Source organism: Carnobacterium sp. FSL E2-0243, assembly GCF_038003605.1.
Lineage (GTDB): Bacteria > Bacillota > Bacilli > Lactobacillales > Carnobacteriaceae > Carnobacterium > Carnobacterium maltaromaticum.
In genome coordinates this window covers 57672-100897 of sequence record NZ_JBBOPM010000003.1, presented here as the reverse complement: position 1 = coordinate 100897, position 43226 = coordinate 57672, and the positions used below count along the sequence as shown (strand labels likewise).

The window sequence follows — 43226 nt, the reverse complement described above, 5'->3', positions numbered from 1 at the left end:
GGGGTCAATGGAACATCTTAACGAAAAGTTGCGGTATAATCGACTATTAAAAAATAGAAACGCTGATTTAACAGCATTTCTATTTTTTTTAGACTTTAAGGCTCCAAAATTGTCTGGAACAATCGAACGAAAAGTTGCGGTATCTTTATAAACACGAACATTAGAGAGAATCAGGTGTTTTTAATGGTCGTAATGATCCGTCTTCTAGACCTTGATTATACTGGAATGAATATTTACCAACAAAGTTTATATGCTCAAATAAAAGTGGAGATAATTTTCCTATAAGTTCTTCTGAACAGTCATATCCTTCTACTTTCATCTGCTCCAATACTTTTTCAAGATACAGTGTATTCCAATAAATTACTGCATTTGTTACAACGCTTAAAGAGGTTAACTGCTCCTCCATTCCATCAATATAAGTTTGATATAATTTTCCATTTCTTCCGTAAAATATACTTCTGCAAAGTGCATGACGTGATTCACCCTTATTTAGCTGTTCAAGTATTTGACGAGCATAAATTTCATCTGAAAGATAGCGTAGTTGATGTTTGGTCTTATAAACCTTTCCATATTCTGTAATTGCTTTTCCAAGTGAAGTTGGTTGACCAGATCGTTGTAACGCTCGAGTTAGTTCAGTTGCATTGACTTTACCAGATTTCAGGGAACCTGCTACTCGAAGTATATCTTCCCAATGTTCTTCAATTAAATCAGTGTTAATTCGACTTTTAGTAACATCATTCAATAAACCATAATCAGCATTTTTTTCAATTCTCCATAGTTTGGTACCATGTTTATTCGCAATTCTAGGACTAAATTGAAAACCTAGTAGTCCAAATAATCCAAAAATAAGGTCACTATATCCAGCTGTATCTGTCATTATCTGAGTGGGCTGTAATCCGCTGGTTTGATTAAGAAGTCCCTCTAATAAGTAAAGAGAGTCTCTTAACGTGCCTGATACAACCATTCCATGGAAACCAATATAATGATCTGAAACAAAGTTATAGAAAGTGATTCCTCGGCCTTTGCCAAAGTATTTTGGATTACTAGCAGAGTAAAGTGATCTTTGCGGTGTTATATACCGAATTCCATCTGCAGACGCCATTTCTCCATTTCCCCAAGCAAGAGCCAGTTCCAATTTCTTATGTGAATGAATAATTTTTTGATTAGCTGCAGTTAAGGTATCAATACGTAAGTATTGATGAGCTACATAGGTGAGCCTATCATACTTCAAACTATCAATATTATTTTTGGAAACTGGAGAAAATCCAATATTACATGATTCCGCTAACAATACTGCTAAAATACTAATATCTAACTGTTTCATTCTGGATTCTTTCTCATTTAAATGTTTAAAGGATTGAGTTAACCCAACTCGTTGGTTTACTTCCAATAATAAATCGGATAAATCAATGCTAGGCATGAGTTGGCGCACACGTGATTTAAACTCTTTTTCATTAGGCTGCTCATTTCCCTTTTTCAAATTTGAAACAACTACTTTTACTTCACCATTTATTTCTTCAAGCCTTGCCATATTAGATGCATCCCAATTTGATTGTGTTTCTATAAAAGATAGAGACAAATCTTCGCTTAATTTTTGTACAGCTAAGGTGCCTGAAGAAGGTAAGTCAAGTTGAGTAATCAAAACTTCCCGTTGCTCTATCCACGTAGAATCATCCAATAAATAGCTCATTGGGTCTGCATATTTTTCACTATTAGTAACAAATATGTCATGCTTTTTTAATCCTTGAAAGAGAAGTTCTAGCCCAGCAATTAACACGCACTGATTTACTGAAGTGGGATTTTCATGTATATAATATTGCCATTTTTTAGATAAACAGGGTTCAATATCATAAAAATGGTCTAGTGTTATTGGTTTTGGAAAAACTTCTTTTATCTTTTCCCAAACGACTAAGCTATCTGCCCCGTAATTGTTACCTTCAAAGTTAATGGATAAAAGAATAGAGGGGATGAACTTTTTAATTTTCCTGAATGCTTTGCGAAGTTCATTAATTGCAATGGGTTCTTGTTCGTTACGAACAATATCCTTAACTTGAAAAATGGCTGCATCCATTTCTTCTTTTTGAAATTTATCTGAAATAACTTTTCGAATTTCTTGGTTAGTAATGGATTCGTCAAATAAAAGTTCTACAATTTTTGATAACGTAAGAGCAGCTCGATCTAAATCTTTTATTGTTCTCATTCGATCTTTTATTTCTTTATTTTTTGCACGTCTAAAAATAGCATCTACATATTTTGATAGTGCTAAAAGTTGTTCGTCCATTGCTTTTTTCTGATGTTCATAAACAAATGCCACTAAATGAGCTATTTGGCGATTTAGTGGCATTCTTTGTATAGCTTGAGCTTTTGCTTTGAAAGCATAGCTGGCAAGTTTTTTTAATTTCCCTTCAGGAATTACAGAAAAGTCCCAGTTTTCTGTATGAAAAGATTGGAACATAATCAGTCTATTAAACCCACGAATAAGCTCCTTTTGACTTTCGTCAATCAAAGGGCTTCGTAAAATATCCATTTTAAGCGTTGCACCACGTATAGGCTCACCAACAAAATCAAATAATTCTAACAAACGTTCTACCTCTGATGTAGCAGGAATCTCAGAAAGTAATTTATAGAGTTGTTTTTCAGAAGAATCAATAATTTTAGATACAAAGCGTTCAAAAGTAGAAAAACCTGGTAAAATAATTTTTTCATCCAAACATTTTTTTAATAGCATATCAAAAAGCATATTATCCGTCTCAGTTGTATACCATGACCGATCAAGTAACCAATCAGATAAATATTTTTCTACTGCATTATCAGTAAATAGTACATAGTTATAGTAGTCTTGTATAAGTTTCATATGTTGCCAAATTGTTTGTTTACGTGTGTACCCATAAAATTCCTTGTAGTCAATATTTAGTTGCGCAGCTAAATGCTGAATGACCACTATTGGAAGTGTTTCAAAATCAGATGTAAAGCATCCGAGGAACCTGACGGTTCCTAGTTGAACTGCGAATCCTAATTTTGTGGACGATTTTTTCATTTTTGCAATAACCTCTTTATCAGAATCATTTAAATAAAAGTAGAGATTAAGTTGTTCTTTAGATGGCTCATTTATAAATTTCCCAAATCCTTCTTTGTGGTGTCCCTTCAATTGTTCAATTTCTACCATTTTAATCCCCCTGAGTGGTTACCAAAAACCAATGTTTTTGTAACCTCATATTTTTTGAAACTCGATACTGAATAACTAGCTTTTCTAAGTTACAAAAACTAGTTATAAATAAGTTTACAAGAAACACTTGCAAAAATATAGTTATTTACCGATAATAAAGTAAAAGAGCATCAGGAGGAATTATATGATAATAGGATACGCAAGAGTGTCAAAAGATGAGCAACATCTAGATCGACAATTAGATCAGTTAAAAAAATATGGAGTTGAAAAAATTATTAAAGAAAAATATACTGGAACAAAAAAGTCACGGCCAGGAATTGAAGAACTGTTAAAAATAATCCGGACAAATGATACAGTAGTTGTAGAAAGTATTTCTCGACTTGGTAGAAATACTTTGGATATATTGACTCTTCTTCAGCACTTAGAAAAAGAAAAGGTAGAATTCATTTCGTTGAAAGAAAATATGGATACTTCTACGCCTACCGGAAAAGCAATGCTCCAGATGATGAGTGTGATTGCTGAATTAGAGAGGAATTTATTAGCCGAGCGTGTAAAAGAAGGAATAACTGCAAGCAGGAGACGTGGCGTAAATATTGGAAGACCAAAAATTCCTCAAGAAAAATTGAATTTAGCAATGAGAATGTATGACAGTGGAGATTATTCGATTAAAGAAATTCTTGAATCTACCACTATTTCTCAAGGAACGCTTTATCGAGAAATAAATAAAATGAAATTGAAAAAAATAGAAGATATAAAAAACGAAAGCTAAGTTGTTAATCCAACCTAGCTTTCGTTTTTATACCGCAACTTTTCGTAAAGATGTTCCATTGACCCCATATAACGTAAAAAGTCGTTTTACTTAGTTTAGAAGCTTTAAGAATTTGCGGGATTGAATACTCCTTGCTTTCGTACATCTTTAAAGCTAAATCAACTAAAATACTATCTTTATGTGCCCGCCAACCCTTTTTCTCGTGCTCTAACTACATCAAGGCCAGATTTGATTCGTTCAATAATGAGGTTACGTTCCAATTCTGCTAAACTAATCATCACTCGCAAAAAGAGTCTGCCCATAGAAACCGATGTATCAACATTATCTTGTATGGAGATGAAATTAACATTTTTTAAATATCCTTTGAACTTTATTCTTATAACTAAAGAGGGATGACTAAATCGGTCTCATTTTGTTTTTCTCCATCTTTCGACCGGATTTCTATTATTAATTTGTGTGGTAGACAAATACTGGTTTCTCCAACTTTACTAATCCAACCAGTTTTCACTGCGATTTGATCTGGGCTATTGTCTTTCTTATTTCTAATTCTTGTTCCGTCTACTTCAATGATATTATATTGATTCTCTGAGGGGTAAAGTGTAAACAGTTGATATTTTGTATTTGATGACAGTTCAATTTCTCTCACTGTCACTCCGTCAATCGAAATGACTGCTATATTTCCAAGTTTATTAGCTATATTTTGACTATACTTATTGAAAACAGCTAAAGGAATGAAAGAAATTATAACTAACAAACTAATAATCAAAACGTCGTATGGGCGAATAAAAACCAGGAACTTCTTCATATTTCCACCTCTCAATGATCTGCCTACTTTACTAGATATTCTTCTCAATATCAAAAGCTTTTGTAATTTTTTCAGTTGCTTCAGACATTGTTACTTCTTCTATTAATGTACCTTGGACAACTAATCTTTTAGATCCATCTTGATTACAAGTAACTAATGTAACTAAATTTTCACCATCCACTGGTTCAATTAAATCAACTCTTGTTGGATCAACAATTTCAAGAAACGTTGTTTCATAGACATAGACTTTTTTTAAGTCAGTTAGATAGATCACTTCTCCCATTTTCAAGTCATGTAATGGACTAAATAATAAATTTGTTTGATCTAAATTATGTCCTGCAAGTGAATAATTCCCATTTCCCATGGCCTGATTTTCTACCATTGTACCTGCACCAACTGCAAGATTGTAATTTGAAAGACCCTTTAAAATAGGTAAATTTATTTTCACACTTGGAACTGCTAAACCACCTATCACAGCCATTTTGTCCTGATATAATCTAGCACGAGCAACACTTTCAAAATCAAGACTTTCAACTTGATCAAAATCAAATTCTCCTTTTTTTTGATTGTTTTTCTCGATTTTTTTAACAGTCACTGTTGATACATTATTGTTCTGTCCTAAGTAGTCAATGAGCCAGTTTCTAATAGGTCGATTAAATATTAATAACAAACCTGCTACTAATAACACGATTGTCAGTACATTAATAAAATAAAGCTGAAATTTCTTTGATTTTTTAGTTTTCAATAATTACTCCACCTTTATATTCTATTATTTTTAGAGTCTATTCTTTATTGGTAGTTTTATAAAAAAACAACTCCCGGTACCTATGTTGCTTTCAACTCGAATGGATCCAGAATGAGCCTCTACAATACTTTTAACAATCGCTAATCCAATTCCTTGACCACCTTGAGAACTGCTTCTCGCTGGATCTGCCATATAAAATCTGTCAAAAATATGTTCTACCTCTTCCTCATTAATTCCAATCCCATTATCTTTTACTTTTATCTCAACATTATTCCCTACTTTATTTAAACTAATGGATATCTCACCATATTTTTGAGTAAATTTTATAGCATTAGCAAGTAAGTTGGTCATAACTTGACTAAATTTATCTTTATCTGCAAATACAGAAATTTCTTCTCCATATAAATTAAACTGAATTTCTTTTTGTTTAATACTAGAATCAAAATTTGTAACCACTTGAAAAATCAAACTATTTAAATTAAAGTTAGATTTAATTAATTTCTCATAATTTTTTTCTAACTTAGTTAATTTTTCGATGTTACCAATTAATCTAGTTAAGCGAGTAACCTCGTCATAACAACTTTGAAGCCTCTCAGTAGATACATCCCATATTCCATCTAGCATTCCCTCAATATTGCCTTTTAAGGTTGTAAGAGGGGTTCTTATTTCATGTGCAATATCTGTAGAAAGTCTTTTGCGTAGTTCTTGCTGCTGCTCTAACTGTCTAGTTAATTCATTTACAGAGCTAATCAGTTCATTTATTTCTAATATAGACGTTTCTTGGGGGATTTGTTGTGAATAATCACCATTTGCAACTTTTTTAGTAAAATCATTCACATGGGTTAATGGGATACTCATCTTTCTTGATACCCATGTCGCAAATATAAACGAGATAAATAATGCAGCGAAAGAGACAATCATCAAATTCTTTTTCATATCGGATATAAAAACAACATCATGCTTCGTATAGGATAACGGACCTACATGTCTAAAAAGCACTTTACCAATTGTAGATTCTTTATATGTTAGATTTTTTTCAATTTTAACTACATTAGTATTAGTAATATCCAATTTGTTTTTTAAGTATTTTGCATATATGTTCATTTTTTTAGTTGCTTTGCTTTTCTCTGTTTTACTAGGGGCCCATAATATCTTGTTGTTTCTGTCATAGACTTCAATAATAATATTATTTTCCAATGCTTTTTTACCGATATCTCCGATTCCTTGTGTTTGCCAATTTTGTTCACTATAATTAAATAAAAGTTCAATCGATTCTACATATTGAGTTAGCGTCTCTTCTTGACGTTCCTTTACATATTTTTCGAAATGATTATTCATTAAACTTATTGTTATAAAACTTAATGAACCAATTATCAAAGAAGATAGCAACAAGAACGAAACAATTAATTGCCATTTTATCGTTCTTTTCATTTTCCCTCACCAAAACGATAACCGCTACCATGAACTGTTACAATATAATTTGGTTTTTTTGGATCTTTTTCTATTTTATGGCGTAAATTTTTTATATGTGAATCAATTGTTCTTTCTAATCCAGAAAACTCCATTCCCTTTACTATTTCTATCAACTGACTTCTAGAAAAAATACGATTTGGATTAGAAGCAATAATAGCTAAAATATCAAATTCAGAAGAAGTTAATGCTAACTCATTATTTGTTAAAAATACTTGTCGAGTACTTGGAATAATAATTAACTCACCATCGTTAAAGATTAATTTCCCATGACTAGAAAATGTTGAAGACCGTCTTAAAACGGTCTCAACTCTTGCAACAAGTTCCTTTGGACTAAATGGTTTCACTATATAATCATCTGCACCTAGAGCAAGTCCTTTCAAAATGTCTTCTTCTCCCGATTTTGCTGTTAGCATGATGATTGGTGTTTCCGTTTCTTTTCTAATTGTTTCGCACACATCAAGACCACTGATATCTGGCAACATTAAATCTAGTATAACCAAATCAGGGGAAATAAAATGATATTTTTCTAAAGCTTCCTTTCCTGATGTTGCTTTATATACTGAGTAGTTTTTTGATATCAAGTACGCATCCACGATTTCTAGTATTTTAGGCTCATCATCAACAATCAGAATTTTCATCTCAATTCCCCCTCAATTATCTATTAGTTACATATATTTTCGTTTTGCTAAATACTCTTCTTCTGTTATAGCCCCTTTTGCAAATTCTTTTAATAAAATATCCACCGGTGATTCTTCAAAATTTTGTTTCTGATTCTTTTTTTCAAAAGTTTTTAGCACTAGAATCACTATTAAAACAATTAAACTTACCCAAATTATCCCCATAAACATCATATTGAATCCACCTCCCATAAAAGATATACACTTATTCAACATTATACACACGCCTCCTTTCTATTTAGTAACTTTTACTTGTCCCATCATTCCATTTTCTTCATGCTCCAAGTTATGACAATGATACATAAAAATTCCAGTATTTTGGAATTGTACTTCTAATTTAACTGTTTCATCTGGGTTTAATGCAACAGTATCTTTCCATCCCGCTTCGTTTTCAGGAGGTGTTTTTCCATTTCTTGATAAGATTCTAAATTGGACCCCATGAATATGAAAAGGATGAATCATTCCACCCATCATATCAGGTGCATTGTAAATTTCCCATATCTCTTTTTCATCTTTCTTTTTTTCCAAATCAATTCTATTCATGTCAAAAGTTTTTCCATCAATAGACACCATGTGTGACATACCTTTTAATGTGATTTTTTGTTCAGGTAGTGATGAAGTATCTTCATTTGCAATTTCGTTTAACTTAGTTGGCAATTCTACTGATTTTAAATTATCTTTGGTAATTTTTAGAGATAAAATTTTAGAATCACCATCCATAAGATTTAGTACATCCCCTTTTTTGTATTTTTCAGTATTTACAATTATTTCAGCACGTTCTCCAGGAGTTAACATAACCTTATCCAAAGAAATTGGATTCGCAAGAAATCCACCATCAGACGCAATTTGTTTAAATTCTGACCCATCGTCAAAAGAAAACTCATAATTTCTTGCATTTGATCCATTTAACAAACGCAAACGTATATTCCCATCTGAAACATTAATATAAGGATTTATTGTTCCATTAACCAACAATGTATCTCCTTGAGTTCCGTCTTCATTTCGATCTGATTCATAATTCAACTGATTGTTATTATCAAAAACCCTATCTTGAACAATTACAGGTATATCATCCTTACCATAATTTTTTGGTATATCTAGTTTGTCAGAATTTTCATCTTCTACTAACAAAACGCCAGCTAAACCATCATATACTTGTTTAGCTGTTTCACCATCTGGATGTGGATGAAACCAGAGTGTTGCAGCTTCTTGTTCTACAGTGAAATCTACTTTTTTAGTCTCATTAGGTTTTACTGGTTGGTGTGGTCCACCGTCAACGTCTGAAGGGATTTTTAACCCATGCCAATGAAACGATGTGTCACTAGTTAACTTGTTTTCAGTGTTAATCGTTACCTTTTGGCCATTTTTAACTCGTAAAACAGGTCCAAGAAAGTTACCATTGTACCCAAGAGTCTTAGTTTTTTCGCCATCAATAAAGGAAGATTCTCCCTCTTGCGCAGTTAGAGTATATTCTACTGCTGAGTCTGTTTCAGAATCTGCCTTTAATAAAGGAGGAATCGCCAACTCTTTTTCTTTTTGATTTTTTTCCACAATTTCAACATTATTTTCGCTTTCTTGGTCCATCATTTCCATGCTACTGTTACTACTTGAATTTCCCTCAGACATACTCATATTCATTTTTTGTTTAGATTGATTATTTTCTGTTTTAGTATAATTTTTATCATACAAAAACCATCCAGTAACTGCTATGAAAGCTACAATTACAATTAATAAAACTGTTGTTAATTGTTTTTTACTCATAAACTCACTCCTCTATTTTCTATACACTATTTTACTATAGCCTAAAGTTTTGTAGATTTTATGGAGATTACTCTGAAACTAGTCTTCTATTTACTTATTTTCAATTAAAGAATTTAAAATTCTTCCTTTTCCTCAAAAACAATTAAATTAACAGCTCTTCTATCCCCCATAATTATAATCTACTTTTAATTAACTATCTTTTAATTAAATTAGCCTACTAAATCCTATCAAAAAAAGGATTCAGTAGGCTATTTCATTACATTTTAATTACTTGTGAAACTTTATAGTGAGAATCAATAAAAACTGAATCTAACTCTTTTTGACTAATTTGTTGAGAACTATCAATTGTTGCAGAATTATCTTCCAAACTTAAAGAAACACTTTCTACCCCACTTATAGAATGAAGTCTTCTGAAAACATTTTTAGCACATCCTTCACACTTCATACCGTCAATAATTAGTTTTTCCTTCATAATTAAAAACCTCTTTCCTAGTTATTTTGATGGTTTAAATTTTTTTAGTCGTAATGCATTTAATAAAACTGAAACAGAACTAAAGCTCATAGCAGCACCCGCAATAATAGGACTCAATAAAGGCCCGCCAAACAAGAATAATAATCCCATTGCTACAGGAATTCCTAGCGTGTTATATGCAAATGCCCAAAATAAGTTTTCTTTAATATTTCGAATTGTTTTTTTGCTTAATTCTATGGCGGTTGGGACGTCCATGAGGTCACTTCGCATCAGAACAATGTCTGCAGATTCTATCGCAACGTCAGTGCCTGATCCTATTGCAATCCCAATATCTGCCTGAGCTAATGCAGGAGCATCGTTAATCCCATCTCCTACCATAGCTACTTTTTTTCCATTTTTTTGTAGATTTTTGACTTCAGAAGCCTTATCTTCAGGTAATACTTCACTTAAAACTCTCTCAATACCTACTTGCTTTGCAATCGCTAAAGCAGTTTGTTTATTATCACCCGTTATCATAGCTACTTCAATTCCCATTTTATGAAGTTTATTAATTGCATTTAAACTGCTTGATTTCACAGTATCTGCAACAGCTATTATTCCTGCTAATTGACCCTCAATAGCGATATACATGGGCGTTTTCCCCTCAGTTGCTAGTTTGTCAGAAGTATCGGATAGGTATTCTTGGTTAATATTATTTTTGTCCATCAACTTTTTATTTCCTAATAGAAGAGTCTTATTTTCAATTTGAACCTCAATTCCATGACCAGGAATTGCCTTAAATTTTGAAACCTTTTTTAATGTAACTTTAGCAAACTCCGCTTCTTTTACAATGGATTCGCCTAAAGGGTGTTCCGAACCTTTCTCAGCAGAAGCCGCAAAACTGAGTAATTCATCTTTTGATATAGGATCTACAACGATAACGTCCGTAACTTTGGGTTTCCCTTCAGTAATTGTTCCAGTTTTATCAAACACTATCGTTTTAATTTGATGTGTTGTTTCAAGCGCTACCCCACTCTTTATCAAAACACCATTTTCAGCACCTTTACCAGTGCCTACCATAATAGCTGTAGGTGTTGCTAATCCCAGTGCACACGGACAAGCAATGACTAAAACTGAAATAAATATTGTTAAAGCGAATACACCAGATTGACCCGCAATATACCAAGCTCCTCCAGATATTACTGCTAAAGCAATGACTACTGGTACAAAATAACCAGAGATAATATCCGCAAGTTTAGCGATTGGAGCTTTTGATCCTTGGGCATCTTCAACTAATTTAATTATTTGAGAGAGTGCTGTATCTGTTCCGACTTTAGTTGCCTTATACTGAATGGTTCCATTCTTATTGATACTAGCACCAATGATTGAATTTCCAACATTTTTTTCAACTGGTAGACTTTCGCCAGTTAACATAGACTCATCAACAGAAGTTACTCCCTCTATCACAACACCATCAACTGGCATTTTATCCCCTGGTTTTACAATTAATATGTCACCAACTTCTACTTCTTCGATAGGAATAATTTTTTCAATTCCATTTTTTATAATTAAGGCTGTTTTTGGGGCTAATCCCATAAGCTTTTTAATTGCTTCAGATGTTTTTCCTTTAGAAAGTAATTCTAAATATTTTCCAAGTGTTATTAGTGTTAAAATCACTGCTGCAGCCTCAAAATAAAGTTCATTTGTATAACTATAATCTCCTTTAGCAATCATAATAGTTGCAAATATACCGTATAAGAATGCAGCACTAGTCCCTAACGCAATTAGTGAATCCATATTCGGGTGAAGCCGAACTAAGGTTTTAAAGCCAATTCGGTAATAACTATTACCAAGTACTATCACAGGAATAGTGAATATCAACTGAGTCATAGCAAAAATTTGCGGGTTTTTCATAGGATCGAGAATTTCCGGTAAGGGAAATCCAAACATATGGCCCACAGCCAAATAAAGAACAGGTAAAGTGAAAATTGCTGACCATACAAATTTTTTCCAAACTAATTTGATTTCTTTTTCTTTCATTTCACTTGTATCGTTAACTTTTTCTTCACTATTTATTTTTTTTGCACTGTAACCTGCATTTTTTACAGTTGCTATAATTATTTCATTTGATAACAAACTAGAATTATAGTCAACACTCATTTTTTCTGTTGCTAAATTTACAGAAACAGATACAATTCCATCTAATTTGTTTATATATTTTTCGATTGTTTGTGCGCATGAAGCACAAGTCATTCCCGTTATAGAATAAGAAGCCTTTATTTTTGATGTGGAGATTGTATAGCCTGCATTATCTACAGATTTTTTAATATCAGTAAAAGATACTTGGTTTTCATCAAATGAGATAGTTAACTTTTCTGTAGTCAAATTTACACTAGAAAACTCCACACCTTTTAATTTTTTTGTAGCTTTTTCAATTGTTTGTGCACACGAGGCACATGTCATTCCTTCAATTAAAAATACCTCTTTTTTCACAACATTCACCTCTATTTCTAATGATTTCTACATTCGCATTCTTCAGGAACACATTCACATGCTATCTTTGATTGGATTTTTTTTTCCAATTTATTTTTAATCAAAACAATATCATCACTGCTCAATTCGTATTCTGTAATAGCATTAGCAAGTGCTGTTCCAATTGATTTGTTGCATATAGTAGATAACAGTTTATTAACCTGAAATTTAATACATTCTTCTTCACTAATCGTTGCAGCATAAATAAATCTTTTTCCATCAGTTTTAGTTGATAAAATTCCTTTACGAACTAATCTGCCAATTAATGTTTTTGTCGTGGCTGGTTTCCAATTCATTTTATTGGTTAGAATCAAACTAACTTGTTTACTAGAGACCGTTCTTAAACTCCAGACAACGCGCATTACTTCCCATTCTGCTACAGTAATTTGAAGATCACAGTGATTTTCCATCCCTACCTCCCCTTTCATCTACAAGTGTAAACGAATTTACACTTGTAGTGTACACTTGTGCACTTTTCATGTCAAGTATCTATTTTTATATTGTTGAGATATCTTGATTCCTAAATTCATAAATGAACCTGTACTCTGCATATCTTTAATTATTTGAGCACTTAAAGTGGTTTCTGGATAATAAAATCGTTCTTGCATTTTCTTGAGGGTCCGTATATAGGTATTCGGTAACTTCAATTTTAGAACCATTTGTTCCATTTCCTGTAAAATAGAGACCCCTTTATAAAAATAGGTGGATTTTGAAAAAGGATCTTCAAGCGCAGTTACTTCATTCATTCCATGTCCTTCTAATATTTCAGCTTGACTGGCTGTCTCTTTTTTGTGAACTAAATATATTAAAAATAAATAAAGGAACTCCATATCATCTAAGTCAATTCCACAGGAACTGTATGGGTTGATGTCAATCATACGAATTTCAATATATTCAATTCCATCTTCTCTTAAGCTAGCCAACGTTTTTCCATTTTTCAAACGAATTGGTGAATAAAATTCTCTCTCATCATAAAGGTACTTTTTTTCAATAAACTCTTCCAATGTGGTTACGTAGCTATCTAATGAGTCAAAAGATACCTTTTGACTCGTTAGATTTCTATAACCGTAACTACTATTTCTTATACTCCTAACAGGAGTATAAGAAGGAAATATTTTTTTTTCGCCCACAGGTGAAGCACCAAACAAATAAGTAATTAACCATTTATCTTGTAGAAAATTTTTAGCTAACTTTAAATAGAACATGTTTTTAAATTCTTTAAATGAACACTTTTCTTGTCTTTCATCATATAAAATACGCAATAAACTATCATCAAAACCAAAATTATAATGAATACCACATATTAACTGTTTTGACTTCCCATATTTTTTTGCTAAATATTCTCTGTAAAGGATTTTATCTGAATCACTATAGGTAGCAATAGGAACCATCACCTCTTCTTTGTTTAAGGTAGGCATACTAAATGGCCATAAATATTCGTCTTCTGGCAAATTTTGATGAATATAACGTGTCATTTCAAGCATTAAGGCATATGTTTTTTTTAAGCTATTTTGTACAGGTATTACTAATTCAAGTTGCGCTTCACTAAAGTCTTTTTCTATTCCTTTTATATTCAATTTAGAGGGGTGCAATGAAAGTGAAAGTTCCCCATCTTTTTTTACTCTTAATGTTTCTCTTTCAATTCCGAATGTCCCTTCAGTGAACTTAGACATTAATAACGGGCTGATTTTTTTCATAATTTCTCCTTAAATTCTTTTTTAATAACAAATAAGTTAGAATAAGTTGCACTTCGAATAAAATAAACACGAAAATAAAGCAGGCAAGAAAAAATGATTGTGGCAGTACATTTATAATAGGATCAATTGACGGATTAAAAATCCACGCTTCATTATTAAAAAAAACTTCGTGAAAAAGTATGAATATCCTATCAAAATTTACTAATAATAAAATTAAAACGATTAATGGACCATACATTGTGTAGCTCATCAATTTAATCAATGCTGAAAGTTCGTTTTTCTTTTTTAAATACCGAATCAAAAAAAAACCAAAAATCAGTGAAAAAGCAAGGATACTATAATTAAGCATAAATAATTTTTTAACTTCACTAAAATGAAATAATCCTTGCGCTGAACTTTCAAAATTAGGCATATTTAATCTTTGTATCCAAGGATTATTTAAATAGTTAAGTAATATAGTATAATTTTTCATGATTACTTCCCTAGATAATTCACTAGTAGACAAATCTGTTAAACTCCATTTGAAAAGTGGTGTAAAATTTATCGCTACTGCAATTGAAAAACTTAAATTACCCAATAATATAACAAGCAAAGCCAAATATGTCCTTAATTTTTTCATAGTATCATCCTCTCTTATTAAAACTTATTTTACTAGTATCTTATGGAGATTCTATGAATTTGTTTTTTTTTTGAATCTACACACAAAATCCATATTTCTTTGATAAATTATTTAAAAGAAGCACTTTCATATTTTCACTACACTGTAAAAGAGAAAAATAGTTTTTATCTGTTAAATTATTTTTAGTTTTTACAAAACTCGGAAGTGTGTCAATTTAATTTTAAGGAGGCTAATTAAGTGGAACCACTTAATCGTATTTTTATTTCCATAGGACCAATTACAATTTATTGGTATGCAATTTTCATGATTTCTGGGGCTTTTTTAGGATATTTACTAGTTGCAAAACAAGCTGAAAAAGAAGACATTAACGATGATACTATTCTTGATTTATTGCTGATTGCTTTTCCAATAGCTATCCTGAGTGCTCGAACCTATTATGTTCTATTTGAATGGTCAGATTATTCAACTAATTTTTGGGATGTTTTCAAAATCTGGGAAGGTGGCTTAGCAATTCATGGAGGGTTAATTGGCGCTATAATAACAGGGTACTTTTTTTCAAAAAAAAGAAATATTCCTTTTTTTAAACTTGCAGATTTAGTAGCACCTGGAATACTAGTCGGTCAAATAGTTGGCCGTTGGGGAAATTTTATGAATCAAGAAGCTTTTGGTGGTATCGTACCAAGAACATTTTTGGAAAGTTTAAATCTTCCTAATTTCATAATCAATCAAATGTACATTGACGGTGCATATCATCATCCCACATTTTTATATGAATCGCTTTGGAATAGTTTGATCTTAATAATTTTGTTGCTTGTTAGAAATAAAAAACATTTCCAAGGTCAACTCTTTTTCATGTATCTAATGGGCTATTCTATTGGCAGATTTTTTATCGAAGGATTACGTACAGATAGCTTAATGCTTACTTCAACTATTCGAATGGCTCAATTCATTTCTGTGATCTTAATCATTTTATCTACCGTAGCAATGATTGGACTTGCAAGAAAAGAAAAAAAAAGCACCTTATTGGAGTAGGGAAATTTATTATTTAAACAGAATATAAAAACAGATAAAGCAATTAAATGGCTTTATTGAAATACAAACTTTTAAGGAGGAATTTATATGAATTTAATTGTCTCTATTTTACCGTTTTTACTACTATTAATTTGTCCAATTATGATGTTTTTTATGCATGGGAAACATGGTCACAGTTCATCCCATGACCACTCTAATCATAACGGGATTTCAAAATCTGATTTTGAAGCATTAAAAGAGCAAAATGAAAAAATGAATTCTGAGTTAACGTTATTAAAACAAAAAATTAAATGAAATTAAGAACGGAGGATTTTTATGCAATGGCTTTTACTGTTAGTGTGTCCAATTATGATGATTTTTATGATGTCTGGAATGACACATGGAGGAAAAAATAAAGATAATGTTTCTAAAGATGAATTTGATCAGCTTAAACAGCATAATGAAAAATTAAGCGAAGAATTACAAAAAATTAAATCTAAATTAAATTAATTGTTTCTAGGAGGTTCATTTTGAAAAAAATTTTAAAAACTATTATCATTGGTTCTGTTTCTTTATCCTCTTTATTTTACAGTCAAGTTTCATTTGCAGTAAATTATGAGGAAGAAATTAGCAAAAGCACAACAGAAATTAATTCTATAAAAAGTGAAATTGAAAATGAGAAAGTTGCCTTGGGGCAATTACTTACTGAAATCGAAAAAAAAGAAGACGAAAGTAACCAACTAGTAGAGAAAATAAAACTTATTCAAATTGAAATGAATACTTTAAAAATAAGCAACGATGATTTACAAGATAAAATTACTCAAAGAACTGAAAAATTAAATTCCCAACTCCAAACGATTCAAATTGAAGGTAATGCTTCGACTTATACAAATTTCATTTTGAATTCAGAATCATTTACTGACTTTATTGGACGAATAGAAGTATCTTCAAAACTAATTTCTGCGAATAAAGAAATTGTACTGCAACAAAAAGAAGATAAAGAAAAAATTGTGTTACAAGAAAATAAAACAAGCGCGAATCAAAAAAATCAAAAAAAATTAATTTCTGAATTGCAAGAAGTACAAGTTAAATTAGAAAATCAAAAAAATTTAAAAGAAGCTAAGATACTCACTTTAGCACAACAACAAGCTACCGCAGAAGATGACAAAATTATTCTTATTTCTAATCAAGAAAATAAAAAAATTCAACTAGAAGCTGACGCTAATAAACCTGTAATAGCTAAGACTAGTGTTGATTTGACGAATATGGCTTCTGCTAGTGAGACTCTGGAACCTCCAGCACCTTCACTAACTGTTGGAAGCTCTGGTTATATCTATCCACTACAGGCACCTATTTCTTCACCTTTTGGTGCTAGAGAAGGCTTAGATGCAAATGGATTTCATAAAGGTGTGGATTTTAGTGCTCCTGAAGGAACGCCTATTGCTGCATCTATGGCTGGTGAGGTTGTTGTTGCTCAGAATGATGGTATGCCTGTTTCTGGTTATGGAATTGCAACTATTATTAAGCACAGCAATGGCATGTATTCTCTGTATGGTCACCAATCTGAACTACTTGTTTCTGTTGGAGATAGTGTTCAACAAGGACAAATCATTGGAAAAGTCGGGAACACTGGAATTTCTTTTGGGGCTCATTTACATTTTGAAATTCGAACCTCTTTATATGGGGGAATGGGAAATGTGCTTGATCCTATGAATTTCTTAAATTAAAATACAGCTATGTTCGATTGTTCCTGGTTCCTATAAATGATTAGGTTAAAAGATAAATTTCTTGACAAAAATCGTTTACAGTTGTAGACTTTGTTTATCAAATGCAACTATAACAATACTGGAGGTAATTAATATGGGGGATAAAACAAATCATAGCCACATGAATCATAGCGAGATGAAACATGGAACAGGAACTATGGATCATTCAATGCACATGGGGAATTTAAAACAAAAATTTTTTGTTTCTTTATTTTTAGCTATTCCAATTATCTTATTTTCACCAATGATGGGGGGGAAACTTCCTTTTCAAATTAAGTTCAATGGTTCTGAATGGGTCGTTCTTATTTTAGCCTCTATTCTTTACTTCTATGGGGGAATGCCTTTTTTAAAAGGGGCTAAAATGGAGCTTGAAGCTAAAAGCCCAGCAATGATGACCTTAATTTCATTAGGTATTTCAGTGGCTTACATTTATAGCGTGTATGCTTTTATTGCAAATAATATTTTAACAAATAAAGTTCATGTAATGGATTTTTTTTGGGAACTAGCAACGTTGATTCTTATCATGTTACTTGGGCATTGGATTGAAATGAATGCTATAAGCAACGCTGGAAATGCATTACAAAAAATGGCAGAATTATTACCAGGGACAGCAAGCGTGCTTGATGCCACTGGAAATACAAAAGAAGTTGCTTTACAAGATGTCAATGTTGGAGATAAAGTGATGGTAAAAGCTGGTGAGAAAATCCCAACTGACGGAGTACTCATTTCTGGAAAAACAACCGTCAATGAATCAATGGTAACTGGTGAAGCAAAAGACGTTACCAAAAATATAAATGACAAAGTTATTGGTGGTTCAGTGAATGGTTCTGGAACAATTACTATAAAAGTTACCGGAACAGGTGAATCAGGATATTTATCTCAAGTAATGGCTTTAGTAAGTAGTGCGCAACAAGAAAAATCAAGTGTCGAATCGCTATCTGATAAGGTAGCCAAACTCCTATTTTACGTTGCTTTAATTGTTGGGATTTTATCTTTTACAACCTGGATACTCCTAACTGGTGATGTGAATATTGCTTTAGAGCGAATGGTTACTGTCCTGATTATTGCATGTCCACATGCACTTGGACTGGCTATTCCATTAGTAACAGCACGTTCCACCTCGCTTGGAGCTCAAAATGGATTACTAATTAAGAATAGACAAGCCTTAGAAGTAGCTAAAAAGGTTGATGTTATTATGATGGACAAAACAGGCACTCTTACTGAAGGTAACTTTTCAGTATCTACTTATAAATCATTTTCAGATGACTATACGGATACTGAAATTCTTGAATATATGGGTTCTTTAGAAAAAAACTCGAGTCATCCACTTTCAATTGGTGTTTTGAAAAAACTTAAAGAACTAAACTTAAATACACCCCTGGCTACCGACATTACAACAATTGCAGGTACAGGAATTGAAGGAACAATTTTAACTAAAGATGTCAAAATTGTAAGTGTTGCTTATTTAAATAGACATGCCCTAGATTATGATAAAAAACTCTTTTCCGACCTTTCGAGTAAAGGAAACTCTGTTAGTTTTCTTTTAGTTGAAAATAAGAATGTTGGGATAGTTGCGCAGGGTGATCAAATTAAACCAGAAGCTAAATCTATGATTGAAGCATTAAAAAAACAAGGTATTAAACCAGTGATGTTAACTGGAGATAATAGACAAGCGGCAGCTGTGGTTGCTAATCATTTAGGCATCGAGGATGTCCATGCGGAACTCCTTCCGGAAGACAAAGAAAAAATCGTCAGAGAATATAAAAATAAAGGTCTAATCGTCATGATGGTCGGGGATGGTGTTAATGATGCTCCTAGTTTAGTAAGAGCAGATATTGGCGTAGCTATTGGTGCTGGAACAGATGTAGCTATTGATTCTGCAGATGTGATTCTTGTAAAAAGTAACCCATCTGACATTCTCCATTTTTTAACCCTTGCAAAAAATACTTCAAGAAAAATGATACAAAACTTATGGTGGGGATCAGGTTATAACATTGTTGCAATACCTTTAGCTGCCGGGGTACTTTCCTTCGCAGGTATCATTCTTAGTCCGGCAATTGGTGCTATATTCATGTCGTTTAGCACAGTCATTGTAGCAATAAATGCTATGTTATTAAAGATAAAATAGTATATAATAATAAAGTCTTTTTAAGTAGAATTTTATATTGAAAGGAATGAATATGAACGAAAAATTTACAAAAACTTATAAGCTTAGGCAGTCTGGCAACAGTTCAATTTCAACAATACCTTTAAAAGTAAAGCAATTAATTAATGTTGAAAATGGAGATGAAATTGAATTTATAATAGTAGGTAAGCAAGTTCTCCTACAAAAAGCCAGGTCAGTCATTGACAAATATAATGATACGTCCATTCAAAATGTGGCGAATCAATATAATTCTAAAAGTGAGAAATAAATAACTATAAACTTAAAAGTAAACAAAAAAAACAGGTAATATATTTAATTTTTTCAAAGGACAGTATCAACCGCTAACTCTTTACACTGTTGCTTGAAAAATTGCTATATTATTCTTAGTTTAATTGCAAAAATAGTAGTGAGATAGACAGTTTTAGATGTTGCGTAGTTAAAGATAGTATCATTTGTTTTAAATGCATTGCTTTATGGTCATAAATTTAAGGAGCTAGAAAATCATTGTACTCCTATCAAAGATTCAATGCATTTAGATTATCCCACAAAAAAGAGGTCCCATGAATCATGGAGACCTCTTTTTTCAATTTAGTTAGTTTTTAATTCAGACTCAGTTACCCACATATGATTTTTAACCATTCCACTACCATCGGTTGCTTCATAATCAACGACATAGACAGTTCCCGTTATTGCTTCATCAACAGTTGCTTCAGCCCCCATCATGCCGACAGTATGATTTGCTTCTAAAATAACTGAATCTCCAATTTTCGCTACATTTTTTTTATCTTTCAATTCTTCTTGTACTACCCATTTATGATTTTTAACCGTTGCCCCACCATTCGTTGGATCAAAAGTGATTTCATAAATGGTCGTATCGTATGCAGCTGTAACTGTTGCTTTTGGATATATACTAATAAAGTAGACAGTATTTTTAATGGTATACTGTTTATAAGTAGACACTAAAACGAAAGGAATGATTCAAATGTCCAATTACAAAAAATATGATGAAGAATTTAAGAAAAGCCTTGTTAATCTTTACCATGGAGGTAAAACACAAACTTCGTTGTGTAAAGACTATGGCGTTTCCTTTACAGCGTTATCCCGCTGGGTAAAACAATATTCTGAAGTTCAAATTGAAGATGGTTCTATCCTTACTGCTAAACAGATTAAAGACTTACAGAAGAAAAATGCTTTATTAGAAGAGGAAAACCTCATCTTAAAAAAAGCGATTGCCATCTTCACGCCACACTCAAACAACGATTAGATGCGGTTCATTTATTACGTTTTGATCATTCTATTGTGCGCCTTTGTAGAGTCTTAAACGTAAATAGAAGTACCTATTATAAACACTTTGACCCAACTCCTGCTCCTAGAACTGTTGAAAATCAACAGCTTCGACAAACCATTTTTTCTATCTATATGGATTCTAAAAAACGATTAGGTGCTGCGAAAATAAAAGTTGTTCTTGAGCGTGATTTTGGAATTTTCATTAGTGTTGGGCGAGTGTACCGATTAATGAAATCAATGGATTTGCCAAAAATGTCTACAGCTAAGCCGAAATTTTTATATGCGAAACCAAAGGTTTCTTTAGCTTACTCAAATCACTTAAACCAACAATTCAATCCGACTGAACCGAATCGAGTTTGGACGAGCGATATTTCTTACATTCCTGTTAATAAAGGGTTTGTTTATCTCTGTGTCATTTTAGATTTATTTTCCAGGAAAATTATAGGATGGCGCGTTCGTCCAACTATGGAAGCTTCTTTAGTCCTTGAGACACTTGAAACAGCTGTGTATCAAAGAAATCCCAAAGAGCCTGTTCTATTCCATACAGATCGTGGAAGCCAATACTGTGCGACTAGTGTTCGTCAATTTTTAGACACACATAACCTCGTTCCATCTTATTCCAAAGCAGCTTACCCATGGGATAATGCCGTAAACGAGTCTTTTTTTAAATATATGAAAAAAGAAGAACTGAACCGCAGAACATTTAGAACAATCCAAGAAGTTGAACAATCTTCATTTGAATATATAGAGGGTTTTTACAATTCAAAACGCCCCCATTCAGCAAACAATATGATGACCCCGAATGAAAAAGAAAAAATCTATTTTGGGTCTATCTAAATTGTATCTATTTTTGTGTCTACTTTATTGACATCTGTCCATATTTGCCAAATTGTTTATCCTCATTTACATATTTGTAGTAACAGTAAAGAACAACTTGTGCGAACAATAGTGCAGTTAGTACTTGGTAATATTTTTCTAATCCTGACATTTTATAACCTCCGATAATTATCAAGGGGAGGTTTGCCCTCCCCCATTATTTAACTTTTAATTCATTACTTTATCAGCTTCTCTAATCGTAAATATTGTTTCAGTTGAAGTATCTGATTCATAAACGAAGAATGAATCACCATCAATTCTTGACGAATAGTCATGAGAAGCTTTATAACATCTTTCGACTTCTTTTTTACTTTCATCCATGCAAAACTGGATTGCTTTTAATTTATCGTCAAATTTATATATTTCAGCTTCATTTATGTCTTCATTAATTCCATCTATCACTCGACTTTTTAGGACTAAATATTCTTCATCAACACTCGCTTCTGTCCAACTAATATTTTTCTTATCAGGATATAGGTTAAGTTTGTCAACTTCATCTAAAATCTCACTAATTTGGTCAAAAGGGATTCGTGCATCATCAATTGCTACTCGGTGAGGATTCGTTCTTTCTAATCCTTCATAGTATTCAGGAGGAATTTGTTCGAACTGTTCTTCGATTTGATTTTTGAATTTTCTCAATCCAATAATTGTTCCATATGTTAATGCAGATAATCTGTTTACTTCATAATCCATATTTTTCAATTGTGAGACACCTCAGTTCTCTTGTTGTCAGCTTTCTCGATTTTTTCATGAATCAATGTTGCTACCACGAAAACTAGTAAGCAGGCACTTCCAAATACAATCCCTAACATCATGTAAATCAACCTCTCTTTGTTGTTTTATTTAGAGTAAAGAAATGGTATACTTAACGAAATCAATTACTTGATTTGTTGTTGACACGAGAAGTTCGCGCTTCTTGTGTCTTTCTTTATCACTAAATAAAGTATATCATATACTGTATACTTTGTCTACTATTATATACACTTTATCCAATATATATTTAACTTTAATTTATATCGTTTACACTTTAGTTTCTATCGTGTATACTAGAGAAAAGGAGGTTTTAAAGTTGCTACAAATTCATGATATTATCGATAACGAAGGACTTACAACTGACGAAAAAATAACCGCTATAGAAGCCTTTCTGAAAGAGGACTTAATAAATGTTAAGGAAGCTTTGGAAATACTAGACGTGACTCGTACAACAGCAAACAGATACATCGAGGACGGAAGTCTTAAGCTACTTGTAGACAAGGGACAATTTAAAGTCCTAAGTAAAATAGAGGTTACTAATTTCAAGCCAACAGTTGACGCTACAAAAGAATTTTTTAAGAAAAAAGCACCCAAATAAAAAACACGATTCTATCGCATACAAGCGAAAAGCAATCGTGTTTTTTGTTTAACTATTTTTAAATGGGTACGAATATAGACCGAATCTATGTTATACTTTTTAAGTCACCTATCTCACGAGGGACTAGTCCAAATGTGAGGAGGTGTGTATGTTTGGAAATTTTTGTTGTAGCATTTGTCTTACCGCTCACTGTAGCAATATTAGCTGAGTTATTCGGTTACTGGCTTAACCGTAAAGACAAGTAAATAGGTGACGAGTCACACCACTGTCTTATAGACAAAAAAAACCCCAATATCCTGACCGATATTGGGGTTTTGGTGTGTAGCTTGGAATTTTTGTCAACTTAATTCTACCATTTCCTATTTATTTTTTCAAGTTATTAAACTATAACTCAAATAAATAGCTGTAAAAAGAGCAATTTGACATTCTTTATATACCATTTCCAAAAAACATAGCCAGTTGTTCAGCAGAATTTTTTACAATATTATATTCTTTCTCAAACTCTTTTCCGATAGTTAGAAGCTCAGATTTACTTTTAAGTGAAGTAACCTCGATTCTCAATTCATCATCAGGAAGTTTTTTTATTGTAATCTCAAATTCATTGTTTCGGAACATATAGATTTTTTCACCAGTTTTAATTAGATATATTCTTTCATTTAAATCTGCAATTGTTCCTCTAAAGGGTACCTTTTTTTTATCGAAATTTTTAGTATTAAATATTTCAAATCCACTATCTTCAAGTGTCATATCAAGTATGTCTCTCCATGTTGCAATTGGATTGACCTCTTCTAAATCATCACTGTTGTCACTTGAATTTCCAAATTCATTTATCAAGATATTTCCCTCCTTTTCAAATAAACCAACCTATTTCTTATCTTTTAAAAAGGAAGGTCATCATCACTTATATTTATTGGATGTCCATTATCAAATTGATCGTGACTTGATTGGTAATTACTTGAACTATTTTGTGGATGCGGTGAATTTTGTTTGTTGGTTGCTTGATTTACTTCAGCGCTAGAATTTGATTTATTTTGTCTTTGTTCATTTATTTGTTTAGACTCCAGCAAAGAGAAAGTATCTATGATTACTTCTGTAACGAAAACCTTTTGCCCTTGTTGGTTGTCGTAATTACGAGACTGAATACGACCTTCTACTCCAATTAAACTCCCTTTACGAGTAAAATTAGCAAGTGTCTCACCAGTTTTTCTCCAAGCAACACAATTGATAAAATCAGCTTCTCTTTCACCTTGTTGATTAGTATATTGTCTATTCACTGCTACTGTAAAAGAAGCCACAGCTGTACCGCTTGATGTATAACGTAAATCCGCATCTTTTGTTAAACGACCGACTAACACGACTCTATTAATCATTCATCATCACCTTCTTTGAGGAAAAGACGTTTTTTATTAGACTAGCTAGCTTCGTGATTATATTACGTATCACAGCGTAGAAAATTAACCCAATGGCGATTAATGCTATGAATTTACCTAAGAATAGTACGACTGGTAGACCCACGACAACCCATAAAAGTAAAAATGGACTTATTTTAACGCTAGCGTATACGACAACCAAGCCAATTAAAAAGAATACACTACCCCAAAATATTTTCTCTGTAGTATCTCCTTCTTGAAATAATACACCTAATCCATTAAATAGCTTTCCTATTACTTTTACAACAAATTGCGCTATCTTCGCAGCTAAAAAGTCCCATGTGATAAAAAATTCCTCAATAACAGTAAATAATCCATTGATAATAAACATATTTGTTTCCTCCTCATTTTCCCGATTTTTGTTTATGACAAAAGTGAACCTTTATTTTTCTTTCTTTTCCTCATCCTCTAAAAACAATTCTCTTTTTTTTATTAAATCCTTTACTTCTTTTAGGTCATCTCTCGTTGCATATTCTCTTAAAAAACTTCTAGTAGCACTACGTTTGTTCCAATATTGTTTTTTTTCTTTGTTCTTTTGTTCGTACGCTTTATTTGCTTTTAATTTTGATTTTGCTGTCTTTGTAGTTTCCTTCATAAAAAACACTCCTAGTGTTACTATCTTTATAAATTTCATCTTACCATGATATCATGGTAAAAGCAACCCATAACAAGTTATGAAAGAAAAAACAATCCGCATAACACGAAGGATATGCGGCGGTACTTCTATCTTTCTCTACCGTATTCATAATCTGAGCCAAACTTTTGATTCGCTCCAGACAGATCTATTTGAACAACGGGTTGTTTCACTTCTTTATTGGTAATTTCTTGGACATCGTCTGTTTTATGACTTACTCCAGCTTCCATTTCTAAATCTAGTTCCCTTTGTTTAATCAATAAACCTAACAACTTCTCTTCATTTTTAAAAGGTTCTTTCAGCTGTTGTTCTGTATCAATTAATTGCTTTTCTAACCCATCGATACTTTGTTTAAGCTCATCTACTTTACCAGGTATTCGTTCTATTAAATTTTCTATTTTTCTAATACTGCCAATCTCAGTTCCAGTATAAATTGTAGCTTCGTATGTTGATTCGGCTGTTGCCGTCAACCTATAGCCATCCGTATATACAGCAGGTGACACAGCAAGTTTAAATCCTTTAAATTCACCAACATCTAATTCTTCAGCATCTATAGTTCGGACTCGTTTACAAAGTAAGTCTAAATGCTTAGCTGCATCCGCTCTTTTAGAATACTCCAATCCACCAATAATTATTTTAAAATCTTCGGACGTATCCATAGAAAGAAGAGTCGAATCTTTAGAAATCTTATCTATTAAGATTCGTTCATCATGGATCTGGCTTGGAATAACTTTTTCTACACGCTCTTGAAGCCTTAATTTATCATCTGCCCACCTTGATTTAATCAACTGTAAACGTGTAATTTCATTGTCTAATACCATTTTTTCTGCTAATAAAGGATTTCCTGTTGCAATTGCTTTTACGTCAGCAGCGTTCAATACAGTTTCATCAAGATCATCACAAGAACGAGAAATACTCTTTCCAGTCATAATTTGACTGATGTACCGGAGTTTTTGCTCTTGTATTTGCCATAAATAAGAATCAAATGTTGATTTAGTCACATACCGATAAACTTGTACCTCCTTATTTTCATTCCCTTGTCTGATAATTCTACCATCTCGTTGCGTAATATCAGAAGGCCTCCAGGGTACGTCTACATGGTGAACAGCTAAAAGTTTATCCTGAACGTTTGTCCCAGTTCCAACTTTACTTGTACTCCCTAATAAAATACGAATGTCACCCTTCCTCATTTTTTCAAACATAATATCTTTTTGTTTATCGTTTTTAGCATCATGAATAAAAGCAATTTCATGGGCTGGAATACCCTTCCCAATAAGTTGTCTTTTGATTTCATCATAAACATTAAAACTAGGTTTCGGTGTACCACTATCAGAAAAAATCATTTGAGTAGATTTATTATTCTTGCTTTCCAACCAAATAGTAAACACTTTATCACAACATCTTCCCAATTTTGAAAAAGGTTCGTTAGGTGCTGCTTCATCAATTAAACGTGGATCAATTGCCATTAGTTTTGCTTCATGAGTTATTTTCAGCATATTATCCTCATAAGGTTCTACTTGTCTATTACGAACAGCCTCAGACCGGTCTGCAAGCTCCTGCATCATTTCTAATTGATAGTCACTAGCTTCAGTTACAATGATCTGTGCTTTCCCTCCCTTAACTTCGGGAACCGGTAGTTTCAACATATCTGCAGTTTGGATATCCGCTACTAAATTAAAGGTAGACATCAACTCAGGTAAATTATGAAATTTGGCAAATCTGTTCTTCATTTGATAGCTGTCTCCAGCTGGGGTTATCTCCAATGACGATTCAATAACTCCAAACGTTGACGCCCATGCATCAAAAGCACTTAGCCCCTGTTTTTCAAGAATATCCGGTTGTAAAAATCGTTGCATTGTATACATTTCACTCATTGAATTAGAGACAGGAGTTCCGGTTGCAAATACTACGCCGTTTCTATTGTTTTGTTCAAGCATATATTGGCATTTCATGTGCATATCACTCGCTCTTTGACTATGAGAGGTATTTACACCTGAAACGTTTTGAAGCTTCGTGTAGGTGTGTAAATTCTTGTATGTGTGAGCTTCATCAACAAAGAGAAAGTCGACACCTAGTTGTTCAAAAGTCAGCAATGAATCTTTATTTTTGGTCGAATTTAATGAACTTAATTTCTCCTTTAATTTCTTCTCAAAAGAAATCATTTTTTTCAAGGTCCATCGTTCCCCTTTTTCATTCTTCATACGTTCAATAGAAAATGAAATATCTTCTAGCTCTTTCTTAATTTTTTGGGTTTGATACTCTTGACTCATAGAAATTTTGTAGAATTGTGAATGGCCAATAATTACTGCATCATATGAGCCTGTCGCAATTTTAGATACAAATTTCTTACGATTCTGCATAGCAAAATCTTGTTTGGTTGTAACCAGTACATTTTTAGAAGGATAAAACCGCAACAATTCCTGTGCAAATTGATTCGTTAAATGATTCGGTACAACATAAAGTGGTTTTTTAATCAAGTTATTTTGTTTCAAAAGCATACCAGCTGCAAGCATAGAAGCTGTTTTACCTGCACCAACTTCATGGGCCATTAATGCTCTTCCACTATATAATATACGTGCGACAACATTTTTTTGGTGGTCTCTTAATTCAAAATCAGGATTCATTTCATCAAATTCTAAACGACTTCCATCATATACTCGTGGACGAGTTCGATTAAATTTTTCATTGTAAATGTGCATTAATTCAACTGTTCGGGTTCTATCAGAAAATAGCCAATTTTTAAAAGCTTCCTCAATTTCATCTTGTTTTTCACGAGCAATCATTGTTTCTTTTACATTTAATTTATGACGAATTGCATCGTTTCCTGAACTGTTAATATAGTGCTCTTGATCTCGAACTTCACTTTTTTTCAGATTTAAACTGTCTTCTAGGATCTTATAGGCACTTGCTCTTTTTGACCCATATTTACTTGTCACAATTACTGAAGAGAGTTCTTTGTTTTTATTTTGAATAAACCAAACCCCATTGTATTCATTAAATTCAATCGTAATTCCAGAAGTTTCATTTTGATTAAACCCTCTAGTATCAAAAGTCGAGTACATAAATTCTTTGTAATACTCCACCGGAATCCAAGTAGCACCAATTTTATAATCAATTTCACTTGATTTTAAATCTGTCGGAATCACTTTTTTTAATGCCTCCACGTTTTTTGTAAAAAGTTCCGGATAGTTTTCAACTTGAAATTTAGCTTCTTCTAACTTAGTTTTTACATCCCCTGTTAAATATTCATCATTAATTTCCCAACAATCAGCATCTAACTTCCCTGTAAATTTAACAGGATTAATAAATATTTCTTTATCCAGTTCGCTTAAAATCGTTTCTAAGGGCTTTGGATATAAACTTTGAATGTAATCCAAATCCACAACTGCTTTGCGTGACATGGATAAATAGAGTGCTTCTAAGGCTGTTTCTGTACGGTTTATTTGTTTAATTGGGCGTATCGTTGCTTTCTTAAAAATATCTGCTTTAGTATAGCTACCATCTTTCTCTTTGTTCTCAATTGATAACAGTAAAGGTAGTGTATCATCTTCTCTGAATGCTTTTTCATTCTGACTTGTATTTATCCAGCCAAATTTTTTCACAAAAGTATCATATTGATTTCCAAAAATTGTAAGCAATTCTTGAAATCTTTCCTCCGAGTAACCGAAATTTCGTTGAATCTCAATGACATCATCTAAAGCTTCTCTTACCTTAACCAAACCAACAATACTTTTTTTTAATGAATCGGATACATCTACTTTGGTTAATTGCTTGTTCTCATGAAAATATAGAACACCGTCTCGTTCAAAATAGGCAAAATTACGACTTGGTTCTTTTAAATCCCCTTCATTTTTTACAATTAAAGGCTCTTTTAGTCCTGGAGTATCTTTATTGCCCTCTTCAACAGCTTCTACAACCTTCCGTTTTCTTTTTTCATACGTACCTTCAATATTTCCTAAACCTTTCTCTAATAACGCAGAAAGGTCTTTATCTTTGAAAGGCTTAACAGTTAAAGACCAGCCACGATACAATTGAGGCTCCAGGTCTCCCAAAATTTGCTGAGGATTATCAATGAAATAATTATTATATGCTACAACTGGAATCTCCCCTTGAATCAATCGATCATCAAATGAAACTTTTTGCGGTTTTACCCACGTTGGATCTGTTTCACGTTTAACCGATTTTGGTAACTTTTTAAAAAGTAGAATATCAGCTACCACATTCGTTCCTGCTATTTTTTTAAAGGCATTATTCGGCAAACGTACCGCTCCTAATAAATCTACCTTTTGAGCAAACCTTGTTTTTTCAAGGCCTCCACTATCTAATGTTCCCCTTGAGGAAATAACCGCAATTATTCCACCTTCTCGAACCAAATTAATTGATTTTTGAATGAAATAATCGTGTATTCTATATTTTTTGGTAGAATTTTTACCACCAGCTGTTTCTTCAACATCAATATCAATTGTAAAATCATCAAATGGAACATTCCCTATTACTAAATCAAACGAATTCTCTTCAAAACTAGTTTCTTCAAATCCTTTAATCTGAATATCCGCATTTGGATGTAAGTGACTTGCGATTTTCCCGGTCAATAAATCCTTTTCAACTCCAAAGAGATCAGATTTATTTTTTAACGATTCTGGAATACTTGAGTAGAAATTTCCTGTTCCCATTCCAGGGTCCAGAATTTTTCCACCTTCAAAACCAAATCGTTCAACTGTTTTATACATTTGGTCAATTATCATTGGATCAGTATAGTAGGCTGTCAATACAGACTCTCTAGCACTTTCGTAATCTGACTCCGATAATAAACTTTTCAATTCTTTATATTCTTCCTCAAAATCAACTTCTCTTTTATCAAATACAACTGATAGTCCACCCCAACCAACATATTTGGCCAAGATTCGTTGTTCTTCTTTACTAGCTTGTGTTCCTTCTAATTCAAGACTTTTAACTAATTTAATAGCTGCAATATTATCTTTAATTTTGCCTCTAATGCTGCTTGAATAAAATGCCCCTTCAGGAAAAGCAAAATCTGAAATTTTTGGTTTATTTTCTTTACTATTTCCAACGGAAATCAGGTTCTTTTCATTTCTAATTTCTTCCTGTTTTACTATTTTGATATCTTCTTTTTCTTCTTTAACAACTAAATCTGCATCGATAACAGTTTCTTCATACTGAAAAAGATCCAGCTGGTCTATATCTGTTAGGTCTACTTGATTAACTTCTTTTGTTTCAGATTTTTTCTTAGATGTTAAGGAAATAGTTGACTGATTACTTGTTCCTCCACTATCATCTTGATTTTGTTTAAATGCCTTGTTCTTTCCATCCAACTCATTGTGTTCAATACTGGCTCTTTCTCCAACAATTCTTTCTCCAAGAGGTTGTGAAGTTCCCACGCTTTGTTCTCCTGGTAACTTCCGTAATTCATCAGTTGATTTCCAATTAGCAACAGTAAATACTCCCCTTGATTTGCTGTTTCTAACCACTCTAAAGCCATTTTCCCGTATTTCCCTAGCTGTAGGTGTTCTGTATTGTTTGGAATGATTGGATCTGATTGACCATTCTCGTTTGTGTTGTAAGTGTAATTTAGTTTCATTTACTTTCTTTGCCTCCAGTAAGTTTTTATTTTTAACAATCTTATCTGCTTCTCTAATTTTACCGAGTACTATTTGGTTTAATTCCAGAACATGCTTCATCACGCCTAAATAGTTAGTCGTTTTAACATATGAGCCTAATTGTTTTTCTAATAAATCAGTATTTGGTCTAAAACCTAGTTTGTTTAAAATCATAAATTTACTACTCTGAACCACAATGGCTTCATCTAAATTAGTCTCTTTTAAATCATCATTTGATAAAACAACAACAGATAATAATTGTTCGTCAAGAGATTCAAATGCTGCATTAAAATTCTTTTCAGAATCCTGAAATTGCATTTCTTGTAGTATCTGTTTAAAATGCTCTATTTCATAATTCCAATTAGGAAATGCGTACTCTTTCCCAACTGTTTGTTTAACATCAAAAAGGTAATTTTGTTTCAACGATCCATTCACAACTTTTGGAACTCTAATGGACGTGGTTCCACGTTTAGGTACTCGTTCAACTTTTTTCCATGTGTCAAAATCTGCCAAGAATGTTGCATCAGGATCTTGGCCATACGCAAATAGAATTGTTGCTAAATCATATTTGTATAATTGTGCTCCATACTTCATAAATTCAAGAATAGATTTTTCATCATTAAATATAGAATCCATGTAGGAATAATGTTGCTCATACCATTCTTTTTGTGCTTCATTTGTGTATTCAGGTTCCTTATAATAAGGACTCTGTTTTGCTTGTTCTAAAAAACCCATTCATTATTCGCCCCCATAAAATAAGAGACACAACAATTTATCTGTTGTGCCTCAATACTCTTTATTTTTCACACGACTTCTTGTCACAATAGCAATAATATTCTAAGTGATTCGTTCCATTTCCCTCACCCCCTTTCCGGATAAGATAGGTGATATAAAAATTTTTCATCAACGAGATAGTTCTGCATATTGTTTGACTTCTGCTTTCTTTTCTTGCTTTTTATACTTCTTAACATCTTCTTTATCAACCGCTTGAAAACCGTAAACTTTAATTAGTTTGGTCATTTCCTCTGCAGAATCTGCTTCAAAGTACCCCACTTGATTACTGTATTTGGTTATATTTGCTTTATATTTATTTGTCTCCTCATCTTTAGCTATTTCAACAACCTTTTTATCTTTATCAATAAAGGCACTCTCAAATAAGTCGGCTTCTATTTGATAAGCATGCTCTTGTTTCAATCTGTCATTCCAGTCTTTTTGTACCTCGTTAGTTACTTCAAAACCAATCTCTTTATACATTGTGTGATAGTACTCAACTTTGTCTGATATAAAAGATAAATTGTTTGTATCAACACCTTTACTTTTAAATAAACTTCGGAAGTCAAAATCACCATTAGATAGTTTAAATTGTTTTAGATCCATGACAACTTTTTCTGATTCTTCACGTACATCGATAGGCGTTGGTTCTACTTTTGGTTTTAAATTTTCACCGTAAAAACAATCAATCCCCCATTTATTCGTAAGGTCATTTGTTTCAAGAAAATTGGAAAGGGCCTTATGAACAGCTGCTACTGCAATCCAATCATTAGGTGATAACTCACCTTTTGAAACATCTTTATAAATTTCAACCAAGTGTCCTGGTATTTGATCATCAAAGGGAATTAGGCGATTGAATTTAAATTGATTTTCAAACATTCCATCAATGAATTTATGACCAGCCTTATCGTTATCTACTCCAAAAAACACACCTTCAGTTGCGCTTGTTCCTTTTGTTAAATACATTTGCTCAACAAAGTTAAACACTGATTGCTGCTTAAGACCGTCCATAGAAACTAACATACAATTAGTTAGATTTTTATTGAGTGACCAATAACTTAACATGTCCACCGGAGCTTCAAAGACAAAAATTTTCGTTGGCGTTCCTAAAGTAACATTGAACCCATAATTACTCATTACGTTACTGGCAACATACTTATTTACGTAGCCATTACGATCATTCTTTTCCCTTACTTTTGGATCTATTACCTGAACTGAGGCTCCAACAATTCGTGCATTGTTTCCCCAAACAAAAATACAACGCCCTTGTTTGTCTTGCTTGATTAATCCTTTTTTATGAAGAGCTGCTACTATATCTTTATCAATTTTTCGTTCATCAACAAGATAAGAATAGGCCTTATCAAATGATTTAGCATTTTCAAAATAATACTTAAATGGTTCTTTCGGTTTTTGTTCAACTACTTTAACTTCCTTCATTTCAGAATCAGTTAAATAATCAATGGCTTCTGGAAAACTCATATCTAAAAACGTCTGACAAAACTTTATTGAATTACCACCGACACCTTGAGAAAACCAATTAAATGAATTTGTATCTTTAAATATTTTCAAACTGTCATAGCCCACAACTTGATATTGTTTGCCCATATCTTTCAATTCGAATCCATTGTCACGACAAATTTGAACGATATCAGCCTTAGCTGCTTTATCAATTAGCTCATTACTAATTTTTCCTTTTACAACCATGAAATCCCTCCTTATTAAATATAAAAAAAGATCCAACAAATTTATTGTTGAATCTTCTTCTCTATGATCTATCCATGCCTTGCTGCTCTTTCAAATTCTTTAAATAAACTTGTTGGTTCTTAATGCTCTCAAAATCTTTTTTAAAAGCTTTTTTTAATTTGTTTAAGTCTGCTTTTTTTCCATGAGACTGTTTATTGTATTCAGGATTATTGATTTGACTTCCATTTACTTTCTCATCCCCTCGTCGACTTTCAACTTCGGATTGTAACCTCATTTCACCTAACAGAGAATTTCCAATTTTAGCAAAGAGTTCATCGTACTTGTTTGTTCTTCTTTTTTCAGCTTCAGCACTTTCTTTTGAACCTGCACCATATGCTTCTTGATAGAAAACAACATCACTATTAACCATCTCTTTAAACTCGTTAAATTCGTCTTTTAAGAACTCATTTACATACACAGCAACAAATTTATTAATATATGGTTTCACTTCACTCAATGCGTTCATATTGTATTTCCATTTTCGTTTATCATCAGGTAAGTCGTCATATATCCGATTGTATAAGCTATGAAGTTCTTTATTTGGAAGTTCTCTGTAGTCCTGTTGTTTGACACCCATTTTATTATGAATCAAAGCAGACAAACGTGTTAAATGTTCTGACCTATCTACCAAGACCCCCATTAACTTGCTTTTGAATTTTTTTAACGAATCATATTTTCTATGGCCAACTCTAGCGACGTATGGCTCCTTTGTTTTTTTATTGATAAAAGTTTTCTTTTCACGCGTTGGATTGGGTTCAACAATCGCAATGTGAACATGAATATTATCCGTATTGTAATGTACTGCAGCTGACCATACTGCTGAGTGTTTCATGTTCTCATTTTCAAGAATGCCACTCATGCCTTCACGTACTGCTCGTTTGATTAATTCTTCATTCAACCACCCTTCTTTGGATTTATATATCCCATTTTTTTCTAACCATCTATTGTCAAATGAAAGGACATCTTGCCACATAATAGATTCATTTTTCTGTGCTTTTTGGAATTGTTTTTTTAGTTCTCTTCTTTCATTTTTGTTTAACGAATCTTTGTTTTGAGTAAACAGCCCTGTAGACTTTTCTGGATTCTCCATGTAGTTGTTGTACCCATCTTTATCAATCATATTGAACTTATTAAAATTTTTTGTTCGAACCGCTTCGTCTCGATCTACATAGTCCACATAAGAAGAAAATTTCTTTCCACTACTGGACGTATACTTTGAAACGTGAACGATACCTGCCTTAATCATTTATGTTCAGTAACACGTCATCTGATTGTGCTGCCTGCTCGACTTTTCTTTTAGCTTTTTCGTCTCGTTCTAGTTTTCGTTTTCTTTGTTTATCAATGTCACGCTCAACCGTCGTTATTGCTTTTCGCATCGGATTCGTCATATGTTCTTCTGTCGACATGTAACCATCTTGATTATTGGAAAATAAATAACCATTCCATAGCTCCAAACCAATACGAGCATTTTTATCTGCATACCCTGCACGTAATTCTATGATACGCAGTTTCTTCTCTAAATTTTTGGTAATCATGTCCACAAATATTGTACGGTCCTCAGCAAGCGCCTTGTAAGTCTCATGCTCTTTGAAAATGAGTTCTAAGATTTCAAAAAGCGGTTTGTCCGGAAACTTTTCTTGGAATGGTTTAAGGTAGGCAAGACCATAATCTGATTCATGTTCTTCTCTAAATCTGACTTCTTTTCTTTTCACTTAGTACACCTCATTGATTGAATTGAATTTTTTTATTGCTTCTGTATTTGACTCGACGACTTGCAACGCAATTTTTACTAAATCTTCGTAATCATTTTTTACTCCCATGACTTCGGCTGATTCAACGTGATTCCGAATCAAATCTCGTAAGTAACCTTCTCGAGACTTCCTAGCTTTTTTCGCAAGATCATCTATGCCTGCAATCGTTTTTTGACTAACTTTTCTAATTTTTAGTTCTCCCATATACGTGAACTCCTAGCATCTATTTAGTAAAGTAACGCATGACTTAAAGCCGAGTTACAATTCTATTTCTTAGCTTGTGAAACAAGCAGAGAAATTGATTGTAAGAGCATAAGGCTAATCTGCCCCCTAAATAAGGGGGAAACCGCAGTGCGGTTTGATTAGAGAAGGGGACAAAAAAGATTGTGAAACCAGTCAAAAGACTGTTTCAACTGGTGTATATACACAACTTTATTCATTATTTTATTCATATATTCACCTAAACTAGTCTTTAAACCAGTTCCTTTTTTCCTTATATACACTCAAACCAGTCCAATAGCCGAAAGGCTATTTTACTTTTCCTTCGACTTCAGTCATCCTTACTTTTACTTTTCCAATCTTTATATCTAAATCAATCTGTTCTTTTTTATGCTCTTCAATCTCATTTTCCAATGCAACAATTTGTGATTCATTAGAAGTAATTTGATTTTTTGTGCTTTCAGTTTCTTTATCTGTTTCAATACTCTTTCCAGCTTCTAAATTGCGTATTAGCTCTTCTAATTTTTTTATTTTAGATTGTTTGTTTTCGATTGTTTTGTTTAACGCCTTTATTTTTTTTAGGCTATTTTTTTCAACAAAGTGAAGGAATTCCATTTCATAATAGGGTTGATTATGCTTCCTGTAAACTTGTTCCCTTTCTATTTTTTCACTAGCAAAATAGAATTTTTCTGCTCCACTAAATTCCTCTTTGGCCTGTTGTTTTGACATTATTTCAATCACTACGTTCTTCCATTTCTTATCGAGTCCAGATACAAAAACAACGTAATATTCTTCATTTACCTTTAACATTTCAACTGGATATCCTTTAGAATCGGTACGACTTTTTTTAACTACTGCTGTTAAATCCTCTAAACTTTGAGTTGAATTTGTTTCAATTAAAAATGAAAATACTAACAAATTTGTATCCTCAAAAAAAGCACGATTGGTAATCTCAATGTTCCTCCCATTTTGATTACTAACACTTCCAATAGGAAAATCTTTTATTATTTGTGGCTCTTTAAATACCCATCTACTTGATAGGAAAAACGCAAAAACTAAAACGATTATCCCTACCGTTCGCTTATATTTTTTTCCTGCATGACTATGCAATTTAACAGATGAACCCATTTCTATTCACCAACATTTCTATTATTTTATACGTTCACCTATCTTCTTTAATCAGGTTAAAGACCAAGAAAAGGTGATGGGTCAACTGGATTTACGAAAATTCCTTTATAAACTCCAAAGTGTAAATGGACTCCAGTTGAACTTCCAGTTGTTCCCATATTTCCAACTTTACTTCCTGTTTTTACAGATTGTCCTACGGAAACATTTAACGAGGACATATGGCCATATAATGAATAGTAACCATCTGAATGTTGAATAATCACACAGTTTCCAAACCCCCCATTGTTAAATTGAGAATAGACAACCGTACCATTTGTTACTGCTAATATCGGTGTTGCTATTGATCCAGAGAAATCAATTCCTTTATGAAATTCACCAGCAGTTCCAGTAATTGGATCTACACGAGAACCATATCCACTTGTGATAGTTACTGGTGATGGGACAGGCATTTTATACTTTCCATTTCCTGAATTACCTCCGCCATTTTCAACTGGAGTATAGTCACCACTTGAATACATTTTGTAGTAACCCATTACTTTATCTACATACCATTGTGCATGATTATAGGCGAAAATTGCTGACTGTAAATCTGCCATACCACCTGATTTACTTACATAGTTTGCACACGAGAAAGCAGCATCTTTTATGTTGTATGGGTCAGCTTTTCCGTCGTTATCAGCATCAACACCGTACCCTCCATATCTTGCAATCATTGCTGGATCTTCATACACAGATTTCGGAGGGGCTTTTCCATACCCCCACCCCAACCACGTCTCAGGTAAGAATTGAAAATGACCAATAGCTCCAGCTGAGGAAACCATATTTCCAGCTGTCCCAAAATTCGTTTCTACTTTATGAAAAGCAGCTATCAACGTCCAAGCTATGTCATACTTTTTACCCGCTTCTTTATATACTGGAATAAATTCTTTTGGAATTTCCTTCTCTCCAAGTTCACTAATTCCAATATCTCCACCTCCAGAATCATTTTTATTCTTCCCATCGACGAAATTTCCTAATAGAGCTAATAGGATTAAAAAAGAAAATAAGACTAGGGCAATATTACCTAACCCTAGACCTAATCCCCACTTTATTAATCTCTTTTTTACAATATCATTCAAGAGATAACTCACTCCATTCATAATCAGAAATCAACCATTGACCGTCGTTATTTTTTGTTAAAGTTAACAAACACGTTATGATTCTTTCTTTACCTGAATCACTTACCTTCCTGGTTAATTGATGTTGTATTTGATATTTACCGTCAATAACCTTTAATGATAGAAGCTTGATGTCTGAAACTTCTGAACTAGGCTGATTGGATTCTTTTGCTAATTTTTCTTTCGCACTACCCGTTAAATAATTGGAAGCATTTTTCAAGTTTTGCTCATTAAATGTAAAAAATGTAGCAATAAATCCTTGACTAGTTACTTGGACTAGCTCTTGGTCAGTTAAATTTGCATCATGAGATTCTTCAATGCTCTCTTCTTCGTTTCCTTCTGTCTCTTCACTGTCTTTAGAACCTTCATTCGCTACAATCTCTTCCGAATCAATAAGGCTTTCCAACGTTACCTCTTCACTTTTATCCGGAGTTTTCAATTGAATTAAAAGTAGTATTGAGAATAAAACAAAAATACTTACAATAGTAAAATATATTTTCAAGGCTTGTTTTCTTTGCATACCAGTTCTCCTTTTATGTTAAGATCCACCATCAAACATGGCTATTTCCTCATCAGTAACTTGGAAAGTCATTTGTAAATTTTGGTCTCCAGATATTGCTAGAATGCCTTCTGAACCGTCGACACCTTCGCTTTTACCTGTCCTGTACTTTGTCATCATTTCATACTCAAGATCAGAGAAAGAGGAACCAAACAAGTTTTTGAGGGAAGGTATAGAAGTGGTATCTTGCCTTAGTAAAATTTTGTATTGAGTTAATCCAAACAATTGGCGTAAATTATCAGCTGCTTCAGCCATATCTTTGTCAGATACGTTATCAACTTTGGGAAACATTCGTTCAATACGTTGTGTACCTAATGCAATTCCTCCAAAAAATTTACGCGCTTCTGACATAATTGTCATGAATATTTTAGTGGCAAATGCTTTTTTTATATTTAAGATGTTGTGACACTCATCTAAAATAATCAGGAATTTTCGCAAGTTCCATAGGAACCGTTTATTACTGCCAAATTTTTTCACCTGTGCATCAAACTTTTCTTTCTCTTTTCTACCAACCTTCATAACATTAGCCATTATATTGTTTAGAGAAATGAATATCTGACAATCAAATACAGCCTCATTTTTCAAATCTGAAAGAGTGGCAATATCAAAAAACACAACTGGATTCTCCCCTAAATCAGGGATTGTTGTTGTTCCATTAAACAGAGTGCCATATTGTTTCACTAGTTGATATATAGTGATTCGCATTTTTGTATATGCTTTTCTTATAAAATCGTCATCTTCATTTTTTTCCTTAATTTTAATAAATTCAGAAAATTCTTCCGCTATCGGATAATCACTATCTGGGAGTTCTGTAATGATAACTTCTGGATTATCCCATAGTCCGTTCTCTACATAAAAATCCCACGCTGCTGCCTCGTATAACTTCACTTCTGTTGAATCAGCTTCTGAATTTAATATTCTGTATATAACTCCCATTGTAGAAATATGCTGAACAAACGAAGCCTTTACATCCGTCTCTAGACTATCTCCTTTTTTGGTAACTGTTGGATAGACCTGGAACATATTAATTAGTCCTTGAGAGCCATCAAGTGGAATAGAATGACCTTTATATTCTTCTACTACTGAAGCAAACTCACCTGATTTATCATACCCTCTAATAAAATTGCCTTTATTCGCGTTATCCGCCAATAATTTCTTTAGTAAAGTAGATTTCCCTGAACCCATGTCACCAGCAACGAATAAGTTATAATACAAACGTGTGGGCGACTTATAAAACATATCGAAATAGACTGTTCCACCTGACCTAGTAGTTCCAAAGAAACCACCTGATTCATCGGATAAAAATGTTTGATTATGTGCAAAACCTAAACCTAATGCTTCTGCTTGAATCTCCATTCCCTGTGGTTCGTTTTCTAGTTTTTCTTGTTCTTCATAGGGTAAAAACATAGATTGCCATTCTTGCTTTTGTTGATCTAATAACGGTAAGCCCTTATAACCATCAGATCCAATAGTTAGTAAAATTTCATTTACTTTTTCTTCTAGTTTTGCCAGGGTAGCTTCATACACAAACACACGAATGTGCATTTTTTTTACTTGTTCCCCTTCTTTTGTTATTGCTATATTCAGATTTCTAAGCACATTATATTCACTATCAGCTAAATCAAACTCTCCGGTGGTTTTTGCCCTGTTTTTTCTAAGCTGAAGTTCTTCAATTGATTCGTTTACTCCTTTTTTGTAATCAATCTCTTGATCCGTTACATAATCAACAATAATCGTCGTATTCTCGAGTTTGGTCAATTCCAACATCCAAAATTCAGTCATTATATTCGGTGTATCATAGATATTTACACACGTACCATAGGAATCACCATACCGGTTATAAAACTCCTCCTTAAAAGACACGCCACCTTGTGGCTGCGTGTCATATATGAATTGTAAATTTGAATCTACTTCTATTGTTTTACTCACTTGGTTTAATCCCTCCAGTATTATTTAACAAATTAAAAACAGTTCTAATACTGTCTTTCGTTAATAAAGACGAATGAAATAGCTTGTCACTGCCATTTCTCAACTTTCTAATGTTATCTTCCAATTCGTTAACAGAATACCCAAAAACACACAAATATGACGCTAATTTTTTGTATTCTTTTTCTAAAAACTTCAATTTGTCTAACTCCATTTGAAGCCTTTTTAGTTGCACCTCTGTACCAGATTTTTCTATCATATACTTAAAATATTCTTGCTGCTTTTGATTTTGTTCAGGAAAATTCATAAAAATTTCTTTAACTGAAGAACTGTACATTTTAAGAAAGTTCCAATATGAATTAATGACAAAATCAGCTTCATTATCGTCTAAATAATGTAAGTCATATTTTTTTGTTTCAAGTACAGCCATAAAAATTTTGGTTTCACCACGTTTTAGAACAACATAGTTCTCTGCAGTAATTCCTGCTATTGGATACACCTTTGTTAACCGATTTATTTCAGCATTTACTTTCTTTTCTTTTCTACTTTTCTTAACTTTTTTTTCCTTAATCGCATCAAATGCCATGTTTTCCACCTACTTTGGTCTTTTTATTGGTCGATACGTTTTTCTATCTTTTAATAGGACTATTTTTGCTATTTGATACGTTTTCTTTTTCGGTATTTCACTTGGGCTTAGCAAAATATATAATGTGATAGGAAAGGCTAAAACAAAAGGAAATTCCAAATAAGAAAAAACAAATTGTTTTGATAAAGTAAAAAGAAAACCGATACCTGCGCTCCCAATAATAATAAACGCATCCTTAATATCTATTTTGTCATACTTAGTTTTAGTAATTATTTCAGCGGGTCTTATTACCATTCGACTCATTATTTATCTCTTCCTCCTTTTACTCTTTCTGCAGTTGCTTTAGATACATCGTAGACTTTTCTACTTGTACGAGCAGTTTTGCCGTCATACACTTTCTGTGCGCTTTCTGCATACGTTTGAACAGCTTTTTCTCCTAGTGTACTTGTATCTTTTTCTCTTGGTTGCATACCTTGTACTAAGTTTTCTTTAGCTTGTTGTACTGGTTTTGGCAATTGTGATCCGCCAACTCGTGGCACTTCATTAACATTTTTAGAAGCACCTTGACCACCATTTGAAAGTGCTTGTTGAGCTTTATTAGCGCCAAAATTACTCGCCATTTGTTGTTTGGCACTAGCATTTTTATTCGCTAAGCTAGATTGAGAACGATTACTTTCAGATTTCGCATTGCTAGGGCTTGATTTAGCCATTGCATTGGTAGGATTAGAATTGTTATTTCCTTGCGTTGAACCTATTGGATTTGAACTTGGATTCATGGAACTATCACTACTGTTTTTCCCTTCCAATCCATCTTTCCCAGCCATTCCAGCTGTTCCATCCAGTCCTTTATCTCCCGGTGGACCTTTTTCTCCAATATTTGGATTTGTTACATTACTATCATTTGGTTTTGAATTCGTTGGCGGTGTTTTAGTACTTCCACTCCCATTCCCTTTGCTATCAATGGAATTAATATCTGGAGCATTTAAAGGTACGCCACCGCCTTTAAATCCATCTAAAGCACCTTTCGCTGCAGCTGATCCATACAAACCTGCCTTACCAGCAAGTTTCCCTCCATTAAATGCGGTCTTAGCAGTATTTTTTGCAAGTTTCGAACCACCTTTAACAGCGTCTGAAACACCTCTAGCACCTTGCACTGTTCCAATTATTCCTCTACTAATACTAGATAAACCAGCATCAATTCCAAACAGCTGCTCTACAAAATTGGGCCCATCTACCGTTAACCAACCTCCTGCAAAAACAAGAACCATTTTTGTTACTACATTAACTGATGAGCTACCAACATATGCCGACCATAAGTCAAAGGCATTTATTAGAAACATGACTAAGTACAAGACGATAAACGAATCTCGTATCTTTATAACCATTTGCATGTTTCGTTGACTACTACCGATTCCGGTTAAGGAAACACCTTTTAGGACCATATTTAATATTCCTATTTCCATTATTATTTTTGCCGTTTTAAATAATGCGAAAAAGTATACAAGTCCCTTTGTTACAAGTTCAACTAAAATAAAGAAAGGGTGCCAGGAATACCTGAAATAGGCATCATCTGTTGCAATAAAATGAGAATCTAATTTTGCCAGCTTTTGTTCACCATTTAGTTCCCTAAGTTGAAGTTTTAATATATCTTTTCCTTTATCTGTCAAAGGTGAATCATCGAACCAAAACGTATTTCCAGTATCCACCACTTCTGATATATCTAGAATTGCTAGAGTTTTAGCTGATTTAATATCATTTGCAGGTTCTCTTGAATCCCATCCATTCCTGTCAATCGTATATACATCCGTAATATTATTCTGGAATACAATTAAACTGGAACTTTTTTGATTTGTTAGTAATGCCACTCCATTGGTAACTAGGGCTGAACAAAAATCCATTGCCCAGGGCATTACAAAAAATATTGTAATTGCGACCAATGTATTCGTGATATACTTACTTATTTCTGACTTACCTAGTACAATTATTTGAAATCCTAAAAATCCTAGAGCTAGTGCCATTAGGCCCCAAAATACAGGAACATAAGGTGCAATGAAATTCTTAACAGGTTCACTATCATAAAAATTAATTAGAGAGTAAACTTCCTTTAAACTTCCGGATAATAAATCAACTATTCCACCAATTCCCTTTAATATCATGAGACCAAAGTCTCTAGCGGCTGCAGTCCAAAATTTAGCGATTGTCAATAAATCTTCAAATTTTAATAGGTAATCAATTATTTCTTGGTTCGTTATAGCTAATATCACCAAATAATTCATCTCCTTTTTTATACAATCGGTTGAATCATTCTCAACCAAAGATCATTTAACTCAGCACGTTCTTGACTATTAAAAAAACTAGAAACTTGTTCAATAGTTTCTAGTTTGGAAAATTGATTGTATTCAGCTTCAGTAATTGATTCTTTCACTTTTTTACTCATGAATGTAAATTTATCTTCTGTAAGAACTTCATTTATTAGTGTTTCCTTCTCGTCAATTCCATCTATATCTAACATCATTTGTTCCACTGTCCTTTCAGTTAAAGACTTGTTTTTGATTCCTTTTTTCGGTTTTAC

40 protein-coding genes and 2 pseudogenes (1 of these 42 only partly in view) are annotated in these 43226 nt (G+C 32.8%); 9 read left to right on the top strand and 33 right to left on the bottom strand.

The annotated features are described in order from the left end of the window. Positions 1 to 160: 160 nt before the first annotated feature. Positions 161 to 3166: a Tn3 family transposase gene (locus MHI00_RS17615; protein ID WP_084679661.1), complete on the bottom strand. Its 3006-nt coding sequence runs from the start codon at positions 3164 to 3166 to the stop codon at positions 161 to 163. A gap of 184 nt (positions 3167 to 3350) precedes the next feature. Between MHI00_RS17615 and MHI00_RS17610 the strand changes: the two genes are divergently transcribed. Next, a complete protein-coding gene (locus MHI00_RS17610) occupies positions 3351 to 3935 on the top strand; it encodes a recombinase family protein (protein WP_010051903.1) in 585 nt (194 codons plus the stop codon). A gap of 4 nt (positions 3936 to 3939) precedes the next feature. Here MHI00_RS17610 and MHI00_RS17605 read toward each other — a convergent pair. The 12 genes and pseudogenes from MHI00_RS17605 to MHI00_RS17550 all read right to left on the bottom strand — a co-directional run. Then, positions 3940 to 4285: pseudogene (locus MHI00_RS17605) on the bottom strand (recombinase family protein); the annotation flags it as partial. Between the two features lie 32 nt (positions 4286 to 4317). Continuing rightward, a complete protein-coding gene (locus MHI00_RS17600; RefSeq protein WP_015076880.1) occupies positions 4318 to 4740 on the bottom strand; it encodes a NusG domain II-containing protein in 423 nt (140 codons plus the stop codon). A gap of 31 nt (positions 4741 to 4771) precedes the next feature. Further along, positions 4772 to 5485 carry a class A sortase gene (locus tag MHI00_RS17595; protein ID WP_015076881.1) on the bottom strand — a complete coding sequence of 238 codons (714 nt, stop codon included), beginning with the start codon at positions 5483 to 5485 and terminating at the stop codon, positions 4772 to 4774. A 30-nt stretch (positions 5486 to 5515) separates the two neighbouring features. Continuing rightward, positions 5516 to 6916: a sensor histidine kinase gene (locus MHI00_RS17590; protein WP_015076882.1), complete on the bottom strand. Its 1401-nt coding sequence runs from the start codon at positions 6914 to 6916 to the stop codon at positions 5516 to 5518. Next, positions 6913 to 7596: a response regulator transcription factor gene (locus MHI00_RS17585; protein WP_015076883.1), complete on the bottom strand. Its 684-nt coding sequence runs from the start codon at positions 7594 to 7596 to the stop codon at positions 6913 to 6915. Before MHI00_RS17585 ends, MHI00_RS17590 begins: the two co-directional genes overlap by 4 nt. A 27-nt stretch (positions 7597 to 7623) precedes the next feature. Further along, positions 7624 to 7851: an SHOCT domain-containing protein gene (locus MHI00_RS17580; RefSeq protein WP_144060834.1), complete on the bottom strand. Its 228-nt coding sequence runs from the start codon at positions 7849 to 7851 to the stop codon at positions 7624 to 7626. Positions 7852 to 7869: 18 nt separating this feature from the next. Then, positions 7870 to 9396, bottom strand: a complete 1527-nt coding sequence (locus MHI00_RS17575; protein ID WP_035063672.1) for a multicopper oxidase family protein — start codon at positions 9394 to 9396, stop codon at positions 7870 to 7872. 256 nt (positions 9397 to 9652) lie between these two features. Continuing rightward, entirely contained in the window at positions 9653 to 9868 is a 216-nt protein-coding gene (locus tag MHI00_RS17570) for a heavy-metal-associated domain-containing protein (RefSeq protein ID WP_015076886.1), read from the bottom strand. Between the two features lie 21 nt (positions 9869 to 9889). After that, positions 9890 to 12340 (bottom strand): heavy metal translocating P-type ATPase, encoded by a 2451-nt coding sequence (locus tag MHI00_RS17565; RefSeq protein ID WP_016356524.1) that lies wholly within the window; start codon positions 12338 to 12340, stop codon positions 9890 to 9892. A gap of 17 nt (positions 12341 to 12357) precedes the next feature. Further along, positions 12358 to 12789 carry a CopY/TcrY family copper transport repressor gene (locus tag MHI00_RS17560; protein ID WP_016356525.1) on the bottom strand — a complete coding sequence of 144 codons (432 nt, stop codon included), beginning with the start codon at positions 12787 to 12789 and terminating at the stop codon, positions 12358 to 12360. A 66-nt stretch (positions 12790 to 12855) separates the two neighbouring features. Continuing rightward, complete coding sequence (locus MHI00_RS17555; protein WP_016356526.1) at positions 12856 to 14076, bottom strand: glutamate-cysteine ligase family protein; 1221 nt, start codon at positions 14074 to 14076, stop codon at positions 12856 to 12858. Beyond that, complete coding sequence (locus MHI00_RS17550; protein WP_016356527.1) at positions 14045 to 14695, bottom strand: TIGR01906 family membrane protein; 651 nt, start codon at positions 14693 to 14695, stop codon at positions 14045 to 14047. The genes MHI00_RS17555 and MHI00_RS17550 overlap by 32 nt, the downstream gene beginning before the upstream one ends. 237 nt (positions 14696 to 14932) lie before the next feature. On the opposite strand from MHI00_RS17550, the gene lgt reads away from it, so the two are divergent. The 6 genes from lgt to MHI00_RS17520 all read left to right on the top strand — a co-directional run bounded on the left by lgt (position 14933) and on the right by MHI00_RS17520 (position 19886). Further along, entirely contained in the window at positions 14933 to 15727 is a 795-nt protein-coding gene (lgt, locus tag MHI00_RS17545; RefSeq protein WP_016356528.1) for a prolipoprotein diacylglyceryl transferase, read from the top strand. An 87-nt stretch (positions 15728 to 15814) separates the two neighbouring features. Continuing rightward, positions 15815 to 16021 carry a DUF2933 domain-containing protein gene (locus MHI00_RS17540; RefSeq protein WP_015076894.1) on the top strand — a complete coding sequence of 69 codons (207 nt, stop codon included), beginning with the start codon at positions 15815 to 15817 and terminating at the stop codon, positions 16019 to 16021. 21 nt (positions 16022 to 16042) lie between these two features. Further along, positions 16043 to 16216, top strand: coding sequence for a DUF2933 domain-containing protein (locus tag MHI00_RS17535; protein WP_015076895.1), 174 nt, complete (start codon positions 16043 to 16045; stop codon positions 16214 to 16216). A 20-nt stretch (positions 16217 to 16236) separates the two neighbouring features. After that, positions 16237 to 17433: a murein hydrolase activator EnvC family protein gene (locus tag MHI00_RS17530; protein WP_187959144.1), complete on the top strand. Its 1197-nt coding sequence runs from the start codon at positions 16237 to 16239 to the stop codon at positions 17431 to 17433. Between the two features lie 133 nt (positions 17434 to 17566). Continuing rightward, complete coding sequence (locus MHI00_RS17525; RefSeq protein ID WP_035063719.1) at positions 17567 to 19600, top strand: heavy metal translocating P-type ATPase; 2034 nt, start codon at positions 17567 to 17569, stop codon at positions 19598 to 19600. Positions 19601 to 19652: 52 nt separating this feature from the next. Continuing rightward, positions 19653 to 19886, top strand: coding sequence for an AbrB/MazE/SpoVT family DNA-binding domain-containing protein (locus tag MHI00_RS17520; protein WP_035063718.1), 234 nt, complete (start codon positions 19653 to 19655; stop codon positions 19884 to 19886). Positions 19887 to 20206: 320 nt separating this feature from the next. Here the strand turns inward: MHI00_RS17520 and MHI00_RS17515 are convergent. Then, positions 20207 to 20515 (bottom strand): annotated as a pseudogene (locus MHI00_RS17515) (DUF1541 domain-containing protein); the annotation flags it as partial. Between the two features lie 85 nt (positions 20516 to 20600). Here MHI00_RS17515 and MHI00_RS17510 point away from each other — a divergent pair. Continuing rightward, positions 20601 to 21742 (top strand): IS3 family transposase gene (locus MHI00_RS17510; RefSeq protein WP_238338722.1). Its coding sequence is split into 2 segments (ribosomal slippage): positions 20601 to 20847 and positions 20847 to 21742, totalling 1143 coding nucleotides; the frame shifts between segments, so codons are not numbered across the junction. Positions 21743 to 21761: 19 nt separating this feature from the next. On the opposite strand, the gene MHI00_RS17505 is transcribed toward MHI00_RS17510, so the two are convergent. Both MHI00_RS17505 and MHI00_RS17500 read right to left on the bottom strand, forming a co-directional pair. Then, complete coding sequence (locus tag MHI00_RS17505) at positions 21762 to 21893, bottom strand: hypothetical protein (protein WP_341115585.1); 132 nt, start codon at positions 21891 to 21893, stop codon at positions 21762 to 21764. 56 nt (positions 21894 to 21949) lie between these two features. Further along, positions 21950 to 22483 carry a hypothetical protein gene (locus MHI00_RS17500; protein ID WP_341115583.1) on the bottom strand — a complete coding sequence of 178 codons (534 nt, stop codon included), beginning with the start codon at positions 22481 to 22483 and terminating at the stop codon, positions 21950 to 21952. Positions 22484 to 22850: 367 nt separating this feature from the next. Here MHI00_RS17500 and MHI00_RS17495 point away from each other — a divergent pair, with 367 nt between their 5' ends. Continuing rightward, entirely contained in the window at positions 22851 to 23132 is a 282-nt protein-coding gene (locus MHI00_RS17495) for a hypothetical protein (protein WP_229252493.1), read from the top strand. Positions 23133 to 23561: 429 nt separating this feature from the next. Here the strand turns inward: MHI00_RS17495 and MHI00_RS17490 are convergent, their stop codons facing one another. The 17 genes from MHI00_RS17490 to MHI00_RS17410 form a co-directional block, all read right to left on the bottom strand. Continuing rightward, positions 23562 to 23966, bottom strand: a complete 405-nt coding sequence (locus MHI00_RS17490; protein ID WP_341115581.1) for a hypothetical protein — start codon at positions 23964 to 23966, stop codon at positions 23562 to 23564. Positions 23967 to 24010: 44 nt separating this feature from the next. Next, the gene (ssb, locus tag MHI00_RS17485) at positions 24011 to 24502 is read right to left on the bottom strand and encodes a single-stranded DNA-binding protein (RefSeq protein WP_341115580.1); all 492 of its coding nucleotides are present in this window, start codon (positions 24500 to 24502) and stop codon (positions 24011 to 24013) included. Then, a complete protein-coding gene (locus tag MHI00_RS17480; RefSeq protein ID WP_341115579.1) occupies positions 24495 to 24893 on the bottom strand; it encodes a hypothetical protein in 399 nt (132 codons plus the stop codon). The genes ssb and MHI00_RS17480 overlap by 8 nt, the downstream gene beginning before the upstream one ends. A gap of 51 nt (positions 24894 to 24944) precedes the next feature. Then, positions 24945 to 25157 carry a hypothetical protein gene (locus tag MHI00_RS17475; RefSeq protein ID WP_341115577.1) on the bottom strand — a complete coding sequence of 71 codons (213 nt, stop codon included), beginning with the start codon at positions 25155 to 25157 and terminating at the stop codon, positions 24945 to 24947. A gap of 128 nt (positions 25158 to 25285) precedes the next feature. Continuing rightward, positions 25286 to 31549 carry an SNF2-related protein gene (locus MHI00_RS17470; RefSeq protein WP_341115575.1) on the bottom strand — a complete coding sequence of 2088 codons (6264 nt, stop codon included), beginning with the start codon at positions 31547 to 31549 and terminating at the stop codon, positions 25286 to 25288. Between the two features lie 168 nt (positions 31550 to 31717). After that, the gene (locus tag MHI00_RS17465) at positions 31718 to 33289 is read right to left on the bottom strand and encodes a DUF3991 domain-containing protein (RefSeq protein ID WP_341115574.1); all 1572 of its coding nucleotides are present in this window, start codon (positions 33287 to 33289) and stop codon (positions 31718 to 31720) included. Positions 33290 to 33350: 61 nt separating this feature from the next. Continuing rightward, complete coding sequence (gene mobP2 / locus MHI00_RS17460) at positions 33351 to 34574, bottom strand: MobP2 family relaxase (RefSeq protein ID WP_341115572.1); 1224 nt, start codon at positions 34572 to 34574, stop codon at positions 33351 to 33353. Continuing rightward, entirely contained in the window at positions 34567 to 35040 is a 474-nt protein-coding gene (locus tag MHI00_RS17455) for a hypothetical protein (protein WP_341115570.1), read from the bottom strand. The genes mobP2 and MHI00_RS17455 overlap by 8 nt, the downstream gene beginning before the upstream one ends. Further along, a complete protein-coding gene (locus MHI00_RS17450; protein WP_229252484.1) occupies positions 35041 to 35283 on the bottom strand; it encodes an antitoxin in 243 nt (80 codons plus the stop codon). A 324-nt stretch (positions 35284 to 35607) separates the two neighbouring features. Beyond that, complete coding sequence (locus tag MHI00_RS17445; RefSeq protein ID WP_229252483.1) at positions 35608 to 36426, bottom strand: hypothetical protein; 819 nt, start codon at positions 36424 to 36426, stop codon at positions 35608 to 35610. A 56-nt stretch (positions 36427 to 36482) separates the two neighbouring features. Then, positions 36483 to 37544 (bottom strand): peptidoglycan DD-metalloendopeptidase family protein, encoded by a 1062-nt coding sequence (locus MHI00_RS17440; RefSeq protein ID WP_341115568.1) that lies wholly within the window; start codon positions 37542 to 37544, stop codon positions 36483 to 36485. Continuing rightward, positions 37537 to 38103 (bottom strand): hypothetical protein, encoded by a 567-nt coding sequence (locus MHI00_RS17435; RefSeq protein ID WP_341115565.1) that lies wholly within the window; start codon positions 38101 to 38103, stop codon positions 37537 to 37539. The genes MHI00_RS17440 and MHI00_RS17435 overlap by 8 nt, the downstream gene beginning before the upstream one ends. 18 nt (positions 38104 to 38121) lie before the next feature. Beyond that, positions 38122 to 40071: an ATPase gene (locus tag MHI00_RS17430; RefSeq protein WP_341115563.1), complete on the bottom strand. Its 1950-nt coding sequence runs from the start codon at positions 40069 to 40071 to the stop codon at positions 38122 to 38124. Next, the gene (locus tag MHI00_RS17425; protein ID WP_341115561.1) at positions 40064 to 40654 is read right to left on the bottom strand and encodes a hypothetical protein; all 591 of its coding nucleotides are present in this window, start codon (positions 40652 to 40654) and stop codon (positions 40064 to 40066) included. Before MHI00_RS17425 ends, MHI00_RS17430 begins: the two co-directional genes overlap by 8 nt. Positions 40655 to 40663: 9 nt before the next feature. Further along, a complete protein-coding gene (locus MHI00_RS17420) occupies positions 40664 to 40957 on the bottom strand; it encodes a hypothetical protein (RefSeq protein ID WP_229252478.1) in 294 nt (97 codons plus the stop codon). Beyond that, positions 40957 to 42918, bottom strand: coding sequence for a pLS20_p028 family conjugation system transmembrane protein (locus MHI00_RS17415; RefSeq protein ID WP_346819032.1), 1962 nt, complete (start codon positions 42916 to 42918; stop codon positions 40957 to 40959). The genes MHI00_RS17420 and MHI00_RS17415 overlap by 1 nt, the downstream gene beginning before the upstream one ends. 20 nt (positions 42919 to 42938) lie before the next feature. Further along, positions 42939 to 43226: the end of a VirD4-like conjugal transfer protein, CD1115 family gene (locus MHI00_RS17410; RefSeq protein ID WP_229252476.1), read on the bottom strand. The gene runs 2058 nt beyond the window's last position; the window shows 288 of its 2346 coding nt (coding positions 2059-2346); its start codon lies off the right edge, out of view; it ends in the stop codon at positions 42939 to 42941.

What these genes read in the sequence shown, in the direction of transcription:
- MHI00_RS17575 (WP_035063672.1), bottom strand. Translation starts at nt 9,396, where the DNA reads ATGAGTAAAAAACAATTAACAACAGTTTTATTAATTGTAATTGTAGCT.
- MHI00_RS17425 (WP_341115561.1), bottom strand. Translation starts at nt 40,654, where the DNA reads ATGGCATTTGATGCGATTAAGGAAAAAAAAGTTAAGAAAAGTAGAAAA.
- MHI00_RS17480 (WP_341115579.1), bottom strand. Translation starts at nt 24,893, where the DNA reads ATGTTTATTATCAATGGATTATTTACTGTTATTGAGGAATTTTTTATC.
- MHI00_RS17450 (WP_229252484.1), bottom strand. Translation starts at nt 35,283, where the DNA reads ATGGGAGAACTAAAAATTAGAAAAGTTAGTCAAAAAACGATTGCAGGC.
- MHI00_RS17470 (WP_341115575.1), bottom strand. Translation starts at nt 31,549, where the DNA reads ATGGGTTTTTTAGAACAAGCAAAACAGAGTCCTTATTATAAGGAACCT.
- MHI00_RS17520 (WP_035063718.1), top strand. Translation starts at nt 19,653, where the DNA reads ATGAACGAAAAATTTACAAAAACTTATAAGCTTAGGCAGTCTGGCAAC.
- MHI00_RS17585 (WP_015076883.1), bottom strand. Translation starts at nt 7,596, where the DNA reads ATGAAAATTCTGATTGTTGATGATGAGCCTAAAATACTAGAAATCGTG.
- MHI00_RS17550 (WP_016356527.1), bottom strand. Translation starts at nt 14,695, where the DNA reads ATGAAAAAATTAAGGACATATTTGGCTTTGCTTGTTATATTATTGGGT.
- MHI00_RS17580 (WP_144060834.1), bottom strand. Translation starts at nt 7,851, where the DNA reads ATGTTGAATAAGTGTATATCTTTTATGGGAGGTGGATTCAATATGATG.
- ssb (WP_341115580.1), bottom strand. Translation starts at nt 24,502, where the DNA reads ATGATTAATAGAGTCGTGTTAGTCGGTCGTTTAACAAAAGATGCGGAT.
- MHI00_RS17570 (WP_015076886.1), bottom strand. Translation starts at nt 9,868, where the DNA reads ATGAAGGAAAAACTAATTATTGACGGTATGAAGTGTGAAGGATGTGCT.
- MHI00_RS17420 (WP_229252478.1), bottom strand. Translation starts at nt 40,957, where the DNA reads ATGAGTCGAATGGTAATAAGACCCGCTGAAATAATTACTAAAACTAAG.
- MHI00_RS17465 (WP_341115574.1), bottom strand. Translation starts at nt 33,289, where the DNA reads ATGGTTGTAAAAGGAAAAATTAGTAATGAGCTAATTGATAAAGCAGCT.
- MHI00_RS17555 (WP_016356526.1), bottom strand. Translation starts at nt 14,076, where the DNA reads ATGAAAAAAATCAGCCCGTTATTAATGTCTAAGTTCACTGAAGGGACA.
- MHI00_RS17610 (WP_010051903.1), top strand. Translation starts at nt 3,351, where the DNA reads ATGATAATAGGATACGCAAGAGTGTCAAAAGATGAGCAACATCTAGAT.
- MHI00_RS17590 (WP_015076882.1), bottom strand. Translation starts at nt 6,916, where the DNA reads ATGAAAAGAACGATAAAATGGCAATTAATTGTTTCGTTCTTGTTGCTA.
- MHI00_RS17600 (WP_015076880.1), bottom strand. Translation starts at nt 4,740, where the DNA reads ATGAAGAAGTTCCTGGTTTTTATTCGCCCATACGACGTTTTGATTATT.
- MHI00_RS17525 (WP_035063719.1), top strand. Translation starts at nt 17,567, where the DNA reads ATGGGGGATAAAACAAATCATAGCCACATGAATCATAGCGAGATGAAA.
- MHI00_RS17475 (WP_341115577.1), bottom strand. Translation starts at nt 25,157, where the DNA reads ATGAAGGAAACTACAAAGACAGCAAAATCAAAATTAAAAGCAAATAAA.
- mobP2 (WP_341115572.1), bottom strand. Translation starts at nt 34,574, where the DNA reads ATGATTAAGGCAGGTATCGTTCACGTTTCAAAGTATACGTCCAGTAGT.
- MHI00_RS17535 (WP_015076895.1), top strand. Translation starts at nt 16,043, where the DNA reads ATGCAATGGCTTTTACTGTTAGTGTGTCCAATTATGATGATTTTTATG.
- MHI00_RS17615 (WP_084679661.1), bottom strand. Translation starts at nt 3,166, where the DNA reads ATGGTAGAAATTGAACAATTGAAGGGACACCACAAAGAAGGATTTGGG.
- MHI00_RS17560 (WP_016356525.1), bottom strand. Translation starts at nt 12,789, where the DNA reads ATGGAAAATCACTGTGATCTTCAAATTACTGTAGCAGAATGGGAAGTA.
- MHI00_RS17505 (WP_341115585.1), bottom strand. Translation starts at nt 21,893, where the DNA reads ATGTCAGGATTAGAAAAATATTACCAAGTACTAACTGCACTATTGTTC.
- MHI00_RS17435 (WP_341115565.1), bottom strand. Translation starts at nt 38,103, where the DNA reads ATGCAAAGAAAACAAGCCTTGAAAATATATTTTACTATTGTAAGTATT.
- MHI00_RS17445 (WP_229252483.1), bottom strand. Translation starts at nt 36,426, where the DNA reads ATGGGTTCATCTGTTAAATTGCATAGTCATGCAGGAAAAAAATATAAG.
- MHI00_RS17540 (WP_015076894.1), top strand. Translation starts at nt 15,815, where the DNA reads ATGAATTTAATTGTCTCTATTTTACCGTTTTTACTACTATTAATTTGT.